The organism is Flavobacterium sp., from assembly GCF_004295795.1.
Classification (GTDB): domain Bacteria; phylum Bacteroidota; class Bacteroidia; order Flavobacteriales; family Flavobacteriaceae; genus Flavobacterium.
Map to the genome: position 1 here is coordinate 173,014 of NZ_SEBR01000005.1, position 57,671 is coordinate 230,684.

43 protein-coding genes and 1 tRNA gene (2 of these 44 only partly in view) are annotated in these 57,671 nt (G+C 45.7%); 22 read left to right on the forward strand and 22 right to left on the reverse strand.

Features of this window, described 5'->3' with window-relative positions:
* The 5 genes from EOO49_RS06365 to dusB form a co-directional block, all read left to right on the forward strand.
* Positions 1-600, forward strand: partial view of a 1-acyl-sn-glycerol-3-phosphate acyltransferase gene (locus EOO49_RS06365; protein WP_290843861.1) — the 3' end only. Its footprint begins 3,066 nt before the window's first position; only the last 600 of its 3,666 coding nucleotides appear in the window; its start codon lies beyond the left edge, outside the window; the stop codon is at positions 598-600.
* On the forward strand, positions 584-2,098 hold the full coding sequence (locus tag EOO49_RS06370) for an NAD(P)/FAD-dependent oxidoreductase (protein ID WP_290843863.1): 1,515 nt from the start codon (positions 584-586) through the stop codon (positions 2,096-2,098). The genes EOO49_RS06365 and EOO49_RS06370 overlap by 17 nt, the downstream gene beginning before the upstream one ends.
* Before the next feature lie 106 nt (positions 2,099-2,204).
* Complete coding sequence (locus tag EOO49_RS06375) at positions 2,205-3,872, forward strand: C45 family peptidase (RefSeq protein ID WP_290843865.1); 1,668 nt, start codon at positions 2,205-2,207, stop codon at positions 3,870-3,872.
* The gene (locus EOO49_RS06380) at positions 3,869-5,158 is read left to right on the forward strand and encodes an AMP-binding protein (protein WP_290843867.1); all 1,290 of its coding nucleotides are present in this window, start codon (positions 3,869-3,871) and stop codon (positions 5,156-5,158) included. Before EOO49_RS06375 ends, EOO49_RS06380 begins: the two co-directional genes overlap by 4 nt.
* A 388-nt stretch (positions 5,159-5,546) precedes the next feature.
* A complete protein-coding gene (gene dusB, locus EOO49_RS06385) occupies positions 5,547-6,539 on the forward strand; it encodes a tRNA dihydrouridine synthase DusB (RefSeq protein WP_290843956.1) in 993 nt (330 codons plus the stop codon).
* Positions 6,540-6,639: 100 nt separating this feature from the next.
* Here dusB and EOO49_RS06390 read toward each other — a convergent pair whose 3' ends face one another.
* Entirely contained in the window at positions 6,640-7,008 is a 369-nt protein-coding gene (locus EOO49_RS06390; protein ID WP_290843869.1) for a DUF983 domain-containing protein, read from the reverse strand.
* Positions 7,009-7,101: 93 nt separating this feature from the next.
* Between EOO49_RS06390 and EOO49_RS06395 the strand changes: the two genes are divergently transcribed.
* A complete protein-coding gene (locus tag EOO49_RS06395; protein ID WP_290843871.1) occupies positions 7,102-7,971 on the forward strand; it encodes an AraC family transcriptional regulator in 870 nt (289 codons plus the stop codon).
* 276 nt (positions 7,972-8,247) lie between these two features.
* Here EOO49_RS06395 and EOO49_RS06400 read toward each other — a convergent pair whose 3' ends face one another.
* From EOO49_RS06400 to rbfA, 5 genes are all read right to left on the reverse strand, one after another.
* Positions 8,248-11,871, reverse strand: a complete 3,624-nt coding sequence (locus tag EOO49_RS06400) for a DUF6443 domain-containing protein (protein ID WP_290843873.1) — start codon at positions 11,869-11,871, stop codon at positions 8,248-8,250.
* A 12-nt stretch (positions 11,872-11,883) separates the two neighbouring features.
* Positions 11,884-15,405, reverse strand: coding sequence for a hypothetical protein (locus tag EOO49_RS06405; RefSeq protein ID WP_290843875.1), 3,522 nt, complete (start codon positions 15,403-15,405; stop codon positions 11,884-11,886).
* 15 nt (positions 15,406-15,420) lie between these two features.
* Positions 15,421-17,349 carry a T9SS type A sorting domain-containing protein gene (locus tag EOO49_RS06410; protein WP_290843877.1) on the reverse strand — a complete coding sequence of 643 codons (1,929 nt, stop codon included), beginning with the start codon at positions 17,347-17,349 and terminating at the stop codon, positions 15,421-15,423.
* Between the two features lie 235 nt (positions 17,350-17,584).
* The gene (locus EOO49_RS06415) at positions 17,585-18,781 is read right to left on the reverse strand and encodes an FtsX-like permease family protein (RefSeq protein WP_290843879.1); all 1,197 of its coding nucleotides are present in this window, start codon (positions 18,779-18,781) and stop codon (positions 17,585-17,587) included.
* Positions 18,782-19,174, reverse strand: a complete 393-nt coding sequence (gene rbfA, locus EOO49_RS06420; RefSeq protein WP_290843881.1) for a 30S ribosome-binding factor RbfA — start codon at positions 19,172-19,174, stop codon at positions 18,782-18,784.
* Positions 19,175-19,751: 577 nt separating this feature from the next.
* On the opposite strand from rbfA, the gene mce reads away from it, so the two are divergent.
* The 3 genes from mce to EOO49_RS06435 all read left to right on the forward strand — a co-directional run bounded on the left by mce (position 19,752) and on the right by EOO49_RS06435 (position 20,716).
* Complete coding sequence (gene mce, locus EOO49_RS06425) at positions 19,752-20,153, forward strand: methylmalonyl-CoA epimerase (protein ID WP_290843884.1); 402 nt, start codon at positions 19,752-19,754, stop codon at positions 20,151-20,153.
* A gap of 2 nt (positions 20,154-20,155) precedes the next feature.
* The gene (locus EOO49_RS06430; protein WP_290843886.1) at positions 20,156-20,524 is read left to right on the forward strand and encodes a glyoxalase; all 369 of its coding nucleotides are present in this window, start codon (positions 20,156-20,158) and stop codon (positions 20,522-20,524) included.
* 118 nt (positions 20,525-20,642) lie between these two features.
* A tRNA-Ile gene (locus tag EOO49_RS06435) sits at positions 20,643-20,716 on the forward strand.
* Positions 20,717-20,847: 131 nt separating this feature from the next.
* On the opposite strand, the gene EOO49_RS06440 is transcribed toward EOO49_RS06435, so the two are convergent.
* From EOO49_RS06440 to EOO49_RS06455, 4 genes are all read right to left on the reverse strand, one after another.
* Positions 20,848-21,381, reverse strand: coding sequence for a VOC family protein (locus tag EOO49_RS06440; RefSeq protein ID WP_290843888.1), 534 nt, complete (start codon positions 21,379-21,381; stop codon positions 20,848-20,850).
* A gap of 106 nt (positions 21,382-21,487) precedes the next feature.
* A complete protein-coding gene (locus tag EOO49_RS06445) occupies positions 21,488-21,817 on the reverse strand; it encodes a nuclear transport factor 2 family protein (RefSeq protein ID WP_290843891.1) in 330 nt (109 codons plus the stop codon).
* 1 nt (position 21,818) lies between these two features.
* Complete coding sequence (locus EOO49_RS06450; RefSeq protein ID WP_290843892.1) at positions 21,819-22,730, reverse strand: AraC family transcriptional regulator; 912 nt, start codon at positions 22,728-22,730, stop codon at positions 21,819-21,821.
* Between the two features lie 15 nt (positions 22,731-22,745).
* A complete protein-coding gene (locus EOO49_RS06455) occupies positions 22,746-23,549 on the reverse strand; it encodes an SDR family oxidoreductase (protein ID WP_290843894.1) in 804 nt (267 codons plus the stop codon).
* A 263-nt stretch (positions 23,550-23,812) separates the two neighbouring features.
* Between EOO49_RS06455 and EOO49_RS06460 the strand changes: the two genes are divergently transcribed.
* From EOO49_RS06460 to EOO49_RS06490, 7 genes are all read left to right on the forward strand, one after another.
* On the forward strand, positions 23,813-24,205 hold the full coding sequence (locus EOO49_RS06460; protein ID WP_290843896.1) for a heme-binding protein: 393 nt from the start codon (positions 23,813-23,815) through the stop codon (positions 24,203-24,205).
* An 83-nt stretch (positions 24,206-24,288) separates the two neighbouring features.
* Positions 24,289-25,101, forward strand: coding sequence for an SDR family oxidoreductase (locus EOO49_RS06465; protein WP_290843898.1), 813 nt, complete (start codon positions 24,289-24,291; stop codon positions 25,099-25,101).
* A 164-nt stretch (positions 25,102-25,265) separates the two neighbouring features.
* Entirely contained in the window at positions 25,266-26,189 is a 924-nt protein-coding gene (locus EOO49_RS06470; protein WP_290843900.1) for an AraC family transcriptional regulator, read from the forward strand.
* Positions 26,190-26,357: 168 nt separating this feature from the next.
* The gene (locus EOO49_RS06475) at positions 26,358-26,996 is read left to right on the forward strand and encodes an SDR family NAD(P)-dependent oxidoreductase (protein ID WP_290843902.1); all 639 of its coding nucleotides are present in this window, start codon (positions 26,358-26,360) and stop codon (positions 26,994-26,996) included.
* 3 nt (positions 26,997-26,999) lie between these two features.
* Positions 27,000-27,650: a putative quinol monooxygenase gene (locus EOO49_RS06480; protein ID WP_290843904.1), complete on the forward strand. Its 651-nt coding sequence runs from the start codon at positions 27,000-27,002 to the stop codon at positions 27,648-27,650.
* 6 nt (positions 27,651-27,656) lie between these two features.
* Positions 27,657-28,493 (forward strand): oxidoreductase, encoded by an 837-nt coding sequence (locus EOO49_RS06485; protein WP_290843906.1) that lies wholly within the window; start codon positions 27,657-27,659, stop codon positions 28,491-28,493.
* An 11-nt stretch (positions 28,494-28,504) separates the two neighbouring features.
* Positions 28,505-28,966, forward strand: a complete 462-nt coding sequence (locus tag EOO49_RS06490; RefSeq protein WP_290843908.1) for a nuclear transport factor 2 family protein — start codon at positions 28,505-28,507, stop codon at positions 28,964-28,966.
* Positions 28,967-29,081: 115 nt separating this feature from the next.
* On the opposite strand, the gene EOO49_RS06495 is transcribed toward EOO49_RS06490, so the two are convergent.
* The 4 genes from EOO49_RS06495 to EOO49_RS06510 form a co-directional block, all read right to left on the reverse strand.
* Positions 29,082-29,717 carry a ferritin-like domain-containing protein gene (locus EOO49_RS06495; RefSeq protein WP_290843910.1) on the reverse strand — a complete coding sequence of 212 codons (636 nt, stop codon included), beginning with the start codon at positions 29,715-29,717 and terminating at the stop codon, positions 29,082-29,084.
* 155 nt (positions 29,718-29,872) lie between these two features.
* Positions 29,873-37,651, reverse strand: coding sequence for a LamG-like jellyroll fold domain-containing protein (locus tag EOO49_RS06500; RefSeq protein ID WP_290843912.1), 7,779 nt, complete (start codon positions 37,649-37,651; stop codon positions 29,873-29,875).
* A 1,308-nt stretch (positions 37,652-38,959) separates the two neighbouring features.
* Entirely contained in the window at positions 38,960-40,906 is a 1,947-nt protein-coding gene (locus tag EOO49_RS06505; protein WP_290843914.1) for a tetratricopeptide repeat protein, read from the reverse strand.
* Positions 40,907-41,098: 192 nt separating this feature from the next.
* Positions 41,099-42,598: a DEAD/DEAH box helicase gene (locus EOO49_RS06510; RefSeq protein WP_290843916.1), complete on the reverse strand. Its 1,500-nt coding sequence runs from the start codon at positions 42,596-42,598 to the stop codon at positions 41,099-41,101.
* A 203-nt stretch (positions 42,599-42,801) separates the two neighbouring features.
* Here EOO49_RS06510 and EOO49_RS06515 point away from each other — a divergent pair, with 203 nt between their 5' ends.
* Genes EOO49_RS06515 through EOO49_RS06525 form a run of 3 tightly spaced genes read left to right on the forward strand, consistent with a single transcriptional unit; the run spans position 42,802 to position 44,946 of the window.
* Complete coding sequence (locus tag EOO49_RS06515) at positions 42,802-44,028, forward strand: ATP-binding protein (RefSeq protein WP_290843918.1); 1,227 nt, start codon at positions 42,802-42,804, stop codon at positions 44,026-44,028.
* A gap of 10 nt (positions 44,029-44,038) precedes the next feature.
* A complete protein-coding gene (locus EOO49_RS06520) occupies positions 44,039-44,461 on the forward strand; it encodes a response regulator (protein ID WP_290843920.1) in 423 nt (140 codons plus the stop codon).
* Between the two features lie 38 nt (positions 44,462-44,499).
* Positions 44,500-44,946 carry a response regulator gene (locus EOO49_RS06525; RefSeq protein WP_290843922.1) on the forward strand — a complete coding sequence of 149 codons (447 nt, stop codon included), beginning with the start codon at positions 44,500-44,502 and terminating at the stop codon, positions 44,944-44,946.
* Positions 44,947-44,983: 37 nt separating this feature from the next.
* Here the strand turns inward: EOO49_RS06525 and EOO49_RS06530 are convergent, their stop codons facing one another.
* Complete coding sequence (locus EOO49_RS06530) at positions 44,984-45,331, reverse strand: helix-turn-helix domain-containing protein (protein WP_290843924.1); 348 nt, start codon at positions 45,329-45,331, stop codon at positions 44,984-44,986.
* A 105-nt stretch (positions 45,332-45,436) separates the two neighbouring features.
* Here EOO49_RS06530 and EOO49_RS06535 point away from each other — a divergent pair, with 105 nt between their 5' ends.
* A complete protein-coding gene (locus EOO49_RS06535; protein ID WP_290843926.1) occupies positions 45,437-46,180 on the forward strand; it encodes an SDR family oxidoreductase in 744 nt (247 codons plus the stop codon).
* A gap of 101 nt (positions 46,181-46,281) precedes the next feature.
* Here EOO49_RS06535 and EOO49_RS06540 read toward each other — a convergent pair whose 3' ends face one another.
* From EOO49_RS06540 to EOO49_RS06570, 7 genes are all read right to left on the reverse strand, one after another.
* Positions 46,282-46,713 carry a copper resistance protein NlpE gene (locus EOO49_RS06540; RefSeq protein ID WP_290843928.1) on the reverse strand — a complete coding sequence of 144 codons (432 nt, stop codon included), beginning with the start codon at positions 46,711-46,713 and terminating at the stop codon, positions 46,282-46,284.
* Positions 46,714-46,921: 208 nt separating this feature from the next.
* The gene (locus EOO49_RS06545; RefSeq protein WP_290843930.1) at positions 46,922-47,497 is read right to left on the reverse strand and encodes a hypothetical protein; all 576 of its coding nucleotides are present in this window, start codon (positions 47,495-47,497) and stop codon (positions 46,922-46,924) included.
* Positions 47,498-47,605: 108 nt separating this feature from the next.
* On the reverse strand, positions 47,606-47,896 hold the full coding sequence (locus EOO49_RS06550; protein WP_290843931.1) for a hypothetical protein: 291 nt from the start codon (positions 47,894-47,896) through the stop codon (positions 47,606-47,608).
* A gap of 126 nt (positions 47,897-48,022) precedes the next feature.
* Complete coding sequence (locus EOO49_RS06555) at positions 48,023-48,889, reverse strand: hypothetical protein (protein WP_290843934.1); 867 nt, start codon at positions 48,887-48,889, stop codon at positions 48,023-48,025.
* Positions 48,886-50,760 carry a caspase family protein gene (locus EOO49_RS06560; RefSeq protein ID WP_290843936.1) on the reverse strand — a complete coding sequence of 625 codons (1,875 nt, stop codon included), beginning with the start codon at positions 50,758-50,760 and terminating at the stop codon, positions 48,886-48,888. Before EOO49_RS06560 ends, EOO49_RS06555 begins: the two co-directional genes overlap by 4 nt.
* Positions 50,757-51,497 (reverse strand): C1 family peptidase, encoded by a 741-nt coding sequence (locus tag EOO49_RS06565; RefSeq protein ID WP_290843938.1) that lies wholly within the window; start codon positions 51,495-51,497, stop codon positions 50,757-50,759. Before EOO49_RS06565 ends, EOO49_RS06560 begins: the two co-directional genes overlap by 4 nt.
* A gap of 7 nt (positions 51,498-51,504) precedes the next feature.
* A complete protein-coding gene (locus EOO49_RS06570) occupies positions 51,505-52,314 on the reverse strand; it encodes a hypothetical protein (RefSeq protein WP_290843940.1) in 810 nt (269 codons plus the stop codon).
* A 1,002-nt stretch (positions 52,315-53,316) separates the two neighbouring features.
* Between EOO49_RS06570 and EOO49_RS06575 the strand changes: the two genes are divergently transcribed.
* Both EOO49_RS06575 and EOO49_RS06580 read left to right on the forward strand, forming a co-directional pair.
* Positions 53,317-55,233: a T9SS type A sorting domain-containing protein gene (locus tag EOO49_RS06575; RefSeq protein ID WP_290843942.1), complete on the forward strand. Its 1,917-nt coding sequence runs from the start codon at positions 53,317-53,319 to the stop codon at positions 55,231-55,233.
* Between the two features lie 60 nt (positions 55,234-55,293).
* On the forward strand, positions 55,294-57,671 hold the 5' portion of the coding sequence (locus EOO49_RS06580; protein ID WP_290843944.1) for a hypothetical protein. It continues 1,096 nt past the right edge of the window; 2,378 of the gene's 3,474 nt are visible here — the first part of the coding sequence; its start codon is at positions 55,294-55,296; its stop codon lies beyond the right edge, outside the window.

Consider the following 57,671-nt stretch of genomic DNA (forward strand, 5'->3'; position numbering starts at 1 on the left):
CCGCGAATCAAACCCGATGATCTGCGTTTCGGCAAGGATTATTCCGAAAGGACGAAAAAGATCAACGCTTACATGCGGGATGAATTCCAGAAACTTCGCAACGAGCAGGAAGGCCCGAAATACTGGGAAAAGTTCGCGCTCGGAAGTTTCGATTTCAAGGAAGAATTCGTGATCGAGGCCGTAAAATCTGACTTTGAAAAAAATCTCGACTTGTATTATCGCCTCAATAAACACATTCCGCAAAAGGCGAAAATGCTCCATATCGCTGACGACTACGGGCAGATCGACGTGATGTTGTTGTTGCAACAGTCGCTCAGGAAAATCGATTCTTATATTTCCGATGACGAAAAAAAGCGCATCGCATCGCAGAACCATCTGTGGCAAAAAAGGGAAATCCGTTATGTCGACAAACCTCAAAAGCGATATGAATTGGCATTGGTTTCTGCGAAAAAAATCGAATCGGACCATATTTCGGAGCTTTCCGACCATATCATTTTGCTCGACAACGACAACCTTTTGCCTAACTTCGAAAAATCGGACTTCAAAATCGTCCACAAAGAAGAAAAAATTACGATACTGAAACGTGAAAAAGCAATATGACGTCGTGATAATAGGAAGCGGGCTCGCCGGATTGGTGTGCGCCGTGCTCTTGGCGAAAGAAGGCTACAAGGTTTGCGTGCTCGAAAAAAACAACCAATTTGGCGGCAATCTGCAGACTTTCGTGCGCGACAAGACGATTTTCGACACGGGAATTCACTACATCGGCGGATTGGGCGAGGGCGAGAACCTGAACAGGCTTTTTTCGTACCTCGGAATCATGGACGATCTGCGTCTCAAACAAATGGACAAAAATGGTTTCGACATGATTTCTTTTGGAGATGATTTAACCGAATATCCGCAAGCGCAAGGTTACGAAGCATTTGTGTCCGAATTGTCGAAATTCTTTCCGGAAGAGCGAAAAAACATTGCGAATTATTGCGAAAAACTGCAAGCTGCTTGTGACTCTTTTCCGCTTTACAAACTTGAATCGGAAGGTTCGTACGACGAAAACATGATGCGTCTGAACGCCAAGGAAGTCATCGACTCCATCACCGAAAACGAGACATTGCGCGCGGTTTTGGCCGGAACGAACTTTTTGTATGCGGCGATTCCGGAGAAAAGTCCGTTTTACCTTCATGCTTTGGCTGTCAATTCTTACATCAAAAGCGCGCATCGCTGCATCAACGGCGGAAGCCAGATTACGAAACAGCTCATCAAACAACTCAAAGCTCACGGCGGCGAGACTTTCAAATACAAGGAAGTCATCAAATTCGAGGTTGACGAAACACGAGTGAAATCGGTGAAAATAAAAGATGGAAGCGAGGTCGAAGCCGATATTTTCATCTCGAACATCGAACTCAAAACGATGCTTGATTTGGTCGGGCAAGAGCATTTTCGCAAGGTTTTTTACAATCGGATACAAAATCTCGAGAATACGCTGTCGGCGTTTAGCGTTTACATCGTTTTCAAGCCTGGAAGTTTCGAATATATCAACAGGAATTTCTATCATTTCGCTTCCGCGGATGACGTTTGGTCGGCACACGAATATTCGGACGAAACCTGGCCAAAGTCGTATCTGATAACATTCAACGCCACACATCACTCGGAAACTTTCGCCGACGGAATGACGATTTTGACGTACATGAAATACGACGACGTGCGGCATTGGGAAAACACGTTCAACACGACAGCCGAAAGGCACGACCGAGGCGAATCTTACGAGGAATTCAAAATCCGAAAGGCCGAAAAACTTCTTTCAGAAGTCGTCAAAAAGTTCCCGAATCTTCGCGATTGCATCCAATCTGTGCACACTTCTTCGCCTTTGAGTTATCGCGATTACATTGGAAGTTCTGGAGGAAATATGTACGGTTACGTAAAAGATGCCGAAAACCCGCTGCTGACGATGATTCCGCTCAAGACCAAGTTCGAGAATTTGTACCTTACGGGCCAAAGTGTGAACACACACGGCGTCGTTGGCGTTTCGCTTGGCGCAGTTCGCACCTGCGGGGAAATTTTGGGTCGGAAGTATATTATTGATAAAATTGCGGGTCGTGAGTAGCGTTTTGGGAGTCAAGAGTCAAGAGTCAAGAGTCAAGATTGGGGCGGGAAATATTCAGTGGAGTACTTTTCCCATTCGCACGAACTTAACTTTTCTCAACTACTTAATGGCTCAAAGAATCTTCAGCTTCATCTTGCTGACTTTCCTTGTCGGATGCGGAACATCGGGCTCATTGCACCACAAACCGATCACGAAAGGCTACGATTCGATAGCTCCGAAAGTGCAAAAAATTTCGGCCGAAAGATTCATCTCCGGCAACAATTTCCTGCTCAAAAACAAGCAACAACTCTGGGAACTTTACGTCGAAGGTGATCCTTTGCAAATTGGTCTGGAGACCGGCGCGCTCGAAGATTCGCTTTTGAAAAAACAGGAAAAAGTCTTCTTTTCGAAAATCGAGGAAATCGTTCCGTCAAAAGGCAAACAGAAACTGCTTCGGAAAATCCTGACCTGGTACAATCGCAAGCTTTACCTGAACGTTCCCGAGGAATACAAAACCGAGATTTACGGGCTTTCGCGCTACACATCTCACGATTACGACTTTATTGCAGAAAGGTATTTGCGCACTTTGTACTTGCACGGAGCGCACGATATCGGCCACGCGATGCAGGATTTGATGCTCGTCGGATGTTCGTCTTTCGCGGCTTGGGGCGAAAAATCTGCCGATGGAAAACTCATTCTGGGACGCAATTTCGACTTTTACGCCGGAGACGATTTCGCCAAGGACAAAGTCGTCGCTTTCGTGAAACCCGACAAAGGAAATAAGTTCATGATGGTCACTTGGGCCGGAATGATAGGTGCGGTTTCGGGCATGAATGACAAGGGTTTGACCGTTACGATCAACGCCGGAAAATCGAAAATCCCGTTGATTGCCAAAACGCCGATCTCGATTTTGACGCGAGAGATCCTGCAATATGCAAGTACGATTGACGAGGCGATCGCGATTGCCAAAAAGCGTCAGGTTTTCGTATCCGAAGCGATTATGGTAGGAAGTGCGAAAGATGGAAAAGCTGCGCTGATCGAGGTTTCCCCGAAGAATTTTGGTGTGTACGAAGTTCCGAATTCAGCCGATCAATTGCTTTGTTCGAACCATTTCCAATCTGAAACTTACAAAGACGACAAACGCAACAACGAGACGATCAAGAATTCGCATTCCAAATATCGCTTCGACAAACTGACTGAGGAATTTGACCAGAACCGCAGGATAAATCCGGAAATCGCGGCTTCGATCTTGCGCGACACCAAAGCACTCGAAGGCGGATTGCCGCTTGGTTACGGAAACGAGAAAGCGCTGAACCAATTGTTGGCGCACCACGGCGTGATTTTCCAACCAAGCGATCTCAAGGTTTGGGTTTCGGCGAGTCCTTACCAATTGGGAGAATTTGTTTGTTACGATCTCAACCAGGTTTTTGGGAAAATGCACGATGGAAAGTTGGTGGAAACTTTGGCTTCGTTGAAGTTCGATATTCCAAAAGATCCTTTTGTCGATTCCGAGGCTTTCAAAAAATACGAGCAATATCGCGTCGAAGACCGAAAAATGGACGAATTCCTCGACAAGAAATCAGGAATGACCGAAGATTTTGCCAAAAATTACCAATCTTTGAACCCGGATTTGTGGATCGTGCATTACAAAGTGGGGCAATATTATTTCGAGACGGAAGAGTACACGAAGGCGAAACCCAACTTCGAGGCCGCGCTGACAAAGGAAATCACGACGCTACCGGCCAAAGAACACGCTCAGGAATACCTCAAAAAAATCAACCGAAAACTAAAATGATCCCGAAAATCGAAACCGCTTCGGCTAACGAAATCCAAGCTTTGCAAGAATCGGAATTGGCGAAAACCTTGCAGTATGTTTCCCAGAATTCGGCTTACTACAAACGTCTTTTTGCCGACAAGGACATCGATATTTCGAGCATAAAATCTGTCGAAGATTTGCGTCAGATTCCCGTTACGACAAAAGCCGAACTGCAAGCGTTCAACGACGATTTTTTGTGTGTGCCGACGACCGAAATCATCGATTATGCCACGACTTCGGGCACTTTGGGCGACCCGGTTACTTTCGGCTTGACCGATAAAGACCTCGACAGATTGGCTTATAACGAAGCGATTTCGTTCGATTGTGCCGGGATAAAGCACGGCGACATCGTGCAATTGATGACCACGATTGACCGAAGATTCATGGCCGGATTGGCTTATTTTCTCGGACTTCGCAAGATGAAAGTTGGTGTGATTCGCGTGGGTGCCGGAATCCCTGAACTGCAATGGGATTCGATCCGAAAATACAAACCGACTTACCTTATTACTGTTCCGTCTTTCCTTTTGAAACTCATCGAATACGCCGAAGCGCACGACATCGACTACAAAAATTCGGGTGTAAGAGGCGCGGTCTGCATTGGAGAAGCGTTGCGCGAACAGGATTTTTCAGACAGTACGCTTTCGCGCAAAATCGCAGAAAAATGGGAAATCAACCTTTATTCGACGTACGCTTCGACTGAAATGGCGACGGCTTTCACCGAATGTGAATTCCACGTTGGCGGCCATCACCATCCGGAATTGATCGTTGTGGAAACTGTCGATGACGAAAATAACGCGGTCGCGGATGGCGAGCCGGGCGAATTGGTGATCACGAATCTTGGCGTAGAAGGAATGCCATTAATCCGATTCAAGACGGGCGACATCGTGCAATTGCACCGCGAACCGTGTCAATGTGGACGGAATACGTTGCGCGTCGGGCCGGTTTTGGGTCGCAAACAACAAATGATCAAATACAAGGGAACGACTTTGTATCCGCCGGCGATGACCAACGTTTTGAACGATTTCGAGAATATCGACATGCACGTGATCGAGATTTCGACGAATGATCTGGGCACGGATGAAATCGTGATCAAACTCGCCGTTAAAGAACAATCGGAGCATTTTCTTCGCGAGATAAAGGATCATTTCAGGGCGAAATTGCGCGTTACGCCACGACTCGAATTCACTACTAAAGAGGCTTTGAGCCCGGTGGTTTTTAATCCGATGAGCAGGAAACCGATTACTTTTTTCGACTTCCGGAAGTGATTTTCGCGTGCTGTCTCGAGTCTTTTAATTTGTTTCGGCCCACCTTCATTTAACAAAAATTACATGTTTTCTGTAATCGATGTATTTTGTAAAATACGATCTTGTCGTAGGGAAGGGGCCGGTGTTTATCCCTAACGAAAAATCTTTAGAGTCGTTTACAGAAAATCTGTAAAAATTGTTAAAAGATTCGGCTGATTTTTGTTGTTGGTCAAACGAATCTTTGAAATTTACTGCTTGGTATATTAACCAGCTGATTAATTGAATAAACCGAAAAAGCATTTCCTTTTGGCGAAAAAGGTTTTGGCTGACGTAGAAGATTCAATCTGCTTTTCGTCAGATGCTTACCGATCGACTTTCGACTTCCAACTTTTACACTTACCTTTGCGCCATGGTAAAAATCGGCAACATAGAACTTCCGGAATTCCCACTTTTGCTCGCTCCGATGGAAGACGTGAGCGATCCGCCATTTCGCAGATTGTGCAAACAACACGGAGCCGATTTGATGTTTTCGGAATTCATCTCGAGCGAAGGACTGATTCGCGACGCGATCAAAAGTCGTATGAAGCTCGATATTTTCGATTACGAAAGGCCTGTCGGGATCCAGATTTTTGGTGGAGACGAAGAAGCGATGGCGATGTCTGCTAAAATTGTCGAGACCGTGAATCCGGATATAATCGACATCAACTTTGGATGTCCGGTGAAGAAAGTCGTTTGTAAAGGCGCCGGAGCCGCGGTTTTGAAAGACATCGACTTGATGGTTCGCCTAACCAAAGCCGTGATCGATTCCACGAGTTTGCCCGTTACCGTGAAAACGCGTTTGGGTTGGGACGAAAATTCGATCAATATTGACGAAGTGGCCGAAAGATTGCAGGATATCGGCGTTCAAGCCTTGTCAATTCACGGAAGAACGCGCGCTCAATTGTACAAAGGTGAAGCCGATTGGTCGCATATCGCGCGAGTTAAAAACAATCCGAGAATCACCATGCCGATTTTTGGGAACGGCGACATCGATTCGCCCGAGAAAGCGCTTGAATACAAAAACAAATATGGCATCGACGGCATTATGATCGGGCGCGCTGCGATTGGTTATCCGTGGATTTTCAACGAAGTCAAGCACTTTTTGAAAACCGGGGAGAAACTTGCTCCGCCAACGATGCAAGACCGAATCGAAGCGGCCAAAAATCACCTGACTTGGGCGATGCAATGGAAAGGCGAGAAACTCGGAATCGTCGAGACGCGTCGTCATTACACCAATTATTTCAAGGGAATAGCCAATTTCAAGGAGTATCGCCAAAGGCTTGTCACCACTGACGGCAAGGAAGATTTGTTTGCTATTTTCGACATGATTTCAGATGTTTATTCGGGTTACGAGATTTTTTAGATCGATTGACCTGCAAGGTTTTTTCAACCTTGCAGGTCTGGAAAGTTAAGCTGGCTTTGTTCGATCAAACCTACAAGGTTTTGGAAACCTTGCAGGTTAATTAGGCATCATATCCGACAAACAGATTGATGTAAATGTTGCGGGAAAGCCTTGTGATTAGTGGCATCAGGAAAATCAACACACCAAAAATCGCGGCAAACGATTGCAGCAAATCCATACCAAATCCGACTTTGGATATCAGGAAAGTGCCAACTCCGGCTCCAACCGAAAGCGCATAACTCACATACATAGCACCAAAAAAGAAGTTCGGTTCGATCTTGTATTGGAAACCGCAATTTTGGCAATGCTCGTGCATTTTCATCGTCTCTGAAATGTTGTATGGATTTTGGTTCACATACATACTCTCTTCATGACATTTCGGACATGTTCCGGTAATCATACTGTATAGTCTGCTTTTCTTGGTAAACATGGCGATTGGCTTTTGATTCTGATACAAAGTTAGTTCAGAAATCAATTTCGGAGTTAGTCGGAAAGTTTTTTAAATTTGTACTTTTCGGACATTATGAAGAAAATCGAGATTTTAGGGCTGGACAAATTCCGAGGGAAAAATCCGCTGCCCGATTTCTATGTCAACAACTTGAAAGATCATTTGGCGACAAATCATCTGCACATTGAAAAGCCGCACAAACACGACTTTTTTGCTACGATGATCTTTACTGTCGGAAGCGGGAAACACCATATCGATTTCAATACCTATGACGTAAAACCGGGCAGCGTTTTCGCCATGTCACCCGGACAAGTGCATCATTGGGAATTGTCAGACGACGCGGACGGCTTTATTTTCTTCCACACCAAATCGTTTTACGAAATGCGTTATGCCGACGAAAAATTGTCTAATTACGCTTTCTTTTCGCAGGTTGAAGCTGTGAATTCGGTTGAGATTCCAAAGGACAAATTTTCTGGATTTGTCAATTATTTCCGAAAAATGTCTGAAGTGAATCCGTCTGACGAAAAGGCGAAGCGACATTTTGTAATCGCGCTGATCACGCAGGTTTATGTCGAAATGAAACAGTTTAGTTCTGCCCAAAATCCGACGGGAAAGACATTAGCCTACGCCTCGAAATTCTCGAAGTTCGGCCAATTGCTGGAAGCCAATTTCCGCATTGAAAAGTCACCCGACAAGTACGCAGCGATGCTTAACATCACGGCTAAACATCTCAATCGCATCAATCAGGAAACCGTCGCGAAATCGACATCTGAAATCATTATCGAACGTGTTTTGCTCGAGGCCAAACGGCTTTTGATACATTCTGATGGAAATTTCAGCGAGATCGCGTCGATGCTCGGTTATGATGACTATGCTTATTTTTCGAAGTTGTTTCGGAAGAAGGTTGGGGTTACTGTTTCGGGGTTCGCTAAACGAGAAGTATAATTCTCAATCCTAATTTATTTTACTTTTTTCTCTCTTTTAAAACGCTTTTTATTAATATGTAAAATGATGCCAGAATCCCGTACCAAAATATAGAGTTCAAGAGAATGCTGAAATAAAATGGGTTTGTGTTATGAAATGGACGACTGATAAAACACAGAAAAACCTCCTCTAATATTGATCTTTCTCGGCCCCATGACACAAAGTATGGGGTGCATACCACAGTTACAATGACATATAGTATGGTGAATACTACATAAAATAGTATAAGTCGATAAATCATTTTACGCCGTTATTCATTAACCATGTTATCACAACTTGCATCGCTCTGTCAGCGGCGGTTCCTGGTCTGGCCAAGTCGAAATGATGACCAGTTTTATCGTCGGTATTCTCCGAGGCTCCCTGAATCCAATCCAGAATATCTTTGGGATTGCTGAGTTTGTCTCCGGGAATGTCATACCGTATGATGTTCTTGATATTTTTGTGTGCCTTCAATTGCTTATATAGATTTGAGCTATCAGATATTGGGCTACCAATAAGTATCAGATTGTCAATTACTTGTCCTTTAGATGCCAATCTTAATGCAACTTGTGCCGACATAACGCTACCAAATGAGTATCCGACCATATTCATTTGTTCTCCCTCGGCTAAAGGATTGTCTTTTAAGTGCTTTTCATAGGCTCCTACCTGCGAATCTATATAGGAGTTTTCTGTAAATTCTCCCTCGATAGGATTGCCTAGGGATATGGAACTAGTAGACATTCCAGTTGGGGAACCACCATAGTTATAAACGTAAACTTCCCTTTTATAGCCTTCTGAGGAGTTTCCAAATGTAAAGTCCATATCGGCCGTTTGTCCGCGAGAGCTATTTACGACATAGAATTTTCCTTGCATCCCAGCGTTGTAAAACGTTTGCGCCCATCTTTCAGTATATCGCCATCCGGAACTGTCATTGCCTGCGCCAGCTATGAAGTATACGCGTTTCCCGTCGGGATCGATGGCGGATGTTGGGCTGTTCAAAACGTAATTGTAAGGGCTGGCGAAAGCGTAATTATCCGCAAGTATATCGATATTCATCCAACGCCCAATTGCTGGGTCGTAATTTCTTGCGCCATAGTTGTACCAACCAACCGCCAACTCGTCCTGCCATTCCTTCCCATTGTACTTGTAATTATAGAACTTCGGACAATCTGTACATGGCCCAACGCCTCCTCCGTCGATGTATGCGCTACGAGAGATATTATAATTGTTGTGTTTTAAGCCAAAAGGGTAATAGTTGTTTTCCTCGAGAATCTTTACCTCTCCGGTTTGCTGGTCTGCGGCATATCGCAAACGGATATTCCCTAAGTGATCCAAGTAGTTGTAAACGTAGTTGAATACCAATCCGCCTGATTTCAGCTTCGTGTCGACATTTCCTTCGGATGTGGCAATGAAGTCCATGACGCCATCTGTATATTGGAACATGTCCTGGTAATCTGTAGTGCCGGTAGCAGTGCCATCGCTCCAGGATTTCGCTACTTTGGTGCCCACCGCATTGTACGTATATTTGATGAATCTGCTCGACGAACCTTTATCTATTCCTGTCGGAAGATTAAGATGGTTGTAGACAATGACTTTGATTCCTTTGTTTTTGTCGGCGATCAAATTGCCAAAGGTATCGTATCCGTAATCGGAACCGATAATATTGCCATCGTTGAATCCTGCCGAAATGCCAGAGCTGTCGGATACCGAAAGCAAACGGTCGATTTTGCTCGTATCGTAAGTGTAAGTCAGGTTGTCGATTTGCAGGTTGTACAAGTTGTCATCGTACTCGCCATTGCGGTTGAGATGTGTAATGTTCCCATTTTTGTCATAGGAAAGCACCTCGTCGTAGCTGTTTGTTTCAGGAGTTGAATTATCCGGTTTTTCATAGCTTGCTTCGATAAGACGATCCAAGTCGTCGTAAAAGTAACGGTAGCGACGTCTTGTCATATCGCTTCTCGTTTTCCACTCTGTCTCAGAGATATTTCCATTGTACAAAGCCTCTCCTGGTGGTGGCGCTCCAAAAACATTTCCAAGACTCGGATCGTCGTAATGAATCTTGAAACGGAAAAGGTCATCCGGATTCGTTGACTGGTAAATGGGAAGGCCGGTTGACGGGTCCATGATGTAGTTTATATCAGTGAGCCATCCTCTTATATTGGAATAATAGTCAATTTTCTGTAAACATGCAGTTCCCGTCAAATCAGAACCTCCGACTCTTTTTGCTGTCATCTTGCCCAATTCGTCATATTCGAACTTGGCCAATGATTCCGAAGGATTGGCGTTCAACCTGTGTTCGGTTTTCGTAAGATATCCTTGAGGTGAGTAGGTATAGAACTGTTTCACAGTGACATCTGTGTTGGAGGCAGACGACGAAGTGTATTTGTGGATGGTTTCATCAGCAATTATCTGACCCGAAAAATCAAGCTTGCTGTCGTTGATCGTATAGCCACCCAAATGATTGATTTTGTGATTCCGGACGCCACGGCCATAAATGTCATAAAGGATGTAGTTGACCTCTCTGCGAGTATCGGCAGTAGTTTCCAAAACCCTTATGTAGTTTCCGGTTGATAATCCTTTTGGTTTGTTCGTATCGTTATAGAATACCGACTGCGTATTGGATGCAACTTGGGATGGAATTGGCGAAGGAGCATTCGGGAAATTATAGTCGTCGTAATAATTTACGGTCAAGACGTGATAAGCGGTTGTTGGCCATACAAGATTGCTGTATCTGAAAGAAACGCCACCAACGGTTGAGTTTGTCGTAGTTGCTATTTTGGTTTCGCTGAAATTAATCGTTTCCTGATCCCTGTCGTACTGTCTGCTTTTCCAAGTCAAACTATCTACTGACTGTTGCAACCAGCCCGTGAGTACGATTCGATTCATGGCATCGTATTTTGTAATGATCCAACCTGTATTTCTACCCAAGTCAGTAAAAGGAGTAAGTGCTGGTCCGGTCGCGACCAGGCGGTCTAGCTTATCATAAACGAAGAATTCCCAGTTTTTCCCAGGTAATTTTTTATGTGCGATCCTGTCGCGACGATCGTACCTGTACTGATAGCACTGTCCATTTAGTTTGCCTTCGGTAACGGTTCCGCTCACGGAAGGTGGAATTACATAGGTCAGATTCCCGAATTGATCGTAGACATAATAAGTGTCGTGGGAGATACCCGCATTGTAGCGTCTTTTCAGGATAATTCTTCCTTGAACGTCCTTAAATTCTTCTTGGGTGTGGTTGACTCCGTCTGCTGCTTCCCAGCTCTCATCCTTCGTGACCATTTTGAATAGTCTTCCGGCAGGATAGCTGGTTCCGCCGTCGTTTATCTGAGGTTTGAAAATTCCTAACGTCGAACTCCAAGTCGATGTTGCAGAGATCAGTTTTACCTCATTGTTGAGATTTGTCTGATATTCAGATTTAATTTCATGTCCGGATCCGATTTGCCAGTTATAGCCAGGTGCAGCGCGTTTGAGTACCCGCCCTAAAGGAGATTCTTCAAATCGTATCTGCGAGAATGGAACGTCTCCCGAATAAATTGGATAATTGTTCATTCCTGAATTTACCGTAAGGCTGTCTCGAAACAACATTGTGGCATCAGAAGCCGGGTAAGGAAGAAAATCCTTATTCGGGCGATTGAATGCGTCGTAGCGAACTGACGAAATGACGTCTTTGCCACTGTTCGACTGTTTGTGTTGCACAGTTTGTATAGGTTTTCCCAATCCATCAAAATACGAAACGCTAACCTTCGCTTGTTCCGGCGTAGGATTGGCTATAGAAGTTGTCGTCGCGGTCCGGTAAACGGTTGTTTTTGCGTAGTTCTGGTTAGCACTTTGACCTAAGCCGACCAATGGCAATGCTATCAAGAGTAGAAATTTTCTTTTCATGTTCAGAATAGATTAAGGCTTGTAGTGATATTGGTTTTCAGAGACTAACTCAGACTGTGAATTCCTGACTTCTTTAAGTCTGCCGAAATTGTCGTAAACGTAATTTTGGCTTTGACCTTTTGCATCTGTGATTTTCTTGACGCCTTGACCTGGCGCGTAGACGTACGTAGTAATCAATGCAGTCGGATAAAGTGTCCGCAGATTTGCCAAAGCAAGGACGAGCTGTGCTTCGTTGTAAGTGCCCGGAGCCGAATAAGTGGCGATATCTTGGGCATTTGCGGCAGGTATTGCCGGATAGTCAAGGTTTTCCAGTTTGGCCACCGGCAAGGTTTTTTCATAACCCCAAACAATCAGCGTAGCCTTTCCGTTTTCTTGCCTGTATACCGTAAGGTTTCCCTTGTCGTCATAAGTATCATAGCGAACCCTGCGTTCAGTCGATTGGGTGTCCTTTTTATTGCTGACGTATGTTTTAAGGATGTGATTGTAACCGTCATTCAGGAATTCCTCCTGGGTCATGGACACCTGTTGCCCGTTTCGGCTCGTCTTGATCTGGATGGGAACGTTGATCATATTTGCGGTAACCAACGAGCTCTCGAACGTTCCGACCGGGTTGTCTGTCGAATATAAAAACTGGGATACCGTTTCCTCAGGTTGGCCCAGATGCTGGGTTTGTGTGGCCATCTGTCCATAGGTGTTGTAAGAGAGGCTAGTGACATCTTCTATAGCGGTTCCGCCAAAATAATTGTACTCTGTAATTGTTTTGACCTTGTAGGCTTCAGACAATATCGGCGTACACAGGTAACTGTATTTGGAGCGTGATGTTCCGCTTACGGTTTCGGCGGGGTCAGTGTTGCCGTAAAAATTGCTTTTGATTCTCACACCATAAAAGACAACGACACCAGGCACCTGACTTTCATAACCGATAGTTTTTCTATGGAGCAATGTCCCGGCCCTGTCGTAGGTTCTTTCAGCCGACGGAAGCCCGCTTATCGATTTTGGCACATCGGGAAAGCCATTGGAAGTCATATTCGGCTCGTTGTAAAAGTCAAATTCCTTTCTTCCGGTGTTGAACAAGGTCGTGCCGTAAATTTCTTCGACTTTTCCGTATCCGACGTAGTTGCTCATATTCTGAAGAAACCTTGAATCGACGAAAAGTTCACGTGTAAACATTTCCTGTTTGTTTCCGCAGATTGAACAAGGCGTAAAAGCGGAGTTGAGACAATTAAAGCAATAAACGTCATTAATGGCCAGTGGGTTGAAATCGGTCAATATTTTTCCGGAATGGTAGACATATTCTTTGGTTGAAGGAGAAGGATCTGTGGTCGAGGTAAAGCTTTGGATTTTTTTCACCCTCATGCCACCACCTTCGTATAGCGTTCCGGCGGGAAGCTGGCCATAATAACGAACATTTCCTCCGGCATTCGCGGCATAGGCGACACCTCCGGGAAAATAAGGCGGCGTTGAACCAAATGCCTGCGGCGCCGGAAAAGTTGCGCGCAATTTGTATACGTATCCGGGCTGATACGTCAATCGGTAATTCAAATATTGAAAAGTTCCATTGTAATTTGGAGCCTGCCAGGCTTGCAAGCTTACGAAATCACCCGGAACCCAAGTTTTTACCGGAGTTTCCACACCGTATCCATTACCGCTTACCTTGACCAAAGTTACCGATGAATTATACCACATAGTGGTTTTTGCTGTATTATTCGGTGAAGAATCGGTTGCGGACATCACCGGATTGCCGTGAGAAAAACTTACATAGAAGTTCATGGTTACATCCTGGGTTATTCCCGTGAGCGTGTTTGTCTGCGTGTTGGAACTCCACGATGGCATCATTCCACCTGTGACACTGGAAAAATAAAAAACCGAATTGACTTGCTGGCGCGAAGGAATTGGTTGGTTGGTGAAGGTATGAGGCTCGAATTCGAAAGTGGAATAACCACCTGTCGGATACGTTACTTTCTTGATCAGGCAAGCTTTGGCGTAATCCTTATTGAAGTAACGGTCGCCCTTTGTATAGTTGGTGTAGACGAAAAGAACGTTGTTATTGGCCCCAAGAAATTGTTGCGGATAGTCGTAGTAGTCAAAGTCTGGCGTTAGCGAAGTGTTGCTGGCGCCGTTATAGTATCCGTAGAAATCAATGGAGTTTGAAACCTTCGACGGAAGCATTACCGTTTGATCGTACTCGAAAGCATGAGGCGGCTTAGATAAATCTGCGGTTTGTAAGGCATCTTGGGTGTATCCGACTTCTTTTACAGCGTCCAAGCGCAGTCTTTTCGTCAAAACGTTTGTGTTCAAAGGATAGTTTCCTATTGGCGACTGTGATCCAAACGGGAAATAAGAGGTGGTGAATTGGAACGACTTTATTTTTTTCAAAGTGATTTTGGAAACAATATCGATTGCCTGCAGTTTTTTGTGGGAATCGCCGCTTACCAAATTGGTGTCTTCCCTGTCTGCCAAAATAAAGTCGATTCTAAGCTCTGGCGTCGTAATTTTTTTCAGTATCCTGACCTGACTCACATCGTATGGGCTAGAGGACGGCAATTGAGGCGTCTGCAAGTTGTTGGGTTGAGGTCCGCCGTAGCAAGAATTCAAATAGGCGAATTGAGAGTATCTCAAGTTCGTGACCTGGGCATTCTGGTATTCGAAGTCTATCGTTTTTCCCGTCACGAGCTTGATTTGGGTTACCTTGTAGGTGGCACCTCTTTTGTCGTAATATTCGTTCGAAGGTAAATTTCCCGATGATTCTTCCCTTCCGGCATTTCCGAAGAAGTAGCTTGTCCCGTTCGGCAATTTCGCCTCGATCGTAGGGTAAGTCTGCGAACCTCCTTTTATGAACTTGATACCGTCTTTATTGTCTATGAATACGATTTGCTGGTTTTGCGGATTGATGTAAAATTTGCCCGAATAGCCACCGAAATTATAATGGTAAATGTCAGGATCGCCATGACCAATACGCAATCCGTTTATCAAGGCGCCGCTTTCGGCATTTGGCGGAAGACCCGGTATCTCGAACGTCCCATAGGCATTGCAGGAAGTGCTGCCGATACAACGAGTTGGGCAGGCGTAATTGTACATGTTGTTGCCCAGCTGTTTCACCTCTTTGTAACTGCCCAAACCGCCAGGAGCACTCAGGATGCGGTTCATGAAGAAGTCATATTGAGACTGCTCGGTATTTATGGTAGGGCTGTCGACCTCGTCGCGTTTCCCTCTCACTTCCTGAATGATGTAGCCACCCGGCGAAAGATCCCAACCCAATCCAACCCAAGTCGCTTCATCGGCTACCTTGATTCCGGAAGAATTGTATCGAAGTAGGATAGGAAGTTCAAAATCCTCGACCTTGACCGTATATAACGGGATGCTTATGTTGGGTGAACCGTTGTAATGTCCAACGGGAATGTCCCCAAAGCGCTCAAATAAAGCGGCTTCAGGAGACGTTGGAATACTGTTGACCTTAGGTGTGTAGCCTTGGGCGAATAGCGAAAATGCCTGGCCAAGACAAAGTGTGAGCACAATGTTGTTTAGAATCTTCATTTCTCGAGAAGTGGTTTATTTTGACTTCATTATTTTGACCGTATCCGACGACTTTTCAGTTTTGATCTCTACCAAATAAATTCCCTGCGGATATTTTGCCAGATTCACCGGAACCGTCCGTCCTGTGGTAATCTCAAAGCTTTCCAGCCTGTGTCCGGCAATGTCATAAATCGTGGCCGTTCCTTTTTCAAAATCATACCCGATGACGACATTCGTATAATCCTGGGTCGGATTCGGGCTTGCTTCTATCGATTGGCGCGCCTTTTCTTTTTTGTCCTTGTCCTTTAGCTTGACTACCCAGAAATCGTTGTTTCCGTAGTTGAGTGTCTTGTTTTTCGAGGCAGGTTGTTTTGGATAATTGTTTCCCGATGGCGCCGATAGATTGCCGGTGTCCACTCCGGTAGATTTCCCCGAACCTTGGCGGACGGCATCCGTAGGAATATTCAATCCCGTTTTCAAAGGAGCGTCGTTGGAACCAACGGCGTCTCCAAGTTGTTTTTGCAGATCTGCCGTCTGATCCTGATAGGCCTCATTTATCGCATTCCGACCGCTTTTTAAAGTATCGTCCACTTCTTTTTGGGCCTTGTCCGATGCCGCAAGTGTTTGGTTGCCGTCTATAGGTGAAATGCCGTGAATACCACCTTTCTTTTTTCCGTTTTTCCTATTTAAAGCGTGGTTGTTTGATGCAGCATTCGACGTTCCGGCCAAAAGGTAACCTCCGTCTCGTGTTTGTATCAGTTTCCGAAGAATGTCATCTCCGTCGCTACCCAGGTGCTTTGTCCAGATTTCTTCTCCTTTTGCATTGATTTTAAGTGCGATATAATCGTTTATTCCCTCGTCTTCCTTGGCTTGACCACGATTTTCCGATTTTGCATGGCCGCCAATCAATATAGAACCGTCTTGATTTTCAGTGAGCGAAGTCAGGATGTCATTCCTTCCGAAATTGTAAGATTCCTGCCAACGGGAATCGCCGTCTTCACTAATGTTCAAGACCCAAAAATCGCTGCCCGAGCGACTGGAAACCAATCGATTTCCAGACACGCCAGAGATGGAATTGCCGCCCAAAAGGTAACCGCCGTCTTTCAACGCTATGACAGAAAACGGCTGGTCGTCTTTGTCGCCACCGAATGTCTTTTGCCAAATCTGCTCGCCATTATTGTCGAGTCGGATCAGCCAGTAATCGCCTTCTCCAAAACCTTTCTGTTGTTTGTCACCTGATTCAGGTGAGTTCGTGTAGCCCAAGACCATGAAGCCACCGTCTGGCGTAGCACATAGATCCCGAAGTTGATCGTTGTAAAGGCCGCCGTAAGACTTTTGCCATTTGAAGTTGCCGGAAATATCAAGTCTGACCATCCAGAAATCGGTTCCACCTTGATTTTTCGAGTTTTTATCGCCAGTAACTTCAGAAGCCGATGTTCCGCCAATCAAATAACCTCCATCTTTCGTTTGGATGACAGTTGCCAGATCATCAGAACCGCTGCCGCCAATTGTTTTCTGCCATTGTTGCCCACCTCCGGCATCCAATTTAATGATCCAGAAGTCATTCAGTCCCTTTGAATCCTCGTTTTTGTCTCGTCCTTTTCCCGAATTCGACGTTCCGGCCAACAGGAATCCGCCGTCAGAAGTGGTGCGAACAGCTTGTAACATGTCCATTCCGTTGCCTCCGAAACTCTTTTGCCAGATTGCTTCGCCATGCTCGTCCATTTTCCAGATCCAATAGTCGAGATCGCCGTTCGCTAAAGAGGTTTTGTTTCCCGTGTTGCCAGAGGCAGAACTGCCAGCGAGGATAAATCCGTAATCGGCGGTAGGAATTACGTCGAAAAGATATTCTGCCTGTTTGCCGCCATAAGATTTTTCCCACTGGATATCTTGGGAATAAGTCTGGTGAATGAAGCTAAGGGATAGCAATGGAAGCCAACCCCACGAAGTACGTGATAGATGCATGTGTCGAAATTTGTTTATTTATCGTTGACATCGGTAATGCTAACTAAAAGACAGGCAAGCCTATCGATAATAAATCCAAATTTCTTAGGGAGGAAACGGGTGGTAAATCCGTTGTTTTTGGAATTACAAATATATATGTTGTAGGAAAATTTCGTTAAATTTTTCTAAAAATTTTCGTTACTATTTGTGTTCCTGTGTTAAGTAATTGTTTGTCAGGGTTTTGTTGGTCGGTGATTTACTCCACCAAGGTCTTGTGAACTCGTGAAGAAGCGATCAAAGAAGCCATAAATCCAAAACCGAAAATCGTGGTCAGTACAATCGCGATGTTCTCAAAAGTGAAATTCACCGGATAAGCCAGCGTCGGCGTGATCATCACGAGTTTGAAATGTTGTTGCAAAAGGATGATTGCCGAGCCCAGAATCAGTCCGAAAATACCGGCGAACAAGCTCAAAAGACTGCCCTGAAACAGGAAAATCTTTCGCAAATCCTTGACTTCGACGCCCAAAGCTGTCAACGTCTTGAGGTTGTTTTTCTTCTCGATTATCATCACGATAAGCGCTCCGGCCAGCGTGAAAAGCGCCATGATCACGACCAAAGTGAAAATCAGATACAAGATCAGGTTTTCGCTGTTGAGCATCTTGTACAATGATTCGTTGAGTTGTGCGCGCGTTTTTACCTCAATATTGGGAAGGATTTTGGGTATTTCATCAGAAACGCGGTTGATGTTCGCATTTGGATCTATTTTGAACTCGACCGCCGAGACCTGATCGATCTGGTAATTCAGCAAAATCTGGGCGACGCGCAAGTCGGCGAAAACGTATTTCGAATCAAGTTCTTCGCTGATCGCATAAATCCCGACTGGCGCCAGAACTGCCTTGGTAAAAGCGTCGTCCGGATTTTCAATATCGCCTTTTCCGGCTTTTGGCATATAAACCTCAAACGGATTGTTGAAATCGAGCAAACCCAACGAAAGGCGTTGCGAAATTCCGTATCCCACGACAACTTGCGCAGTATTCGGTTCGAGCCATTGGCCCTGAAAAATGGTTTTGTTGACCGAATTGACTTGTCCGAAAAGACTGTCGACGCCTTTTAGATAGGCAACTTGTTCCTTTCCGTCAAACACGAAAAGCACGCGTTCCTCGATGATTTTCGACGCCATTTTGACACCTTCGATTTTGGTGAGTTTGGAGAATTGCGAGGGTGTAACTGTGAAAACCTTGCCTTTTTGGGGAAGCGCTTTCAAGTCGGGATCGAAATCGTTCGAAAACGACAGACTGAAATCCTTGAGTCCGCTAAAAACCGACAGGACGACGAAAAGTGCGGCCGCGCCAACCAAAATGCTCAGCGACGCGATGCCGTTGATGAGGTTGATCGCGTTGTTTTTGCTCTTCGTCCTCAAATAACGCTTGGCTATGTAAAGCGGGAAATTCACCTACGACTTCTTGCGTCTTTCGAGCAGATCGCGGTTTTCGATCGGATTTTCCTCGCCTTTCAAAGCTTGGTCGATCTTCTCGATGTAATCCAAAGAATCGTCAATGTAGAAAGTCAGGTTCGGGACTTTTCTCAACTGCATTTTTACGCGTTGGGCCAAATCGTGCTTGATCAGTGGTGTGTTCGAACGAATTGCTGCCAAAGTCTCGGCGGCTTTCTCCTGAGGAAAAATGCTCAAATGCACCGATGCGACCGACAAATCTGTTGTGACCGAAACCTTTGAAACCGAGATCACAAGGTTCGAAATCGCGTTTTTGCGCACTTCACCTTGCAAAATGTCGACCAAATCCTTTTGCAATACTCCTCCGATTTTCTTTTGACGGTTTGTTTCCATGCGGCAAAGTTACGCTAACCCGCAAGGTTTTCAAAACCTTGTAGGTCTAAAGTTTTGAGGCTGATGGCTTGAAGCATGACTGAGATCACTCGGGTTTTGTTTTTTAGGAGCTTGATCCGGCTGTCCGCTAGTAGCTTTCTTCCAAAAACCGGGTTTTCCTAAAAGCTGAGACGAGCTTCCTTTGGTCGCTGTCGAAGCTTTGGAAAACTGCGGTTTTTGAAAGAAAGGCTAGCCGCTGCCATCCGGGCTAGGGAATTTTGGGGCGACCTTGTTTTAGGGTTTTTTATAGATTTTCTGTAATTGGGTGGTTTTTTAAAATGGTATTTTTGCGCCGGGAGGGTGCAAATCAGGTCTTGTCGTTGATTATGTTTTTGATGTTGGTTTGTGGCACTTGAGGTGAAGGAGCAACCTACATTTAGGAAATTTTACAGATTTTCTGCACTGAGACAGTTTTTGTAAATGATAAATTTGCATTGGGAGGGTGCAAACAAGGTCTTGTCAAAAACCCGATTTTCTTTAACGCTCGCCAGTCCGGTTGTCACCCGCGAAAACTTATCTTTACGACAAACCATCAACCATGAACAAGATCGAACACATCGGTATTGCCGTCAAAAACCTGTCCGAATCGAACCTGCTTTTCGAGAAACTGCTCGGAGTCGCATCCTACAAACAAGAAGAAGTCGCAAGCGAAGGCGTAAAAACCTCGTTCTTCCAATCGGGTCCCAACAAGATCGAACTGCTCGAAGCCACGACTCCCGATAGTCCGATAGCCAAATTCCTCGAGAAAAAAGGCGAAGGCATCCACCATATCGCGTTCGACGTCACAGATATCGTCTCGGAAATCGAGCGCCTCAAAAGCGAAGGCTTCACCGTCTTGAGCGAAACTCCAAAAAAAGGCGCCGACAACAAACTCGTGGCCTTTCTGCATCCAAAAGGAACAAACGGCGTTTTGGTAGAATTGTGCCAAGAAATCCAGTAACCATGAACTTCACTCCAAAATCCATCCGACCATTTATAGGAGCCAAAGACTTCGACATTTCAAGTAGATTCTACCGCGATCTAGGTTTCGAGGAAACTGTTTTATGGAACGGTTTTTCGGTTTTCAAATCAGGTGATTTCGCCTTCTATCTGCAAGCCGACTACGTAAAAGACTGGATCGAAAATACCCAAGTGTTCATGGAAGTCGAAAACCTGCCCAAGTTCTGGGAAGATCTATCCGCACTTGGATTGCCATCCAAATACCGCGACGTAAAAATCATCCCGATTCGCGAAGAACATTGGGGAAGAGAATGTTTCGTGCACGATCCGTCGGGAATCTTGTGGCATTTCGGCGAGTTCTCGGTAAAATAACACCTGATTTCCAGTATCCCGAAAACCCGTGAAAAAACGCTTGCAACCCTTAAAAAATAGTGTAAATTTGCAGGCACAAATAAAGCGGCTACCGCCTTGTTCGTAACAATTCTAACCTGGTCCTATAGCTCAGTTGGTTAGAGTCCCTGACTCATAATCAGGTTGTCCTTGGTTCGAGCCCAAGTGGGACCACAAACCTCTCCGAAACGAGAGGTTTTTTTATGCCCAAAAGTTTTCAAAAGACAAATCGTCGGTTTAGGTTAAACAAAAAAAAGCACCCACAAAAACTGCAAGTGCTTATTCGAGGATTCAGAAAAAAAACCTTATTTCCTGACGACTTCCGAAAGCTCGATCATGTTGCCCCAAGGATCTCTGAAAAAAGCGAGTTTGCGTCCGATGGCTTCAAGGTAAAAGGTTTCGCCAACAATAGTAACACCTCGTTTTTTGAGTTCGGAGACGATTTTGTCCACGTCGGTTACGTCCATGCAAATGTGGTGATAGCCCGCAATTTCCAAGCTTTTCCCCAGATCATCGTAAACAACGGGTTTGGACAACTTCCCGTTTCCGAGAATTTCGATCCAGAAGTCGTTTGTGTTCGCAGGCGCAAGGTAGGCCAGTTTTTCATCGGCGTAAGCCCATTCGTGTATCACGCGAAAATCGAGTTTTTCGGTATACCATTTCTTTGCCGCTTCAAAGTCTGGAACGCGAATTCCCACGTGGTTGCCGGCGAATTCGGCCAATGCACTTTTCGGGTTCAGTTTGGGCATGTCGAATCCGGTTTCGTGTTTGTGTTGGGCTTGCATCGAAAGTGCGAAAATTCCGAAAGCGAGTACTGCAGATCTCAAAAAAGTTTTCATGATGTAAAGTTTTGAAGTTTGATGAGCCAAAGTTCACCAGACTCGAAAGCTTACGTCATAGCAATACCAATCGGTCGATTATGAAAATCAAAGATGAATCTCGAAATCAGGTCAAATCGGCTTTTAGGGAAATGATTTTTGAATCGCCGAACTCAAAATCGAATTCGCCTCCAACCTCGCCTCCGGGAAAATTACCGGTGAACCAAACCTCGAGATGCGCCGTATTTTCGCCGGTTTTTTTGAATTTGACGATGTTTGTTTGGGTGTTGTATCCGATGAAGTAATTTGTGAAATAGGTTCTTATGCCTTGATGTCCGACGAATTTTTGTCCCACCGAAGGATCGTCCAAAACCGCATCCAAGTGAAATTTTTCCAAAAAACCATCCGTATCGAAAGCGTTCGCCGCCTCGATCAATTCTTTTATAAGTGTTTCCATGTCAGTTGAAAGTCTGCCTGAAAGCCAACGGAGTCGCGTCGGTTTTCTTTTTGAAAAGTCTGTTGAGTGATTGCGGTTGTTCAAACCCGAGCCTGTAAGCGATTTCAGCGACCGAAAGTTCCGTTGCCGTAAGCAATTCCTTGGCTTTTTCAATCAATTTGTCGTGAATGTGTTGCTGCGCATTTTTCCCCGTGAGCGAACGCAGCATGTCGCTCAAATAGCGCGCTGACAAATGAAGTTCGTCGGCGAGGAATTCTACAGTCGGCAACCCGTTTGCAGACTTTTCCGAAGCGAAATAATCCTCGAGCAAAAGCTCCATTTTAGCAAGCAAATCGTGATTGACAGTCTTTCGCGTCAGAAATTGGCGCTTGTAGAAACGATTGCTGTAATTGAGCAAAACCTCGATATGCGACACGATTACGTCTTGGCTAAAATCATCCAGATTGTTGTTCAGTTCGTCTCGGATGTTGTCGAAAACCGAAAAAATGACTTGTTTTTCCTTATCGGACAAAAACAAAGCTTCGTTCACCGAATACGAAAAAAAGCCGTAAATCTTAATCTTGGCGGACAACGGATAAGTGCGAAGAAAATCCGGATGGATCAGCAAAGTATAGCCGTCATAATCGTTGTCGTGGTCGGCGCTCGACAGGATTTGATTGGGCGCGGTAAACGAAAATCCGCCTTCGTCGAAATCGTAGTGACCTTGGCCGTATCTAAGTTTTCCCTTGAGGTTTTTCTTGAATGAAATCTTGTAAAAATTCAGCAGCGCCACTTTTGGCAACTCCTCGTGAGGCGTTTTCATATCGGCATAATTGACAAGACTGATAAGCGGATGCAAAGGTTTCGGAAAGCCAAGTGCAAGATGCAATGCTGAAATCGAGTCGAACTTTTGCGGTTTTTGGGTCGCTTTCATATCGTAAAAATAAGGTTATACCGTGAACATTTCCCTAATCCGATCAAATTGCGACTGCATTCCGTTTTCGGATCTTTCGTCGTATAGTGTTTTCGCATCCGTTCCCACGACGTAACGAAATTGCGTTTTCCCGTCGGTTGCAGCTTCGAAAATTGCATTTGCGACGGTTGCCACTTTTGCGAAATTGCCGATGTTTTCTTCGGAATAACCTTCGGCGACTTTAGCCTCGAGTTTGGAATAAGCTTCGTGTTGCACGCCATCGAGCGAGCGTCCGGCGAAATCGGTCTGGATGCCGCCCGGCGCGATCGTTTTTACCGAGATCCCGAATTGGGCAAGTTCATAGGCAAGACTTTCCGAAAAACCTTCCACCGCAAATTTGGTCGCGGCATAGACCGAACACGTCGGATATCCGAAAAAGCCGAGCATCGAAGTCACGTTGAGGAATATTCCGCTGTTTTTTTGTCGGAAATAGGGCGTGAAAGCCTTTGTAACGCGGATCGTTCCGAGCAGATTCGTGTCGATTTGCCTCGCGATCTGTTCGTCTGAACAAGCTTCCAAAGCGCCGACCAATCCGTAACCGGCATTGTTCAATACCACGTCGACTTCATGAGTTTTGAGAATTTCGGCAATCGTCGTTTCAATATTTTTTGAATCCGACACATCGAGCTTCCTGATTATGATATTGTCGATCTTGTCCAATTCCGATTCGTTCTCGGGATTGCGCATCGTGGCGATGACTTGCCAACCGCGTTGCTGAAACAATTTTGCGGCTTCCTTTCCCAAACCTGACGATGCGCCTGTAATAAAAATAGTCTTCATGATAAAAGTGTTGTGATTACAGTGCAAAGTTGCGGTAATGCTGTTGTTTGGATGTTTCCGAAATGAGTTTGTGCTGCACCAAAATGACGTGAGACCTCAAAATCGGCACATAAAAACCTCATTTTTCACCACTTCTTTGATTTTCATAACGACCTCTTTGGCTTTCGTATGACGCGAGGCTTGTTGTTGCCGCAACTTTGTCTTGTACAAAACGGGAAACCGAATTGATACAACAAAAAAGTAGCAACAACAAAATCAAAGTCATGAATACAACAGATCAACAAGCTTTCAAATCACTCAACCAGGCGATAGCGAAAGCAAAAGAAATTGGTGTCAACGCGAACATCGCGATTCTCGACACGGCGGGTTATGTAAAAATGTTCAACAGAATGGACAACGCGTTTTTGGGTTCGATCGACATCGCCTTCGGAAAAGCCAAAACGGCGATGTTGTTCCGAATGAATTCTGAAGCGGTAGGAGAATTCCTGAATCCGGAAAACAAAACCTACGGAATGGTCGCCACGAACGGCGGACTCGTCGGTTTCAAAGGCGGAATTCCCGTAACCGAAAACAACGAAATCGTCGCCTACATAGGCGTATCAGGCGGAAGCCCCGATCAGGATTTCGAGATAGCATCGGCAGGAAGCAAACTTTGAATCAGTCTATCATCTATCATCTATTATCTACCAGTCTATTACCTATCATCTAAAAAATTTTCAACACTTAAATCACAAAAATCATGTCAACTAAAAAAACAATTTTGATCACCGGAGCAGGTTCCGGATTTGGAGAAGGAACAGCTTTCGGATTGGCCAAACTCGGCCACAAAATCATCGCCGGCGTGCAAATCGCTCCACAACTTACCGAATTGCGCAAAAAAGTCGAAGCTGCCGGATTGCAGGACAACATCGAGGTAATCAAACTCGACATTCTCGACAAATATGACGTGGCTTTGGCCGTAAAACGCGACATCGACGTGTTTTTCAGCAACGCCGGAATCGGGGAAAGCGGGCCAGCATTCGAAATTCCACTCGACTTGGTAAGAGGCAATTACGAAACCAACGTTTTCGCGCCGCTTGAGCTTTCTCAGAAATTCGCCGCCAAATGGATCCGCGAAGGCAAAAACGGAAAAATCGTGTTCACATCATCAATGGGCGGACTTTTCACGCCATCAGGTTACGGCATCTACGTCTCGACAAAACACGCACTTGAAGCGATCGCCGAAGCGCTGGCCAACGAATTGAATCCGTACGGAATCAAGATCCAGACGATAAATCCCGGCGCGTATCTTACCGGATACAACGAAACAATGGCCGAAAACGCATTCCGTTGGCTCGACGACGAAGTGAATTTCACCAAACGCGCTGACATGAAAGCCAATTTCGATTCGCTTTTGGGAACGCCAGAAGGCCGACTCGATCCTCAGGAAATGATCGAAGCAATGATCGAGATCGTTCCATCCGATGAAGGAAAATTCCGAAATGTCGTTCCGCAGTTCGTCGAGGATATGCTCAAGGAACATCAGTTGAAAGCTTGGGAAAACAGAATCTGATTTTTGTTGTTTCCGAGTCAAACGGACGGTTGTGTGAGCACCGTCCGTTTTTTTTGTGTCCGATTTTGCTTTGGAAGTCAATCGGTTGAATATCCGAAACCAAAAAATGGATACTGATTTTTCAAACCAACTTCCCTAACTTTAAAGTCCAAACAACTATGCAAATGATGCGAGTCACTCTTGATAGCAAGGAAATCAATATGTTGCGCGATCTTCCCGACATGATCCCCGTTTTTCGCGAATTCTTCGAAGATTGGACGATCCGCGTTTTCAATCGCGAGCAACACGAATGCCGAAACTATTTGTCGCCCAACCGACGCGAATTTTACAAAGCACTTTTCATCACAAAAGGCCAAGGCGTTTTCACGATGGGATTGAACACATATTATGTCGACGAACCTACTTTGTTGTTCATCCATCCGAACGACATCATTTCGTGGCGCAACCTTTCAGAAGGTGATTCCGGCGGCTATTACGTGCTTTTCAAGAAGTCGTTCGTGAACCATCATCCGCATCTGAAAAGCATCATCGACAAATTCGGATTGTTCACCGACAAATCGAAAAGCGTCATCAGGATGTCACAGGAACAAGTGCCGAAAATTTCTCAGTATTTCCAGAAAATGCAGGAAGAAGAACACGCTGAAGACGCTCAATTCAGCGAAGACGCGATGCAGGCTTTTCTGCAATTGCTCATGGTTGAAAGCATGAAAATCGCCAATTTCCCCAAACCTGATGTAGTGAGCGAAGATTATTCGCACGTGCACCATTTTTTCGATCTGCTCGAGAAGGAAACCTCGGGGATCAATTATACGACGCCAATCCGGATTAAGACGGCCAAGGAATTCGCCAACGATTTGCACATGCACCCGAATTACCTCAACGCCTTGCTCAAGAAACACACGGGCCAAAACGCCAGCACGCACATCCGCAACCGCATTCTCGACGAGGCCAAGGCATTGCTTCTGCAAACCGATTGGAGTTTGCAGGACATCAGTTTCAGCGTCGGTTTTGCCGATCAACCCAATTTTAGCCAGTTCTTCAAGAAAAATACCGGCATCACGCCCGCGGAATTCCGACGCAGTTCGTAAAAATCCACCAACACCGAAGCCTTTCTGAAATGAAGGGCTTTTTTTATGGCTAATCGGCTTTGATTTTCATAACGTCCGCTTTGGTATCGCTAAGGAAAAAACTGCGTCATCGGCGGAAATTTGTAATGCAGATTGGGAACAAACCCGTCGCATAACCAAATTCAAGTCATGAAAACAATTGCCATTATCGGAGCCGGAACGGGATTGAGCCAAGCCGTAGCCGAAACGTTCTCCAAACACGGTTTTGCCTTGCGGTTGATAAGCCGAAATGCTCAAAATCTCGAAAAGCTGGCCTCGCAACTCAAAGCCGACGGAATTGATGTCGATTTCGCTTCCGCGGATGCTGGAAATTCCCAACAATTATCGCAGGCACTCAAGAAACTCGAGCCGTCAACCGGATTCGACGTCGTGCTTTACAACGCCGCGGCGCTCAAAGCCAAAGACATCCTCGAGGAAACGTCCGAAACCTTGACGAGAGATTTCGAGGTCAACACGGCGGGCGCGTTGAACGCCATCCAAACCACTTACAACGGACTCAAAGCCACCAAAGGCGCATTTTTGCTTACCGGCGGCGGTTTGGCCTTAACGCCAAGTCCTGACTACGGAACGCTTTCTATCGGGAAAGCCGGATTGCGCAGCCTGGCTTTTCAACTGCACGATCGGTTGAAACCAGATGGGATTTATGTTGGGTTGCTAACCGTCGCCGGATTCATCGATGCTGAAAGCGAAACCCATTCACCCGAACTTCTCGCGAAGCTGTTCTGGCAACTTTACGAGCAAAGAGCTCAAGTCGAATTTCACAAATAAGCCATGAGAACTTCAGAAAACACAGCGTTGGTGACACTTTTCGTGAAAGTGAAAGCCAAATCGGGAAGCATTTCCAAAGCGAAATCGGTTTTGTTGTCAGATGTGCGTGGCGCCTGGACAGAATCAGGGAATCTCAAAATGGAACTTTATTCAGCCGAAGAAAATCCCGACACTTTCTACCTTTTCGAGCGTTGGGAAAATCAGGCGGCGCTCGAAAACCATTTTGTCCAACCCTACACGAAAGGCGCTTTCGATCTGCAAAACGGCGATCTGGATGCTCCAATCGAAATGAATTACCTCACGGAATTGTTTCCGAAAAACGAAAAATTGCAAAAAGAAGCACATCGTCCGCTAACGACTTTGCTCGTCGATTTCAAGACAAAACCCGGAAACGGCGCAGCTTTACAGTCGCTTTTCAAGGAATTTGTCCCGATTGTGAGAAATGAAAACGGCAATGTCGAGTTCCATTTTTACAAAGTCAACGGCAACGACGAAAGATTTGTGTTGTACGAAAGATGGGAATCGCAAGCAGCTCTTGACGCACACAACCAATCGGCGACGACCGCGAAATTGGTTTCGGCAGTTTCCGAATTGATATTTGGAACCGTTCAACAGTCAGTCATTTTTGCGGACGACATCAGTAACTCAAAATAAAAAATCATGAAAACACAAAAAATCTGGCTTATCACGGGCGCTTCGCAAGGACTCGGCTTGGCCACCGTAAAATATTTGCTTTCACAAGGCCAAATCGTGGTCGCGACGACGAGAAACGCATCGGCATTCCATTCCGAGGTCACACAAAATACGAACCTTGAAGTCCTGAGTCTCGACATCACGGACGAATCTTCGGTGTCAAAAACAATCGAATACATCTCGAAAAAGTACGGGCGAATCGACGTTTTGATCAACAACGCAGGTTTCGGATTCGCAGGCGCGATCGAAGAAGCTTCCGAAGCCGAAATCTCGAAAGTGCTGTCAGTAAACGTCGAGGCGATGTTGCGCGTCACGCGATATGTCTTGCCTGTGATGCGCCGCGCGAAAAACGGTCATATCATCAATCTTTCGTCTATCGCAGGTTTGGCGAGCACGGCCGGTTTTGGAATTTACAACGCCTCGAAATATGCAGTCGAAGGTTTTTCGGAAGCACTTTCACTCGAAACGAAAGCGCTCGGAATCAAGGTCACGCTTGTCGAACCAGGCGCTTTCCGAACCAATTTTTTAGATAGCTCGCTGGCCGTTGCAGATCGCACCGTTGCCGAATACGATGCCACCGCGGGCCAATTTCGACGCAACCTCCAGGCCAACAACGGGCGCCAGGCGGGAAACCCTCAAAAAGCGGCCCAAGTCATAGCATCGATTGTCGATATGGAACAACCTCCGCTTCGGCTTTTGCTAGGAAGTGACGCTTACAAACGCGCTGTTTCCAAGTTCGGCGAAGTCTCGGCAGAAATCGAACGCTTCAAAAACATCACACTTTCAACCGATTTCCAATCTTAAAACAAAAAATCATGAAACGACTAAAATTGGCGCTGTTGGCATTGCTTGGCGCAACATTCACGGGCATTGCCCAAACGCAGGAAGAAAACAAGAAAATCATCAGGGCAGGTTTTGAAAAATGGGCGAAAGGCGAAGGCAGTTTCTTCGATTTGCTCGCAGACGATATGGTCTGGACAATCAACGGCAGCGCGCCTTTGTCGAAAACTTACGTCGGAAAAAGGCAGTTTCTCGACGAGGTGATAAATCCGTTGAACGAAAGATTGTCGAACAAGATAGTCCCAACTGTAAAAGCGCTTTACGCCGACGGCGATGTCGTAATCGCGAGAATCGACGGGCAAGCAACGGCCAAAGACGGCCAAGCTTACAACATGTCTTATGCGTGGTTCATGACTTTGAAAAACGGCAAAATCGTGAAAGTCGACGCATTTCTCGACGCAATCCAGTTCGCCGACATCATGAAGCGCATCAAGTGAAAGAATGACCTCGGTTTGAGTTTTTGGATGCTCCGAAAATAGTCGGTCATCGGACTTAAAAAAAGGCGGAATCAGTTACGATTCCGCCTTGCTAACCAAACCTAACAATCGATTTTTATGCTTTTTCGTCCATTCCGTCGGCTTCGGCCGCATCGAAATTGATAGTGTTGTAAGCTTTTTCAGTGAGTAACTTGTCGCATTCTTTTTCTTCGGCCAACGTCATTTGGAGTTGTTCCATGGCTTCGGTTTCGCCTATGGTTTTCGCCCAAGCCGCCAAAGTGCCGTATGTTGCGATTTCATAATGCTCGACTTTTTGTGCCGCGGCGATGATTCCGGCGTCGCGAACCGCTCCAGGTTCAGATTCTTCCATGATCGATTGGGCTTCCTTGATGAGTCCGTCCATGGCGTCGCATTTTTTGGCTACGGCTTTTTCGCCGATGAGCGCAAATATGTTTTCCAATCTCGTGACTTGTCCTTCAGTGATCGTCAAATGTTCGTCAACGGCCATTTTGAGATCGCTCGATGTTGCGTTTTTGGACATTTTCGGAAGCGATTTCGTGAGTGCTTTTTCGGCCCAATAAATGTCTTTGAGTCCGTCTACGAACAATTCGCGCAATTCTTCGGCCGCCGATCGCTTGGCTTTTATTTGTCCTTTCGCCGGACTTTTTGCAGCCGCCGGACTTTTTGCTTTTGTGTTTGATTTCGAAGCCGTGGTGGCTGTCGCTTTTGTTTTGGTTGCTGTTGTAGCCATGTTGCTTTGTTTTATGATTTGTAATTCTGTTGCAACAAAGTTCAACACTTAGGCTTGGAAGCACTTACACAATTTTTCGTATCCGATGCACGATCGCCTTACACGCAAAAAACCTCCCGTTTCCAGAAGGTCTTTTTTCAATTGAATTTGGAAATTTATCGTTTGATCACCCGAAGCGTTTTCACGAATCCGGATTGCGTCACGACAATATTGTAAACGCCCGAAGCGTATCGTTCCCCGAATTTTTGGGCTTTCGCCGATGCGACGTCGAATTCTCGTGTTTCGATCAGCTTGCCGACCATGTCGTAAACCTTGACCGATACCTTTTCATCGCCCGACGTTTCCAGTTCGATCGCGAATTCCTGAGAATACGGATTCGGGAAGGCCCGAACCTTGAAATCGAACAGCGGAAGCGGTTCGTCCTTTTCGTCTTTTACGGCATTTCTCGAAACGCCCGGAGCGATTACCAGACAATTTTCCCCAAATGGCGACCAATAGCCCGAAGTCTGCAAGGCCACGCGCACGGCATACTGCGCGCCCGGAACGAAATTCGGGACGCTGGCGAACGTGAACCAGTTTATCGATCGGTCGACGGTTATCTGCTCGAAAGTCGTCATGTTCGTGATCTCAAATCGGTACGCCTGGACGCGGTCAAGACTCGTCGTCGTGATTTTCGTGCCTGTAGCCGCAATCGTCACGCCGCAGTTCGTCAATGTCGGAACATTTGGTGTCGAGACGTTGCAAGGCGCTCCGAAACCGCTCCAGTTGCCGTTCGTCCTTACCGAAACTTCTACCTGGTAAGTTGTTCCGTAAGTGAATCGCGAGAGCATCGTGATGGAGAACCAGTTGATGTTTCTTTCGATGGTCTGGACGACGTTTGCGCCCGTTCCGTTCGTCAAATCGGTAACCCTGAATCTGTAACCCGTCACGCCCGGAAGGCTTGTCGTGGCAATCAGCGAGCCTATGCTTGGCAATGTCGCGCCGCAAAGCGATGGTGAAACCGATGCCGCTCCGCCCGGAGAAAGCACCGCCGGAGTCGAGACCAGACAGTTTGTGCCGTAATAATTCAGCCAGATGCCGTTTCTTCTGAGCATTACCGAAATCGAATACGTCGTGGCATAGTCGTAATTGGCGAGCAAACTGAAACTGAAGTTGGGAACGTTGCGATCGATGGTCTGCACAGCGTTCGTGGACACGTTCACGATCCGGAAACGGTAACCGTCGACCGGCGCGATGTAATTGACCGCTCCGACCAAAGAGCCCATCGATACCAATGTCGTTCCGCATTGCGAAGGCAAAACCTGAGAATAGAGCAAACTTCCCTCGTCGATGTTTCCGTCGCAGTTGTCGTCGATGCCGTTGTAAGGAATCTCACCTTGTCCCGGATTCACCGCCGCGAGGTTGTCGTTGCAGTCGGAATTGTTTGTCGAGTAGCCGTTTGGCGCTGTCGTGGCATTTAACGCGCAGACCTGAACCATCTGGTTTCCGGTTCCAAATCCGTCGAAATCGGCATCGACGTAAAACGGATATTGGGCGTGCATCGTAGCGTCGTTGTCGTTGCAATCCGTGTTGTTCAAGGCGTAACCGACCGGCGGTGAATTCGCGTCAACCGCACAAACCGAAACCAAATTGCCGATTCCGTAGCTGTCGTGATCCGCATCGGTATAGAAACCGAAAGTCGCGTGCACCATTGGATTGTTGTCGTTGCAATCTGATCCGAGCGAAGTCAATGAATAGCCGTTCGGAAGTTGGTTTCCGTAGCAAACTGTTGACGAACCAACCGAATAGCCATCCGCGTCAGCGTCGACATACAAAAGATTGCTTTGGAAAATAGCTGGATTGTTGTCGTTGCAATCAGTATCGTTCAGGGAGAATCCTGTCGGCGGGGTCGAGGCGTTCGGAGCGCAGGCGTAAACCTGACCTCCGGTGCCGTATCCGTCATTGTCCGCATCGGTATAGAAGAAATAGTTAGAATGGATGCTCGCATCGTTGTCGTTGCAGTCGGTTCCGCCCGAGAAAATCGAATAACCTGCAGGAACTGTATTTCCGTAGCAGACCAATTCCGACCCGACCGAATAGCCATCGGCATCCTGATCAATGTAAAGCGTGAAAGACTGGAAAACAGCTGCGTTGTTATCATTGCAATCCGTTCCCAGTGAATTTATCGAATAGCCCGTAGGAGCCGACGTCCCATAACATTGTTCAGACAAGCCATTGCTGTAACCGTCGCCGTCCATATCGATATATATAGTTCCGGTTGTAAATACTGCTGCGTCATTGTCGTTGCAATCGGTGTTATTGGTAGTATATCCGTCCGGTACGCCTGTGCAGGAAAGAGCGCTTACCGCAGGATCTCCAAAGCCATCCTGGTCAGCATCCATGTAGATTCTGATATAAGGAATTACGGTAACCGTTGCCGATCCAGCCAACGTAACCGAAGCATTGGCATTAGTAACCGACACCAACGTATAGGTAGTTGTCGCATTCGGCAAAACCAAGATCGGGTTAAGACTCGAATAGTTATTTATTTGAAAAACCTGCGAACCGTTGCTATATTGAACCGTGAACGTCATGTTCGCATTTGGTATCGATATGCGAAGCACGGCCGCATCACCTTGGCAGATTGACGTGGAACCCAAAAACTGGGCCGTAAGAGTTATCGATGTGATACTGGCCGATAATCCGGTAGGTTGCAGTAAGGTGTAATTTCCGAAATTTGCTCCGCCCAGCGTGAATTGCGAGGTTACTGCGATGTTATTTCCGACATGAGGCGAGGCAAAAGTTCCCGCAGTCGAAGCCAGCGTCACGACATCTGGAGAAATGACGCCAACAAGTGTCGCACCGCTGATAAAAGCCGAGGTAGTTCCATCGTAAACTTTGTTGTTAGCCACGGCATTGTTCACTGTAAGTGCTTTTGGAGTGATATTGGCCGATAAATTTACAGGTTGCGTCAAAGTATAATTCCCAGATTGCGCGCCCGACAAAGTTGTAGTCGAAGTCACCGGAATATTGTTCCCGACGTTCATCGAAGCAAATGTTCCCGTGCCCGAAAAAGCTACGTTATCTGATCCTACAATTCCCGAAAGCGTTCCAGAAATTGTCGCATTGATTGTCCTGTCGTAAACTTTGTTTTGGGCGACGACCGATGCGATCGTAAGTTCTTTTGGAGTTACCGTCAAGGTTTGGGTTACGGTCGCAGCCGAATTGTAGAACACATTGCCGGCTTGGTTGGCCGAAATCGTGGTCGTGCCGACGCCAGTCAGCGTGACGGTATTTCCGGAAATCGTCGCCACCGACGGATTCGAGCTCGTGTAAGTGATTCCGAGTCCCGAACTCGCTGTCGCGTTGAGGTTGAAGTTCGATCCGTAAACCGCATTCTGCAAAGAGTTGAACGTGATCGTCTGGTTTTGGACGCCTTGTCCGACAACCCAATTGCTCGTTGCGCCGTTTAGCGTAAAATTGTTCAGCGTTCCATGGAAATTCCCGTTGACGTTGTTCTCGTTGAGGTAAATGACCGTCGGATTGTTGCCGCCAGCGATTCCTTCGTCGAATGAATATTTGGCAAGCCAACCGTTTACTGGAGTTCTGGCAGAAGTGTAGATATCGGTTGCACTTAGAGCCGACGGATAAATTACCAAATCGTCCACCGAACCCTGCAAAAGCGTATTCTCGTTGATGTTTTTTCCCAATATCATAAATGTGCTCGCATCGTAAAGCAACGGCGTACCGTTGTAAGATCCCGATCCCACCTCGATACCGTTCGCGTAGATTTTATAACCCGACGGCGTCACGGCATAAGCGATGTGCATCCATTGGTTGGCCGAATAGCTGAAAGTCGCGTCGGCAGCGGTCGTTAGCCAGCCCGAGCCGTTTCCGATGTCGCCGTGTATTAAATTCCCATTTAGGATTTGGATGTCGAAAGTCGTGGCGAATCCACTTCTTGTTGAAAAGAGCGCCATGTTTTTCGTGGGGTGCGTCGGTTTTACCCACATCATTACGGTAAAGTTTCCGCTTACTGTTGCATTCTGAGTTGGCATTTGGACGAAATCGTCGGTTCCGTCAAAATCCAAAGCATTGTCTGACGCGGAGTTAGCCGGAAGCACTTTTACGGTGTAAGTTGCCGAAGTGCCGCAACCGGGAATCGTTGCCGTGTAAGTTGTGGTCACGGTAGGCGAGGCGATTACCGTCGTGCCCGTGGTGGTGTTCAATCCTGTCGAAGGCGTCCAAATGAACGAACTTGATCCCGTCGCGGTTAGCGTGCTGGAACCGCCTGTTCCGATAAAAGATTGCGTGCCCGAAATAGTTGGTGAGGTGCCGATGTTTACAAGCGTCGGCAAACTCGTTACCGAACAGCCGCTCGAGGTGATCGCTACCGTGTAAGACCCGGATGTCGTAGTCGTTATATCAGGAGTAGTTGCCCCGTTCGACCACAAAAAGGTTGTATTTGCCGGAGGTGCGATTAGTCGCGATGTCCATGAAACACCGTTCGTGAGTGTCGAAGTTGCGTTGTTCGAAACGTTGCTGACCGATGTGCCACTTCCTTCGCTGAATTGATAGTTGCTGACAAGATTGGCCGTTCCCGCCGGGAAATCAGCTACCATATCCTGCGTGATCTGTGCCGACGTCCGAACCGTATTCCACATTTTAACGTCATCGAGACTTCCGTTGTAGAAGTTGCCGCCGGTCCTGATTCCGCCCAAACGGATCGTTCCTGCCGTAAGTGGGCCGTTTTGAGGTGCGGTTCCACTAGCATCGAGAACGCCATTGATGTATATTTTCATCTCGCCGCTTCCGTCCTTCCTGGTAACTGCTACATGGATCCATTGTCCGGTATTTATAGAAGTCGCCGACGTAATCGTATAAAAATTATAATCGTAGAATGCCCCTAGTCCGAACGCGAGCTTGTTCCCGAGAAGTGAGGTGCCGAAAGCCGGAGGTGGGTTATCATTGTAAATATCATATCCGTCCACGATGCCTTTCCCTGAGATCCAACTGTATCCGGTTGCCCCGGTTTGCGTAGTTTTCATCCAGAATTCGATCGTGAAATCGTTCGAGAACGTCCGCGAAACATCCACATAATCGTCCACGCCGTCGAACTGTAAAGCCGAATTTTGTTGCGAGGTGGTCAACGTTACGGGTTGTCCGTTACACGAGGTTGCGTTGTTGGCCGAGTAAATAATCGGCTTCGGACCCGAAAACGTGAGCGTCGCCCCAGCTGAAGTCACCGAACAGATTCCATTCGCAGACTTAAGCACGACATCAAAAATGCCATTTTGAGTGTAGTCCGGATTTGTCAATTGTAGCGTGGCGGTATTGACGTTCGAATAGGCACCCGAATTGGTCAGGTTGACGCCGTTGCGACGCCATTGGTAAGTTGCGACATTGCTGGCTGTAACAGAGAAAGAAGTCGATCCCGGACACATCGTGACCGATTGTGGTTGAGCCGAAATTACCGGTAACGGCGTAATCGAGATGCTTTGTGAACTTGTCGCGCTTCCCGCAATATTCTGCACGGTAACTTGTCCGGAGAGATTCGCGTTTGGTGGCGTCACGACGATCTGGCTTCCGCTGGAAACAGTGTACGGAACTTCAGTTGAACCGATCCGGACGGAGCTGATATTGAAAAAATTGCTTCCGCTAATCGTAAAAGTAGACGAGGAACAAATCGATGTGGCACTGATTCCTGTGATTGTGGGTGCGGAGATTGTCAGGAAATTGCCCGCATCGGCACCGATGTCGTTTGGCGAAAGGTTCGATCGGGTTTGGTTATCGACATCTACGAGCAACGGGACGTACGGGAAACCTCCGTAACCGCGAGCCTCGATTATAGTTGGTGTCGAAGGTTTGATGTGAAGATCCGTCGCGGAAATGAACTGCGGATCCCCGAAAAAACTTGGGCTTTGTGTCGAAGCCAGTGCGTTGATTTGTGCCAGTGTCGGAATATCCGAAGTTGGCGTGCCCGAGATCACGTATCCATTTCCTGTTCCGTAAAATACATTGGAACGACTGTAATGCTGAGTGGAAATCCTGGCGCTGTAGTTACCGCCCGATCCGGATCCCGAATTGGTTCTCATGTTGACAAAGATATTGTCGTTTATATCAAGCATGTAATTTCCGTTACCACTACCATTTCCAAGATGGAAAAATGCAACCGATGTCGCGTCTCCCGATGATTTGGTTCCGCCTACATAGATACTGTTGCTTTCGAAAAACCGGTTGCCGCCACCCGTTCCACGAATCGCCGAGATGCCGTAAATGGTCGGCCCGCTGGTTATATCGGTTCCCAAAGAAACCATGTTATTGCGTATGAGTAACGCCGCCGCCTGGATCGACATGCCACGAACTTGTGAACCGCTGTTGGTTGAATTCGAAAATATCGTGTATACCTGGTTTTTTTCGGTCGCCAACTCTCCTCCGCTTACAAAGGCTTGAATTCCGGAGGTATACGACTTGTTGTCACTATTGTTGTTTCTGATATTCTGAACAATATTTGATGCTATTACGCGCTGCGGGCCACCTTGATAATCGTCGGAATAATCAATTCCCGAAATGTATAATGTGGTGTCAGTTCCCGGGAAGTTCGCGGTAAGTCCGCTTATTGTATTCGAATTGATCGAGCCGAGTCTCGGGCCGTATTGTTTGATTCCGGCAAGGCCGCAACCCGATGCCGTCGAAGTACACGTCATAAAAGAACCGGACGGCGAGCCGATCATGTTGTTGTTGCAGATGAAATTTCCCAGGCCGGTACTGGCACTGTTGGTGATTCCGGTCATCTCGTAACGTCCGCCTCCAGTAATCGAAATCCCACCGATGTTATTGTTCGAGGCAGTTGTGCTTGGAGTTGTGATGGCTGAGTTGATTCCGTACACAAATGCGTTTTTTGTCGATCCCGCGTAATTCATTACAATGGAGTTGGTGCCATCGGTCGCACCAATCGTATTGCCGGTGACGATCGCCTCGCCCTTGCGTGCGGAAATTCCTGTAAAACCGACTCCTGTAGCGCCATTTCCATCGGCCATTGCGATACGTCTTATCGTGTTGTTGCTGATGGTGTAAGTGGCCGAGAACGCTTCAACAAATATCGCAGTAAAAGAGCCCGACAACATATTCCAAGTTCCGGTGTTGGAGTCGTTCGCTCCGCCAATTTCGTTATTCCTGATTGTGGTCGGCCCGTCGCCGCTAAAGGTCGTTACGTAGCGTATTTCGATCGCACTCAAACTGTTGTATTGGCGTGATATGCTTTGATAGAATTTGTTCGCATCTATAAGAACTCCAGCTGTTTGATACAAACTTATCCCGGAACTATACATCGTCGCCGCACTGTCTCCGAAATCATGGATGCGATTCGATGTAAATACGCCATTGCGCACCGAACCCGCCGGACTTGAATGTTCTGTTGAATAGATGCCATATTTGATTGGTGTAGCGTTATTTGTCGAAGCTAACTCGCAATTCGAGACTGTTACATTTACAATGTTTCCACCCGAAGTGTCCAAATGAACACAGGTCGCCCTTTCGGCCGCGATAATTTTGCAATTGGCAACGGTAATGTCCTGGATCGGTCCTACGAACGATATGCCGTAACTGCTCACTACATTTTGCCTGATAGTCAGTCTGTTTTGGCCGTCAATGGTGAAACCGCCCCTTTTCACGTAAAGTCGGTTGTTGAAATTCAGCGTGAATGTCGCGCTGCCAGCCGCCGGTCTGATAACAATCGAAGTGACGTTGGGTGAACTCGGCTGCGTATTCAGGGTCGCTTCTTGGTCATCGGTGACGTCGGATGTAATTTCGATCACGACCGCACCAGAGAATGCGTTGCTGTTTATCGCGGTAAAAGCACTTTTGAGATTAGAATAATTCGTAGTCCCGATTCTGACCTGCGCACTGGCCGACAGCGCAAGAAACGCAAAAACAAAAAGATAAAATTTTCTCATAAGATTGTGGTTCCCGATTTTCCGGAATCCGCAACAAAGAGAGTCTTTTGGGCTTTCTTTAACTAATTTTTAGTAGGGACAAATGAGGGACATAACGTTACTTTTATTTGATGTATTTTTATTCAACTATTTGAATATCATTATCTTATAATAAATAAACTTGAATTTTGAACTTTGGGCATAAGTTACAAATGGTTTTTGTAGGTTTTTTTGAAGCTTTTTCCGGCTGACTGGCACTAGCTTTTTTAAAAATCCGGTTTTTCTTGGGTTTAAAACGAGCTTCCTGCGGTCGCTGTTTTAAACTTAGAAAAATTCGGTTTTTTCTGCAAAAGGCTAGTTGCCCGCATCCGGGCTAGGGATTGTCGTAAGACGATCCTTTTTCTTTTTATTTTAATTCTGTGTTCACGGAAATTATTTCACTCGAAACCTAAATAAATAAGCTTTGCTTATTTTGCTTTCTGCGGCAGCTGCGCTGCCGCAGGCTTTGATTTTGATTCGTCGCCTGTCCGGCGGGGACTTCTTTTGCCTCGCCGCAAAAGAAGCAAAAAGGCTCGCGGCACGACCGATTTTGGCGACCTGACAGCCTTGGAAATTCGGGAATTAAAGGAACTCGCGGGAAGCTTTTCTCGAAACGACTTTCTCTTTGGGTCGCTCAAACAACTTTTAATTCTGCGAATTTCCAAGACGTCAGGTGCCCGCCAAAACGCTCAAATGCCGGACTGATAGGAAAGTGTCTATTGACATTTTTAACTTTGTTGAATCTTCGGGCCCGGAGATTTTTGTGAAACGACTTGCTATCTGCTTGGGCCTCGATTTCCTCCGCTGTCGCTTTGGAAAAATGCGTCTCCGAAACACCATATTCCGTCAATCGCAGGAATCGTTTCCATAACGTCGTCACCTGAATCTTTTGGCTTTGAAAACCCGTGCTTCGAACAGCCAAAGAACCAGTCGAAAATTGGTGGAAAGCCGCATTTTCCTAAGACCTAACAAATCTCCAAGATTTGTTAGGTCTGGCCGAAGTTCGAGGAAAAAACCGAGAGTTGATTACAGATTTTCTGTAGAAAATGTTAAGGTTTTTGAACCGAATGGTTGTTTAGGACAAAACGTCAAAACCAAGATTCTCGATTAAAGCCAACCGAATGTTTCCGTCAAGGACACACCTGTTTTTCGCTACGAAGCCAAACGAGAGGTTCTAAAAACCGAAAAATTTCCTACGGAGACAATTTTTAGCGCAGCGAAGCAAGCTAAAAAGCAAATAAACACTTCCAATTAGTCCGCGGCCTAAGCACAAAACGCGGGCACCTGACGTCACGAAAATTGTAGACCCGAGCAACGCGAATTGACGGAGCTTTGCGGAGTAAATGAAAAACTGTTTGAGCCAGAAAAGAGCATCCGGCGAAAAAGTAGTTTCCGGCGAGTTTTTTTCATTTCCGAATTTTTGGGGCTGTCAGGTCGCGTTTTTGGTTCAGCCGCAAGGCATTTTTGGTTCTTTTGTTGCCAGACAAAAGAACTCCCCGCCGGACACAAATAAGCATAAAGCCTCAACTCATAAGTAGTGAGAGTACTGTGTTTCCGCTCGAGATCATAAAAGAAATCCGGATGCACTTGTTCAAAATGCAGTCGGAACTTTTCCCAATCGGCATCCATATAACGGTTGTTTTGGATTGCCGATTTTATCCGTTCCATTTGGTTTTCGGGAATGGCGTTTTTGGGCAGTTCGTCGATGCGCTGTTGCAATTGCGACAACATTTCGTTTTTCTGGGAAAGGAACAAGGTCGTCGAGGCCAATTCGCGTTGGTTGAACTCGAGTTTTTCCTGCAATTGCTGTTTTTGGCGCGTGGCTTCGAGGTTTTCGAGTTTGTTCTTGAGTTGAATGTTCTCGTTTTCTACTCGCAAGGCGAATGCTTCGGCTTCCTGGTGCGTGAATTTGGTCTGTAAGGTGTCGAATTGCTTTTGTTTCTCTCGCGATTTGCTTCGGTGGCGTCTTACCAATACGTAAATGATCAGCAAAGCCAGCACACTCAGTCCGATTATCGACAAATTCCGTATCAGCTTCTGTTCGGCTAAAGCCTTTGTGGCGGCGCGATCGCGGGCTTGCTGTTCGGTCCTGAAATCGAAATTGAGCTGTTGTTCGGTGAGCTTTCGAAGGTTCTCCGAATTGAACACCGAATCGCTCGCCTGCTTGAACTTTTCGTGGTAGTCGAGAGCGAGTTTAAAGTTGCCTTTGTCGCGATTTATCGATGAGAATTGTCTGTAAACCTCGGCTTGCATGTCAAAACCACCATTTTGGTTGGCAAGTGTTTCGGCTTTTGTCATAAAGGAAAGAGCTTTCTCGAAATTTTGCATCTTTTGGTAATAAGTACCCAAGTTTGTGTAAGACGAAAACAGTCCGAAAGAATCCTCGAGTTTTTGCCTGATCTCAAGCGCCGATTCAAAGTAGAAAAATGCCAGTTCGTCTTTGTCGGCATCCAAATAAATCATACCCAAAGTCGAGTAGTTGTTGGCAAGCGAAATCAAGTTGTTTTCGGCTTTGGCGAACTTGATTCCTTGCTCGAGATAGGCTTTGGCGATTTTGTCCTGTTTGAGTTGTTGGTAAATTTCGGCTATGTTCTGACAAACATAAGATTTACCGAAGTCGACCTTGTGCAAGCGTTGCAGATCGAGACATTTCTTGAAGTAGGTGAGTGCTTCCTTGGTTCGCTTCTGATCCTGAAGCATAATGGCGATGTTGTTGGTCAAACCTACCTGAAGTTCGATGTCTTTTGAATGATTGGCAATCGAAAGTGCTTTGAGCATGTGCCGCAAAGCTTCGTTGAGAATGCCTTGTTTGGCGAAAACGACGCCTATGTTCGCCTCGACTTGCGCGACTTGTTTTTGGTCGCCCAGCTTTTCAGCAATTTCCAACGACTGGTTGAAAAGTTGCAGCGCTTTGTCGTGCTCGCTGCGGTAATCGTAAATATTGGCTTGCTGGTTCAATGCCTTTGACATTCCGGATTCAAAGCCGATTTCTTTGGAGATAAGATAGCTTTGATTGGCGATTTTCAGTGCTCGCGCAGGATCGTTTGTGTGAATTTGTCCGTAAAGCGAAAAAAGCAATTTCACTTTCGCGCTGTCTTTCAAAGTGTAGGAAGTCTCGCCGGCATCTTTCCTGGTTTTGTCGTAAGCCGAAATGATTCGTGAAATGCTGTCAGACTTGGCATGTTGGGCAAAAACAGGAATGCCGAAAAGCCAGATCGTGATAAGTAAAATCTTCATTAACAGCGCTGCGGAAAAATTTATGGGAATTGCTTTTGTAAACTTCATCGGGCGCAAAGAAAATCAATTGGCGAAACCTGGAAAGAATTATCGGTGCAAATCCGCGAAAAATCGATGTATGGCAAAATTTGGTTTTTACTGAGATTCAAACAAGATTTTCAGATGCCAAACATCCGAATCGAAATAAGAAAATCAATCGGCAAACGCCTCGCTCTTCGCCCCATAAAAGCGTTTCACCAAGCCGTCGAGCCTTCTAACGTAGTCATCGGTCAGCCAATCTTTGAAACTTTTTGTCGAATTGTCCAGCAACTTGACGTATTCCTTGACGCGCAGTTCGATGTCGGGTTTCAGGGTTTCGGCCAACTTTAGCGCGTGCGACAGCGATTCGGCGTTTTCCAGACAAATTGCCGCATGTTGACGAATCGAATTCTTGATCGCGTCCTTGTGCGAATCGCCGCTTTCGAGAAAAGCCTTCGCGATGTCGAAGCTTACGTTGGCACTATTGGCGAACTGGGCGCGTGCATCGGCTGTGATTCCTGTTTTTGGCGACGTATGCTCGTCTCTCGATTCGAGTTGTGCGATGAAACTTTCGGGATCGTCGAACACGAATTGCCAATCTACAAAATCGTTCCAATTGCCGAATCTTTCGATGTTGTTGCCCAAGTCCACGATCGTGAACGTCTTTTTGTTGGCCAGCCATCGCGCACCGCGACCGACCATTTGGTGATAAAGCGTCATCGAAGTCGTGGCGCGGTTCAACAATAATGCCTGAACGCTTGGCTCGTCGAAACCCGTCGTGAGAATGCTCACCGAAGTCAATATTGCACCTCTCGTCTTTTTGAACCATTTGAGAATTTCTTCGCGTTCTTTTTCGGATGTCCGATTGTCCAGATGCCGAATGTCGCAGCCTTGATCCTCAAACAGTTTATGGACTTTGAGCGAAGTGGCGATCCCGTTGTTGAAAATGAGCGTTTTCTTGTGTACACAATTGTTTTTGTATGCGTCGAATAAGGTTTGTTGCATTGCAGGCAACGAGTAAAGCGCATCCGAAGAACTAATCGTGTAATCGCCGTTGGAGCCTTTGGCAAGTCCGTTCAAGTCGACAGGTATGCTCACAGACTTTGGTTTGGCGAGAAAATTCGCATCGACGAGCGCGGCAATGCTTTCGCCTACGATGAGCTCGTCATAAGTGTCTTTCATTGGTTTGCCGCCATCTGAACTCAAGGGCGTTGCTGTTGCGCCCACGATAAAAGCATTCGGGAAATTGTCCAATAATTTGTGGAAGGAATTGTTGTGCGCCTCGTCGATTATGACCAAACCGACGTCTGTCACGTCGATTTCTTTGTCTCTTATCCGATTTTTCAAAGTCTCAACCATCGCGACCATACAACTGCAAGCACTTGTCGGACTGAGCGAATCGCTTGTCAGCAAATAGCTTTCCACGCCGGCGTTTTTGAGTGTGCGTCCGGTTTGGGCGCATAGTTCGATCCTGTGCGTGAGAATTGCGACGCGTCTTCCGAATTGCTCGAGATATCGTTTGGCAAGTTCGCAAAAGATGACCGTCTTTCCGCCTCCGGTTGGGAGCTGATAAAGTGCGTTATAACCTGAGCCGTGTTGGCTAATCAATTTAAGGATTCTGGAAATGTCGCGCTCTTGGTGGCGATACGGTTTGACAGATGCGGAGCTTGCCATGGGATGAAACGTTTTTCGGATTCAAAAATAGGCGCGGACGTGTTTCGTGGCGTTGCATAATTCGCGGTTCGCGTGCCATCTTTATCAGCTTGGAAATCTAGGTGAAAATCAAAAGAATATGAAAACACAAATCCGGAAGCGATGCCACTTAAAACAGTATCTTTACTTGCGATGGTTGATTTCACAACCGAACATGAAGCGGTATGGATTCGAATAACTTTCCTAATGAAGTAGTTGACTTGTCTACACTTGCGAATGCCGCAAACGCCTGTTGCCTGATTGCCGTTCCGTCTTTGGAAATCGTGGCGGCCAATGGAAAAATGCTTTCGTATTGGAGCAAAATCGGGAAAAAGATGAACGGAAAAGTTCAGCCTCACGACGCTGTTTTTGAGCTTATCGGTCGCTGTTTGGCCGTTGGCGTCGGTGCCGAAGAAAAAGCCAGTCAGGAATTTTCCATCACCGGCGATTTGTTGTATTTCGATCACGAGGTGCGTCCGTTGGGAAATCCATCCGAAGAAATCGTTACTGTCGCTTATAGTGTTTACGATGTGACCGATGGAGTTCCGCAAAATGGAAGTACATCGGACAATCAGAAAAAATCCGCAAAAGAAGATCTGAAAAGCGAAAACCGATCGGAAAATCTCACGGATCTTTACAGCGAAATATCGGTTGCGAACAAAAATCTCGAGGTTTCCAACGATAAATTGCGCGCATCCAACGAACAATTATCAGAATATGCCTACATCGTAAGCCATGATCTGCAAGAGCCGCTTCGAAAGATTTCGTTTTATGCGTCAGTTCTTGATGAAACTGCGCACTTGTCCGAAAACGACAAAATCATAACCCACAAGATTGGTGAATCGGCAAAACGCATGCGGAAACTGCTTGGCGATGTGCTCGAATACTCCAAATTGCAACGCTCTCAACGCATGTTTCGCCCTGTTGACCTGAATGAGGCAATCGGCAATGTTTTGGAAGACTTTGAGATTCAGATCGCTGAACGAAATGCGAAAATCGAAGTCGGTAATTTGCCAAAAATCGACGGGATCGGCTTGCAGATAAACCAACTTTTTTGCAATTTGCTTAGTAATGCGCTCAAGTTTTGTGACAGGCTTCCGTTGATTGAAATCACTTCGAATGAACTTTCGCAAGACAGGATCAAATCGTTTTTTCCAGATGCCGAAGCGAGTTCAAGCTATTACGACATAGCTGTAAAAGACAACGGAATTGGTTTCGAGGCCAAGTACAACGAACAGATTTTCGAGATTTTCAAACGGCTTCACAGTCAGGGCGATTTTCCGGGTTCGGGCATCGGCTTGGCGCATTGCCGAAAAATCGCGGCCAACCACGGTGGGCATCTTTATGCCGAATCGACTCCGGGTTTGGGTTCGACTTTTCATTTTCTGATTCCGAACAAACATCCTAAATAAACATCCTAACATGTCAAAAAAAGGACCTATTTTATTAATTGAGGACGATCTCAACGACGTTGATGTGATTGTAAGTGCGCTCAAAGAAAATTCCGTGAAAAACGTCATCAAGCATTTCGGCAAGGCGCAAGATGCTTTGGATTATCTCGCCAAGACGACCGAACAGCCATTCCTGGTCATTTCCGACATCATGATGAACACCATGAACGGACTCGAATTGCGAAAAACCATAGACGAGAATGAATTCCTCAGGAAAAAATCGATCCCGTTTATTTTTCTCACACAAGCCGTGAGCCAAGACGTCGTTGACGAGGCTTATGATTTGACCGTACAAGGCTTTTTCGAAAAAGGGAACAATTATGAAGACGTGAAAAAACAGTTGGATTGCATGGTTTCGTATTGGTCGAAATGCGTGCATCCAAATTCGTTTTAGTCTTATACTACATCTGATAAACAGTTTCTTACAAAAAAATGCGATACAATAAATCCCGTGTGTTTTTGGCAGACGATGATCCCGAAGACCGTCTGTTTTTCAAGATTGCGATAGATCAAATCGACGATCTCGTCGTGGCGCTCGAAACTTTTAACGACGGGGAATCGCTGATGCAACACTTGGCCGAATGCAAAGATCTTCCTTACATCGTCTTTCTGGATTTGAACATGCCCGGAAAAAGCGGACATACTTGTCTGGAAGAAATCCGTCAGAATAGCCGATACGACAAGGTTTCTGTGGCGATTTATTCCACGTCGGCAACCGATGAAGATATCGAGGCGACTTTCGTGTCGGGCGCGAACGTTTACATTCCGAAACCAGATGATGTGGCCACACTTCGACAGATCATCAGGCACGTGCTCAAAACCGACCTGGGCTTTTCGCTTTCCAATATCAGTAAGGAGAATTTTTTATTGCGGATGTGACGTATCGTCCTGCTGCTCTTCTCTGCATTTTTACCGTTTACACCATATCGGCAATAATCACTTCGCGATGCTTCGATCCCCATTCCGCAAGGTCGTGGATGAGGTTTTGCAAAGACCATCCGTATTCCGTGAGATTGTAATGTACAGATATTGGTTGTGTATCTGACACCGTCCGTTTGACGAGTTTATTCTGTTCCAAATCACGCAACTCTTTGCTCAATTGCTTGTTGGAAATCCCGTTCATGTCGTTGAGGATTTCAGAAAATCTGCGCTCTTTGTAATAGCACATCGAGGAAAGAATCGAGATTTTCCATTTTCCGCTCAGCACATCCATGGCGTCGTGAATGGCCATGATGTCTTTTTTGTGGCATACGTTTTCTGACATAAGTTACTTGGTTACCCAAAAGATACCGTTACTTTTGGTTATTTGGTTACAAAAGTAAACCAAAGTGACGTAAATTTGTGCTCTGATAACAAAAAATTTATAACGATGAGTTTAGCAAATAAAAACGTAGTAATTACAGGCGGCAGCACAGGAATCGGACTGGCCACGGCAAAAGCATTCCTGAACGCGGGAGCGAAAGTTTTGATTACAGGCCGAAGTGCCGATAACCTCAAAAAGGCGTCGGACGAAATCGGTAATCCGAATTTGACGACCGTGGTTTCGGACACTTCAAACCTCGAAGGCATTGCGCAACTGGAAAAGGCCGTAGCCGAAAGCGGAAATAAAATCGACGCGCTTTTCCTCAACGCCGGAGTTGCCGTATTCGGGCCAATCGAGCTCGCGACCGAAGCCGATTTCGATTACCAATTCAACACCAACGTCAAAGGGCATTTCTTCACGCTCCAAAAGCTTATTCCGCATTTGGCCGATGGTTCGTCCATCATATTCACGTCTTCTGGAGTTGCAACCGCAGCCGGAATCGGATCGAGCATTTACTCGGCTACGAAAGGCGCGCTGAACAAGATCGCGCAAATTGCCTCGAACGAATTGGCCGAGAGAAAGATCCGCGTAAATATCGTGAGTCCTGGGCCGGTCGAAACGCCTGGATTGAATGCGCTCGCTTCTCCGGAAACTTTGACGCATCTGGCATCGGCGAACGCTTTGCAGCGACTTGGTCACGTCGATGAGGTTGCCAATTTGGTGGTGTTCCTGGCTTCTGATGCAGCGAGTTATATCAGTGGTGCGGATATTGCCGTTGATGGTGGTTATCTCACTTATCAACGCAGGTAAATGCTTGCAAAACAGATTTAGATTTAGCCGGAGGATTTTTTCTTTCGGCTTTTTTTGTGATTGGAAAAAGTGAATTCTCGCAAATTGCGCAGCAGAAAAACTTAGCGTACAGCACCAACCTTCTTCAAAATATAACCCTTCCAATCGGCACCTCGAATTTCTCCGCTGATTAGGTAAAGTTGCCTCACCTGATTTTTTTCGACCTTGTACATATAAGCCATTCCCGCAACTTTTAAGTCTTGCAGCACGACCATATCGCCTTGCCACTTGAACGAGCCTTTCTGTACAAATTCCTTTTCTTTGGTTTTGGTGGGCTTTACACTCAAGACATAAGTTTTATTTTCGTTGAGTTGCAACCTTGTTTCGATGCCCTCGCAGTTTGCGCAATCGGTGATACCGAAATAAGTGCCTTGCCAATTCATTGTTGCGACAGCTGACTTAGCTGCTTGCGCTTTCGCGGATTTTGTGCTTTGGGCAGCAGCAATCGTGCTTGAGATGACAAGGAGGCCGAAGATAAGGTGTGCGAATTTCATGGTCTTTGGTAAAGATTGGCAGATTCAGAGGTGAATTTGTTTTCGTACCCAAATAAACGAATTAAAGGATTGGTTGAGTAATTTATCCTATAAGAAAGCACGCGCTGCTCAAGCAAATTTGCCGGATAGCTTCCGACACATGTCCAGGCGCCATTTACTAAATCGAGGAAAAAGGCTGATATTTCCTGGCCGGATTTCGTTGACAGAACTATATCCCGATTGCCGTTTTTAGACGGTCATACTTTGTTTTTTGCACATCGTTCATTTTGGCAACTAGATGTTTTTCGGAACTTATTTCATTGTAATCGATTTTCAAGCCTTGAAGAAATTCTAGCATATCATTCCATTCCCGGCCGTAAATTCTCGATAGGAGTTTGTAAAGATAAATCCAGTCATATGGTTCGTAAATGAGCTTGCATTTTACGACCTCTTTATTTTTTGTGAAATTATACAGACGGTACTCGTAGATACTTTTAAACATTTTCCGGCTGATTACCCTGCGTTGCAACATACGCTCACAAATTTCAAACAATCCAAGATATTCTTCGATCTTTACCCAATCTTTAGTGTCAGAAGGTTTGTCGTCCTTCCATTTTCCGTCCCTGAAGTCGTTGTGGACACATCTTCGATTTTCATGATGAAACATCTCTCTCAAAGACAGCCAAAAATTTGCTTCATTAAACTTTGAGTCTCGTCTGACTTGATTTATGGATAGCAGCAATGCGGCTAATGCTCCAAGCCCTGAAAAAAAAGTTCCCCAGAGCGCCAATTCTTCTACTTTCATGTTTATTGATTTTGACTGGGATTATTGCCGACAACGCGAGTTTGCCCAAAAAAAAGGAGGAAAATTCAAAAGTAATCTTCTTCCAAATATGATTTACCGGCTTTTGAGTTATTCAAAATTCATTGGTTCTTCGGGTGTCGGACTCAAATACTTTTTCAATTCGGTTTCAATTTTTTTACAGCCTACCAAAATTGGTTTATCGGTTATCTCAAATTCAATTGAATTGTGATTGACCGAGTAATTCCCTATTATTTTTCCGGCTTTCGTCGGAATTGAAAACGTTCCTTTTTCGGTAGTGCCTTCGAAAGTGCCACCAATTGATGTAATGCCGTTTTTTGCCTTTTCGATAAGGATTTCGATTGGCTCGATAACAGCAATATTGAAATTACATTTTGCCATATTGTATGTGTTTAATTGGTTATAGTGGGTTTGATACTTGCCGCCAAAAAAGGTTGAATGCCAGATCAGCTATCTCAAAAGTCTTAAACGTACTTCGAAATGGTAGTTGCGACTTTATAAAACCGATTAACTCAAGTTGTCATAAATAGTCTTCGCTATTTCAGAATCATCAAGGTAGCCTTCAATGCCGTGTTGGTTGTCTGTACTATTGTTCACGTGATTTGAATTCACAATTTCAGGATTGGTAAAGAAGTTTTGTTTGTTCAAGGGATTAAGTGCAACAACATCTCCGTCATCATAGGCATTGTACCATCCATTTTTGACACATCGTGGCATTTGAAGTGGGGCTTTGAGATATCGTTTGACGGATTTCAGACCAAGAGGAGATCCTATCGTAATGAATTTTTTTACCTCCAATTCTGGATTTGCGATCAGAACATTATAGGAAATGACAGTGCCCAGCGAGTGGCTTACCAGAACAAACTCATCGTCTTTAGGCAATTGGGACGTCACGATTTCATCGATTTTTTCCCTTATGGCGGGGACTGTCAAATATAGAAACACGTCGAAGGTATATTTTCTAAGTGCGATTTCTCCCCATTTTCCGTGTCTGTCCAATGCCCTTAGAAGTGCTTGCGTCCAACCCCAATTGAGCGGGCCGCGTTCCAGTATTTCGTCTCCGCTATTTTTTTGGATTTCATCAAGACGCAATCCTTCATTTTCAGCAATTTCTTCGAGGAAGTTCGTAAACGCCGTTGGAGGTGTCGTAAGTTCCGTTCCTTTCTTTATTATTTCGGGAGTAGCTTTGTAGAAATCATTGGTCATGGTATCCAATTCATCACCGTAAAATGGAAATATCACATCAATGTCATCGATGTCGAGTTTCAACTGAGATTTGGTCAATCCTTCGGCGAAGGTATTCAACCATATTTCTTTCAAGTCTGACGGATTTTTACCGCCTTGAGCTCTGCCGTGCAAAAATACTAATTTCATGATAGTCGATTATTTGATATTGCTTCTGATAAAATTTGGGTTCCTTCTTCATTGAATGTTGTCCACAAATTGGGGACAAGGTTTTCACTTGCCAGTCTCAGAGTTGGGTTTAAGAAGTCCTTGAAAAGATGTGCGTAAGCCCAACCAGAAGAAAGCATAGGGCAAAACGGACCAACCATTTGTCGGGTGCTGCCAAGCCTTCCGGCTAACATCACGACATCAAACGGCAGTATCTGATCTTCCATTTCCATGTATTCCAAAACAGACTTTATGGCTTCCACATTCCCTTGCTGTCTGAATGCATATGCCGCATACAATCCCAGTGAAGGATCTACGGATTTTTCCCTTCGCAGTAAACTTCCAATGCCATTGAAGTCGGCTGTTTCATTTGCTGAACCTGTTCTCGAATCAAACAGTGTCCCGTATTCAAGACCTTCATTTGCTGCACTTGCAACGATAGCTCGCGCCCAAAGAATCTTGTCTTTATTTCTTTCGAACTCTCGGTATTTGGGCGCGTTTTTCCTGGAAGGCGAATAATTGACGGTGAGAAGTCGGCCTTTTCGAAAAATCAAATGACCGATAAAGCCTGGTAAAACCATGATTGGGACGGACTCTTGATTTTTTAGGATAAATAATGCGGTGGAAACATTGTTGTCCTTAATCGCAACAAATGTTCCTTTTTCAGTGTAACTGATGGTGGGACTTGTCGCAGCTATTACGTCACTTACCTCCGTTCCCTCGACTACAAATCCAGTACGATAATCAACGCTGTCCAAGACGTCGGCGTTTAGAATTTTAGCCCAGCCTTTAACTAGCTGTGAGTTTGGATTGTTATTGGAAATTTCGTTGTATTTCAGGCGCAAGCCAAAAAGATTGTCTTTTGTATTTTTTTGGGCGGAGACAGAATCAGTAATCCTGAAAACAGGATGATTTAACGAATGGGCAATTTGCTTCTGGAAAAGAACATTTATTTTCTTGTCGGAAAGATTCGATAAAGCGCCACTTTCATTTTCTTGGCTCAGCAATAGGTTTTTTGCCACTTCATCGTCAAAAGCAGACAAAAAGGGTTTGTTGGCCATGTGTTGAAGAATGAGATCAGGTTCCTGACTCAAAGTGGTTTTGATTGTGGAGGCTTTTTTCTTTACGAGTTTGATTAGAAAATCGTCGAGTTTGATTGAGTGAAGTTCCCATAAACCCTTGCTCAATTGTTTGTAGTTTTTATTTTTTTTGAGTTCGACAATTTGATAGAAATCGACGATACTTGCCGGATTTGATTGACAAGTCAGAAGCGATGGGTGATTCCCTTCAAGTACTTCCAAGAGGCATTTGGTGAAAATCCCAAACCGATCCAGTGATGTCAATCCACTTACTTCGTTGGCCGCACTACCGGGGCGTGTAGCGTAAAAAATGTCAACGGCTACCCTTTGAGTGGCCTCGCCGATTGGAAAAATCGAAGATCCAGCGCTCGTCAACGCGATCTCGGCCGGGAGTAAGCGACACGCATCCGATATGAAGGTCACATGTGGTACGTTGCAAGTCCTGGCATTGTCGATCGACCCGACGACATTTATGCTCTCATTCGGATTGCTCTTGGCACTTGATAGCAGCCAAGTTTCCTGGCCAGGTCCGCGGAGTTGTCCATGGCCCGAAAAAAACACGATGATCGACTCATATTTCATCGAATCGATGGATGTCGAAATATCTTTGAATATCGCCGCCAATTCCACATCTTTATCTTTATCGGTAAAGAGAGATGTGTCGTAAGATTGTGATTTTGCCCAAGTTTCCATTTTTTGTGCGCCTTCGGCAGCTGCCGTCAGGGGACTTAGGCCCTTGGCCTTATCGACACCTATACAAATGACTTTTTTCATGCCGAGTATATTTTCCCTATGGTGTAGGCTACTTCGACAATCCGAAGCAAGTACGTATATGGAATCCACGCAAAACCGTTCGCTCCCCAATCTGCATAGTTATTTTTGACCAGGAAAAATCCATTATTGTTCTGGAAAGCGTCGTCAAATCCGACAATACAGACGACATGGTTCGAACCTTCGTTTTTAGCGGATTTTTCCACCTTTGCCAACTCGTCGGTTGAAAGGTCTGGAAATTCCTCTTTCCCAACATTGGAAAATCGGACGTGATTGTTTACCGCTATTATTACGGGATGGTTTTCTGCCAACTTTGACTTGATCGAATCTATCGCGCTCTGGGATAGTTTAAAATTGATGTTTGTTTCCTGGTAATCGGTGATTCTGTACTTAACTGTGCCAGACGGTAGCGATTTTTCTATGTCACCAGAACTTTCACAATTGCATTCGTAATCTCTTATAAAGACAGATCCTTCAGATTGGAGCAAGCTAAGTGCCTTGTCGGCGGTTCCGTATTTGCCGCACCATGGACTGCGTTTAAGAAAAGGTAATGACGAATTGTGATAACTCGCGACATAACCAGGCGAGAAGCTGTTTTTTTCGACAGCAACCGCTTCGGAGACATTGTTTGCGACGTTATATTCGATTGTCATAGCTGTATACGCCACGGCGTAAGCATAACAGGTATTTTTGTATTGGGATTTATTTTTAGGACAGTATGTGCTCAGGTCTATCGCCATTTCACTTCTAGGTTAGATTGTTGGTATATTGTCTAAAGACCAGTTCGTCCTCGGATGCTTCCGTAGAGATGAAGTTGGCATCTTTGTACACCTCGTTCGAGATAGCATTGAAACGCCCTGCAAGCGGTTTAAAACTATTGCCGAAAGCCAAAAAATTAGATTGGATCTTACACAATCCAATCATTACCACGAAGTCTTGTTCTGTTATAAATCTTTCGCCGCTTGATTTCTGCGATTTCACGCTGAGTCCTAAAGAAGCCGAGGCGAGATTTATTTGAGGTACGTCGGCGGCGGCTTCAAGAGATAAAGAAAAGTCGCTCGAAGTTGAAACTGCGATAAGACCTCGTTTGGCGATTATGCAGTCGGTTATCAGTACAAAATTCCTTTGCCAACGTTTTTTGTCTTTCTTATGGATTTCAAGTAATTTTTGACCCAAAATGTGTTTGTTCTCAATCATGTCAACCGTGCAGCCGGCGGCGTTTACAAAAACGGCCTCTTCTTTTCCGAAATTTATGTCAATCGAAGCGTTGACAGGCACTGTTCCTACAGTCGCTTCTACCTTGGGTTTGATCTCATATGTTACGCCCTTTTGCGAAGTGAACAGCTTTTCATCTGAAGTTTCGTCTTTCCTTACTTTGATTTCAAAATTTTTCAGTTCGTCGAATTCGCTCAAATTCCCCAAATGCACGAAAATGTTTCCATCCATTCGTCCATAATCGCCAAGTTTGAGCGGTGTTCCCGGGTACCAAACCCCGTAAAGCACTTTTTCGTTTTGTCTGACCGTGTCTGTGTAGACTCTTGCAACTCCTTTACTCATAATTAAAGTATTGATGTTATAAAAAGCAGTGAAGCTCAAGGCCATTTACGACCTTAAGTGATATTCGATGCGCGCTAAAATGTTCTTGGATGGAACTTAAATGTAGTTGTTGTAAGGCTATCGCGTCTAAGCAATCGACAACTCGCATAAATATCGGTTGAGGTGTACTTGACAATTTGAAAGTGTAAATAAAATCTGAGGAAAAGGTTCGATTGTGATGTATTGTAGCTTATATCCAGATTTTCAGAACGCTTCATTCGATCGTACATCAGCGCGATAAGTGCTGGCCACGTGCTAGCTGTTGCTAACGTCAATCGGATAGTCGAAGGTGTTTGAGACTGCATCGATACCAGCAATCAAACCATTGAGAAGTTTGCAGTAGCAATCTTCTTGTAAAAATTTAAGTTCGTCATGCAAGTGGTAAAGTTATTGACGAAACCGCGAACACCGACACTTGCCTATTTCACTTCAAGGTTTGGTAAACGGTAAGTGTTTTGGTCTTGAACTCTGTGTCGTTTACCTGTTGTGCGCTCACGCCGGTCAGGAAGAAAGGTGCAAAGAGAAATGTAAGGTGTCGTTCATAAGCGGATATGTTGATTGAATTAATATATACCGATGCCTCGCTGATTGTCCAACGTACAAGATTATCCGGGTCAACAATTGCTTTGAAAGGACAATGTAGGCGACTGGCATACATCTGACGGAAAAATAATAATGCGACACTTCCAGCGTATTTGGCATTATATAAGCACTCTCAATTTGCGGATTTCCTAACGTTTCGAGTTTCGGAAATTCTCATCCTGTCACCCCAATTTGTTAAAACTTGAAATCTTAACTTATTCCCAAAACAACTCTCGGGAAATTACATACTTTCGCCCCACCAAGACAAACCGGGACTTGCTCCCAACCCTAAGAAATTTGATTTATTGCCGACCGGGCCTTACCAACCTATCCGGACTTATTGACATCAATTAATGACAATAGATAAACAAATTTCGATTCATGATATCATTCCGCACAAGCCGGAAGCTGCTGCCGTTATTGGGGCTGCTTCTACCATTACCCGCATTTTCCCAGGACATCCAATGGGAAAGATCTTATGGCGGCAAACACGCTGACTATTTGTTCGATGCCGTGCCTACGGCCGATTACGGTTTTATCCTGGCCGGAAGTTCGCTTTCCGGGAAGAGTGGGAACAAGACTTCCGCGAACAATGGCAACCTCGATTATTGGATATGGAAGATGGATGAGAAAGGCGAGGCGGTTTGGCAGAAAAGCTTTGGCGGCTCGGGAATCGACCTTTTGCAGAGCATCCGGCTCACCCGCGATGGCGGCTTTATCCTTGCGGGAACATCGAACAGCCCGAAAAGTCAGGACAAAACTGAGGACAGCAAAGGCGGAAACGACTTCTGGGTCATAAAACTCGATGCCGGCGGTGGCGAAAGATGGCAGAAGACCATCGGCGGCTATGGATCAGATCAGTTGGTAAATGCCGTACAGACGCGCGATGGCGGTTTCCTTTTGGCGGGTACTTCCTCTTCGGATGCAAACGGAGACAAGTCCGACAAGTGCCGAGGCGGGAATGACATTTGGCTCGTAAAACTTGACAACGCCGGCAGCGTAAAATGGCAGAAGACTTTCGGGGGCGCTTTCGACGATGAGCTGCGAAGTGTCGTGGCAACTTCTGACGGCGGCTATCTGGTTGGCGCCTATTCCACTTCATCCGAAACGGGAGACAAACTGGGCAAATGTTTCGGCGCCGGAGATTTTTGGCTCCTGCGACTCGACGATAAAGGTGATGTGATCTGGCAGCAAACTTTTGGTGGCGCGAAAGACGATGAGCTCAAGACCGTTATACAAACGAACGACGGAAATTTCATGGTTGCTGGCTACTCGAATTCGGGCGCTGGCTTCAACAAAACGACCTCGAGCCGTGACGGAAGCGATTTCTGGGTCTTGAAAATCGATACCGATGGACAAAGCCTCTGGCAGGAAAGCTACGACTTCGGGAAATATGACGTGCTGACTTCGATCATCGAAAATACCGACGGTACGCTGCTAATCGCCGGACACGCCAAATCTGATCCCGGAAAGGCGAACGACACCGAAGGCACGAACGATTACATCGCGCTCAAAGTGGCTGCTGACGGACGCGAGATTTGGAGCCGTACCCTTGGAAGTGATGGCGAGGATGTTTTGTACAAACTTGTCGAAACCCGCGATGGCGGATATCTTTTGGCGGGCACTTCAAATCCAGAAGCTGTAAAAAAATCCAGTTCGCGAAAAGGAAGTAAAATCAAAAAAGGACTGGCGAAAGTGAGCAACGGACAGCATTTGGCTGTTGCCGACAAAGCCCAACAACAGATGGACGGGTATGTAAATGACACGCGATCATCGGTCAACGATCATTACAAAGAGCAGACATCGGAACTTTCGAATTCGGTGAACGACGCCTTGGGTCAGAAAGACGGCCCGGCGAAGTTCAGCGTCGGCGGGCCAGGCGATTTGCTAAAGGGCAGAAGTGGTGAAAACGCTGGAAAAAGCGAAGCTTCCGGAAATGCACAAAGTGGAGCTACTTCCAAAAAATTGCCGGCTTCGAGACAGAAATCCAACAACCTTGGCAAGACTGACTTTTGGGTCGTGAAACTCAAGGACAAGGATAAGAAAGAGAAGCCTAAAAAGAATATTGAGGCTTTCCCTAATCCCACCGCTGAATACACGAATGTCGTCGTAGGATATGAATTCGATAACGGAACCGCAACAGTGTTCGACATCAGTGGACGACAGTTGCAAAGCTTTCCGATTTCCGAACAAACCGTCCCCGTTAATCTTCAGGGCTTGCCTGAGGGAATTTACATCGTGAATATCAGGACGAATAAGTCTGATGATTCTGTGAAGGTGATGAAGACTCAAAAATAGTGTAAATAATCTTCTCACCACAGCACCAACAATTCAAAAATCTTATCTAAAATACTTTCTATGAATATCCATATGAAAATTAATTTTTGTTTTAAGGTCGCATACATCTCGCTGATGATTCTAATCACCGGTGAAAACAGTGCGCAAGCGAACAATTCAATCAACTCTTTTAGCCCTGAAACATCAATTCCTTCCTCTCCGGAAACAGCATTACTACTGCGATTCGGACAAACGCCGGTTAATTACCATAATGGTACCGCCAATATTTCCATTCCGCTGTATAGCGTCAAGTCGGGAAACCATCAATTACCACTGACCCTTTCTTACCACTCTTCGGGAATCAAGGTTGAGGATGAAGCTACCTGGGTTGGACTGGGTTGGAATTTTCAACCGGAAGCCACCATTTTCCAAGAAGTCAGAGGTATGCGTGACGGGCCCGGTGGTGATACAGGTATCTCTGTTTATGCAAACGATATGGTTACATTCAAACAGAATCACCTTCCACCAATTTCGATCGACACATACTATTCCACTTACCAGATTGGAAAGGAAACAGGAGCTGGTGAATGTATGGAAACGCCGAGCGGCTATAGCACTCAAGGATATATAATCCAACAATTGGAGCAAGGGAAGTGGCAGCCGGATATTTTCCATTTCAATTTGGGGCAGTACTCCGGAAAATTTTTCCTGCACCCAGAAACAACCGTTCCAATTTTGCTAGAGAGCGACGCGGAAATCAAATTTAGTTCGAACATAGCCGGACTCAATAGCTTCTCTCTTACCACGCCCGATGGAACAGTCTATACGTTCGGAACCAACGGAGTCGAAGAGGCCCACAGGAATGGCATGGCTGATGTTTCCGGCTATACCTTCAAAGTTACCCAAATCATGTATCTGGACGGAAAATCATTCACTTTCTCCTACGAGGACGAGCAAACTTTAGTGTTTAATTATTCCGAGTCGTCATTTGTCAATGATGCGATTTATCACCAGCCAACCCAGTCAACAGTTGATTGGACAGTCCAAAATAAAAAGAGATTGAGCCAAATACGATCTGCAGAAGAAATTGTTGACCTTGTCTTCGAGAACAGGGAGGATTTGATTCCGGGCTCGCAACAGCCGGCGCCAAAGAGACTAAAAGGCCTTCTTGTCTCATCGCCTGTTACTTCTGCACCCATAAAAGGATTTGACTTTAGTTATTCCTATTTCGTAGCTGGGCCAAGCGGCGGAACTGCAAATTTACTTTATCCTATCGCCAACAATTCAACAACGCTTACCAAAAGGCTAAAACTTGAAAGTATCAGAGAAGTTGGATATGTGAATGGTCAGCCAGATACTTCCCAACCTCCTTATGTATTTACATACAACACTACTGCACTACCCTCCAAACATTCATTTTCGAAAGATTTGTGGGGCTACTTTAATGGTAGAGACAACTCATCACCTCTTCCCAACCTAAGACCATTCGGTTACGAGAAGCAAAACGTTTATTTACTCGGTCACGTCTACAACCCAACTTATTTTTCCTATCCGTACACGGGTTCAAACCGGTATACTGACAATTTATACGTTCAGGCCGGAATCTTGACGGGCATAAAATATCCAACGGGGGGATCAACAGAATTTACATATGAATCAAACGTTTTTGAGAATCAATTCATTTTTAATGCTCAACAGCTGATTGACGGAAATAATAGCAGGTCGGCACTTACCGACTTAAATTATCCTACAGAGCAGTATAGCGCTGTTTTTCAACTGCATGAAGCCACCACATTGAAAATAGCTCTCACATACTCCGCCGGCGTTCAAGGTGCGGCGCATAACTTTGCCCTTACACAATTCTGGAACGGCGCCACCATTATGTTAGTTACTAAAGTTGGGAGTATCGAAACTACGATAAAGGAATGGCGTCTTAAAGAGCTTCAGCCGTCTTTCCAGACCTTCGAAAGTACCGGTCTCTATATGACTAATGTTGAGCATACCATTTCGAGTACTAATCCAGCGACGAATTATTACCTAAAAGTAATTAGACCTCTGATATCTCCATACAATTTCCCAAGCCCATACTCTCATAACGTCAAAGCGGATCTTAGTTACTTTTCAACATATGGAATGGATCAGTCTAAGAGTATAATGGGCGGAGTACGGATAGCCGAAATAAAAAATTTCTCGTCTACGAACGTTTTGGCATCTCGAAAAAAACTCAAATATTTTGGTGGAAAGTTACTCAACAAGTTCAACCCACTTCAAATCAGTTTCGTCAACAATAAAACAGGGCAGGGAACAACAAATGGCGTAGGCGTGGAATATATTGGTTTTCACAAACGAATATTCATCTCATCAAGTGACCTTGGAATGGGCGGAGACGCAGCAGTAGGATACGATCGTGTTGAGGAAGAAGAAATAGGGGAAGCCAATGCAACCAATGGGAAGACAAT

Coding starts and splice junctions, on each gene's coding strand:
- EOO49_RS06375 (WP_290843865.1), top strand. CDS start 2,205: ATGGCTCAAAGAATCTTCAGCTTCATCTTGCTGACTTTCCTTGTCGGA.
- EOO49_RS06380 (WP_290843867.1), top strand. CDS start 3,869: ATGATCCCGAAAATCGAAACCGCTTCGGCTAACGAAATCCAAGCTTTG.
- dusB (WP_290843956.1), top strand. CDS start 5,547: ATGGTAAAAATCGGCAACATAGAACTTCCGGAATTCCCACTTTTGCTC.
- EOO49_RS06390 (WP_290843869.1), bottom strand. CDS start 7,008: ATGTTTACCAAGAAAAGCAGACTATACAGTATGATTACCGGAACATGT.
- EOO49_RS06395 (WP_290843871.1), top strand. CDS start 7,102: ATGAAGAAAATCGAGATTTTAGGGCTGGACAAATTCCGAGGGAAAAAT.
- EOO49_RS06400 (WP_290843873.1), bottom strand. CDS start 11,871: ATGAAAAGAAAATTTCTACTCTTGATAGCATTGCCATTGGTCGGCTTA.
- EOO49_RS06405 (WP_290843875.1), bottom strand. CDS start 15,405: ATGAAGATTCTAAACAACATTGTGCTCACACTTTGTCTTGGCCAGGCA.
- EOO49_RS06410 (WP_290843877.1), bottom strand. CDS start 17,349: ATGCATCTATCACGTACTTCGTGGGGTTGGCTTCCATTGCTATCCCTT.
- rbfA (WP_290843881.1), bottom strand. CDS start 19,174: ATGGAAACAAACCGTCAAAAGAAAATCGGAGGAGTATTGCAAAAGGAT.
- mce (WP_290843884.1), top strand. CDS start 19,752: ATGAACAAGATCGAACACATCGGTATTGCCGTCAAAAACCTGTCCGAA.
- EOO49_RS06430 (WP_290843886.1), top strand. CDS start 20,156: ATGAACTTCACTCCAAAATCCATCCGACCATTTATAGGAGCCAAAGAC.
- EOO49_RS06440 (WP_290843888.1), bottom strand. CDS start 21,381: ATGAAAACTTTTTTGAGATCTGCAGTACTCGCTTTCGGAATTTTCGCA.
- EOO49_RS06445 (WP_290843891.1), bottom strand. CDS start 21,817: ATGGAAACACTTATAAAAGAATTGATCGAGGCGGCGAACGCTTTCGAT.
- EOO49_RS06450 (WP_290843892.1), bottom strand. CDS start 22,730: ATGAAAGCGACCCAAAAACCGCAAAAGTTCGACTCGATTTCAGCATTG.
- EOO49_RS06455 (WP_290843894.1), bottom strand. CDS start 23,549: ATGAAGACTATTTTTATTACAGGCGCATCGTCAGGTTTGGGAAAGGAA.
- EOO49_RS06460 (WP_290843896.1), top strand. CDS start 23,813: ATGAATACAACAGATCAACAAGCTTTCAAATCACTCAACCAGGCGATA.
- EOO49_RS06465 (WP_290843898.1), top strand. CDS start 24,289: ATGTCAACTAAAAAAACAATTTTGATCACCGGAGCAGGTTCCGGATTT.
- EOO49_RS06470 (WP_290843900.1), top strand. CDS start 25,266: ATGATGCGAGTCACTCTTGATAGCAAGGAAATCAATATGTTGCGCGAT.
- EOO49_RS06475 (WP_290843902.1), top strand. CDS start 26,358: ATGAAAACAATTGCCATTATCGGAGCCGGAACGGGATTGAGCCAAGCC.
- EOO49_RS06480 (WP_290843904.1), top strand. CDS start 27,000: ATGAGAACTTCAGAAAACACAGCGTTGGTGACACTTTTCGTGAAAGTG.
- EOO49_RS06485 (WP_290843906.1), top strand. CDS start 27,657: ATGAAAACACAAAAAATCTGGCTTATCACGGGCGCTTCGCAAGGACTC.
- EOO49_RS06490 (WP_290843908.1), top strand. CDS start 28,505: ATGAAACGACTAAAATTGGCGCTGTTGGCATTGCTTGGCGCAACATTC.
- EOO49_RS06495 (WP_290843910.1), bottom strand. CDS start 29,717: ATGGCTACAACAGCAACCAAAACAAAAGCGACAGCCACCACGGCTTCG.
- EOO49_RS06500 (WP_290843912.1), bottom strand. CDS start 37,651: ATGAGAAAATTTTATCTTTTTGTTTTTGCGTTTCTTGCGCTGTCGGCC.
- EOO49_RS06505 (WP_290843914.1), bottom strand. CDS start 40,906: ATGAAGATTTTACTTATCACGATCTGGCTTTTCGGCATTCCTGTTTTT.
- EOO49_RS06510 (WP_290843916.1), bottom strand. CDS start 42,598: ATGGCAAGCTCCGCATCTGTCAAACCGTATCGCCACCAAGAGCGCGAC.
- EOO49_RS06515 (WP_290843918.1), top strand. CDS start 42,802: ATGGATTCGAATAACTTTCCTAATGAAGTAGTTGACTTGTCTACACTT.
- EOO49_RS06520 (WP_290843920.1), top strand. CDS start 44,039: ATGTCAAAAAAAGGACCTATTTTATTAATTGAGGACGATCTCAACGAC.
- EOO49_RS06525 (WP_290843922.1), top strand. CDS start 44,500: ATGCGATACAATAAATCCCGTGTGTTTTTGGCAGACGATGATCCCGAA.
- EOO49_RS06530 (WP_290843924.1), bottom strand. CDS start 45,331: ATGTCAGAAAACGTATGCCACAAAAAAGACATCATGGCCATTCACGAC.
- EOO49_RS06535 (WP_290843926.1), top strand. CDS start 45,437: ATGAGTTTAGCAAATAAAAACGTAGTAATTACAGGCGGCAGCACAGGA.
- EOO49_RS06540 (WP_290843928.1), bottom strand. CDS start 46,713: ATGAAATTCGCACACCTTATCTTCGGCCTCCTTGTCATCTCAAGCACG.
- EOO49_RS06545 (WP_290843930.1), bottom strand. CDS start 47,497: ATGAAAGTAGAAGAATTGGCGCTCTGGGGAACTTTTTTTTCAGGGCTT.
- EOO49_RS06550 (WP_290843931.1), bottom strand. CDS start 47,896: ATGGCAAAATGTAATTTCAATATTGCTGTTATCGAGCCAATCGAAATC.
- EOO49_RS06555 (WP_290843934.1), bottom strand. CDS start 48,889: ATGAAATTAGTATTTTTGCACGGCAGAGCTCAAGGCGGTAAAAATCCG.
- EOO49_RS06560 (WP_290843936.1), bottom strand. CDS start 50,760: ATGAAAAAAGTCATTTGTATAGGTGTCGATAAGGCCAAGGGCCTAAGT.
- EOO49_RS06565 (WP_290843938.1), bottom strand. CDS start 51,497: ATGGCGATAGACCTGAGCACATACTGTCCTAAAAATAAATCCCAATAC.
- EOO49_RS06570 (WP_290843940.1), bottom strand. CDS start 52,314: ATGAGTAAAGGAGTTGCAAGAGTCTACACAGACACGGTCAGACAAAAC.
- EOO49_RS06575 (WP_290843942.1), top strand. CDS start 53,317: ATGATATCATTCCGCACAAGCCGGAAGCTGCTGCCGTTATTGGGGCTG.